Source organism: Ruegeria sp. CDSA077 (genome assembly GCF_059612265.1).
Genome location: NZ_JBXWQG010000004.1, coordinates 114,193 through 171,863 on the forward strand (window position 1 = coordinate 114,193; position 57,671 = coordinate 171,863).

Consider the following 57,671-nt stretch of genomic DNA (forward strand, 5'->3'; position numbering starts at 1 on the left):
CGATTGCATCCTTGAGAATTTTTTCGGTGGTCTGCCCCCAGCGCACCACCAGGAACGTACCATCGACAAGCGGCCCAAGTCGGATCGTGTCATCAATGACCAATGTCGGCGGCGTATCGACCAACACAAGATCGTACTGATTGCGCAACATGCGCCCGTATTCGCCAAGCTGCTGCATCAACTGTTTGCGGGATATTTTCGGACGCAGGTTCAGACTGATCGACGAAACCCCCGGTACCCTTTCACCATCGACATAAATCTGGCTGGGTTGCACGGCACCGCTCAGCGCGTCCTCGATCTCGACCGGGGCCGCCCCGGTGAGACCCAGTGTTTTTGAGGCACGGCAACGGTGGTTGTCCATATCCAACAATAGAACGCGCATCCCATCTGTACCCGCCACTAGGGCCAGCGAAACCGCAACCACGGTCTTGCCTTCTCCAGGAACACCAGAGGTGACCATGACGATGCTGCCGTCATCATTTGTGTTAAACCACATGGTCAAAACACTGCGCAGCGCCTCGACATAAGGCGAGCGGCCCTGATCACGGATAAAGCGCAACAACTCCTGCTGACCATCCGTGTCCGAATCCATCACCGTATCCGGCAGGAAACCCAGATTGGTCAGATCGGTTTGCTGTTCGATCTGGTTTTCGTTGACGATCCGCGTGTTGCTGCCCTCCATCAACAGGGCGATCACAAATGCCAGAGAGAACCCGACAATCGCGCTGACTGCGACGGCGACTTTGGTATTCGGCCAGAATGCCGAAGTCGGCGCATGAGCAACCGAAACCTGCTGAACCGCCTGGCCAAGAAACTGTTGCTGGGTTTCGAAATCATTCAGCTTTTCAATCGTCGTCTGATACCGGATCCGAAGAAGCTCTAGCGCGCGTTCCATCCGCAGCAATGCAATTTCCGAACCGGTCCGGCTGCGTAGTGCCTGTTCAACAACGGCAATCTGGTCAGCAATTTTGTTGACCTCTTCGCTGCTGGCTCCGTTGATCTCATGCACATCTTTTTGCGAGTTCAGCCGCGCAAGTTCCGACCGAAGCCTACCCGGCACGGATTCATCCGCCAGATTTTCTTCAAGAATAAAGGCCGCCATCTGAAGTTCGTCACGGGTCAGTTCGTCACCCAGTTCATTTACGCGGTCCTTAAGAAAAGAAATGGAAGATGAAAGACCTTGCTGCCGCCGCTGCTGCAGGCGAAGGATAAAGGTTTCTGCAACTGTATTGGCAATATCGGCTGCCAGCTGCGGGTCTTCGGCTGTTGAGATGATCTCAATCGCAAGGCTCTCTCCTTGCCGAAGTACGTTATATGTCGACAGTGTATTGTCGATTACACGATTGCGGATAACGGATGTGGATTGCGGATTTGCGGGGTTTTGCGCCCCGGCAAAAGCCTCATTCTCGAACAGGTCCAGCGCCAGGGCGACCTCTGCCGCAAACTCTCGTGACCGCAGGATGTCGATTTCGGTTTCAATCAAAGTGCGGGTCAGCTCGTAGGATTCAAGTTCGACACTGTCGGCGCGGACGCGCATATCCAGAGATGTGAGAACGATTTCGGCGCGGGATTTGTATCTTGGGTCCAGTTGATTGACGACCATAAACGTGCCGACGATCACAGCTGCGGTCACTCCGAGGATCAACTTCAGATGACGGTAAATCATCCGCCATATGCCATCCAGACGCTGCTGGCCAAATTGGTTTGCGATATGGTTTTGATCCATTCTCTATCGTCCCTTGTAGCGACCAAGATCACCGTCGCCTGAAATACAAATCTTTGATGCTGCGCCCATGTTCGAACGAATTCTTATCCTAATGATTGGACAGCTTGGCCATTTTTCCGAGTTTTCTTGTCGTTATTTGCTCAATGTTTCCACACAAGAGACAATAGGCCGGAATCCTTGCTGTTGCAGAAGCTAAGAGGCGGCGTCTTTCAAAGTTTTGCAGACCTGATTCATACGACAAAGTACTTAACCTCCAAAAGTGCGGCGACACCGCAAGCGCGCCAATATTACTAGTTAAACCTGTAAAACGTGTTTCCTGCGACAAAGCCGTCCAGCTTTGCCGATCTTGCATAGTGATGCAGATCACTGGTTTTGTTTATGAACCCCGCTCCGCGAAAGTTCAGTGACGTATTGCACAATACACCCGTGCCCGAAGCCGACTTGAATGCGTTCAGCAGGTCGTAAAAGAAAGCATTCTGATCCCGGCGGACTGTTTGGACCCTTGCTGTTCCGTCTACATGCGTGATCGCGGCCAGGTTCTGATTGGTCACCTTCTGCAGATGCAACATATAAGGCGCGGAGTTTTCCCACTCAAAATGCTGGCTGACATCTTCCTCAAGGCAGGATGGGGCCACGGGGCTTGTATCCGGCCGGTTTTTAGCCCTGTTCAGGCGCACGCGGGATTCGGCCCAGAACGGGGCCGCCAGAATCGAGCGGTTGCCCAATGCGCGCGGACCGATTTCACAGTTCCCTCTGGCCCAACCGATGAGCTCACCGGACATCAACGCGTCCGCGACATCGTTCAGACGCAGCTCGCTGACCCGCATGCCGCTACTGTCGATTTTATCATCCACAAAGGACTGTCCGGAATAAACCGTCCAATCCAGCTTTGCCTGGCCCGTATAGTGGCGCATGGCATCAACCGCAGTTCCTATGGCGCAGCCGGAATCACTGCTGCAAGGTGGTACAAATACATCTCGGAACAAGCCGCAATTCTGCCACTTAGTGTTCCAATCGCAGTTCAATCCACATCCGCCGGCAATCACCAGCGGATAGCCCTCTGTCAGGTTCTGTTCGGCAAAGGCAAGGAACCGTGAAAAAATCGCATCCGAGAGTTTCTGTGCAAGATTGCTGAACTGCTGACTGTGCATTCCGACGTTGAAAAACGGGGAATCGGTCAGACGGTCCTTGCGTAGAATCTCGGCCAATGGCTGATCTGACAAAAGATAATCTATCAGCGCATGTTCATCCGCGTCATGTGAACCGGGCTCTGCATAGGCACATGCCGCCATCATCCTCCCGGGGTCCTCACGCCGTTGTTCACGCGAAAGCACGGGATAATCGGGATCAACCAGTGCGCTCAGGAATGAATATCGGGCACCTGGCCCGGTCATTACCCGACCGACATGAGACAGCTTTAGATCTTCATCAATCTTGTAGAAATCGCCAAGCGTGTCTTCCCAAACCAACACATAACAAGGTTCACCCTGACGAAACGGAGACATCCCATAAGCGCCCCAAATATGTGCCCTTTCATGGGTCGATGAGAAAAAGTCGATCTCCTTGCCAAAAAACGTTCGTTTCCCCACGGTCTGAGCATCTTCGCCAATGCCGAAATACCCTGCCCCCGAGGTCGTCACATGTTGTGTTCCGGTCGTTGACCAGCCGCTAAGGGCCAGGATATCAGGCAAGTCCCGGAACCACAGGCCAGAGTCGATAAATGTATCCGGTGTGACTGACGTATTGCGGGGAAAACTGTCTTTCTCGGATTCATAGGAAAACAGCAGGTTACCGTTTTGGGCATCAATACCCGCAACCGTACCGTCATGCCCCGACTTGAATGACAAAATCTTCATTTCACACCTCTTTACCGCGCTTGTTGCGCGGTCCTGGCAAAACACACCAATTCGTTACTGTTCTATCAAATTGCGTTGACGCAGCCCCTCTGTAATTGCCCGAGCGGCCAGTTCTGCGCCTGCTTCGTTGAAATGAGAATCCGGCGCATAATACGATGCCGGATCCTCTTGCATTTCGATAACATCCGTTAAGTCTATCACGTCCAGCCCGGCCTGCGCAGCCGCATCTTTCACCAATACTCGCAGCGGGTCGTGGATAAAGGGCTGGGCGACCAGACCCATATAGCGGCTGACCGTCGGCACATACACGATGACGATCTCACCATCCCATTGTGATGTTATCTGCTTTGCCCGGATCAGAACATCCGCAAATACCGGGTTCTCATCGGTCGCTTTGGGATAGTGAATCCCAAGAATCTCGGCCGTTTTCTGCAATGCCAGAAAGTTCCTGAACACCCGTTGCGCCCGCAGGTAGTCGATCCAGGACAACGTCGTCTCAGACCACCATCCAGAAATAATTGGAGCGGATATTTCCGACTGATCCGGATGCTCGATCGGGCCAAAATCTGCAGCCGGGTCGAGTGCTTCGCGCAGCCAGGGCTTCTCAAGCTCTCGTTCCAGATTGCGCCAGTCATTGCCCGCAAAGAAAGAAAAGATCGTAAGATCAGGCTGGAACTCTGGCCCGTATCGGCCCAAAACCGCCAGTTGATACAGCGGGCCAATGCCTCTGTGACCGGTGTTAAGCAAGCTCGGCATATCCTGACGCAGCTTATCCGCCAGATGCTCACCCTCTCTCAGGCAGAACCCTTCGGAAAACGAGTCGCCCAGCAGCATCACATTCAAATCGTTTTCAAAGACCGAAGGTGGATTGCGAAACCCCAAACGATCAGGCGTATAGGTCACCGGCTCGCCCAGCACCGAGCACAGCAGCATCTTGTCACCCGGCATGGGCGCCAGATACGCGGATTCGAGCAGCTGTGTATCCAGCGCATCGTTCACATGTTTCATTGTCCGGCCCGGCGGCAAATTTTCCTTGTATTCTTCGACGCTGACGTCATCGCCGACAAACCCGACCAGCCCCAGACGCCCGGGGATTATCTTGATTGTCAGATAGGCCTCGAATGCGAACAGAGCCGCCAACAGGGAAACAGCGCTCACGCCAACTGTCAGCCTGCCTTCGTCTGATAAAAAGACCGCGCATAAGGCCAGCACCAGCCCAATCGCGCCCGGGGCCAGAATGTACCGGATCAGCCGCGCGGTTCCATTGGCAAATTCCGCTGAATTCATCAGCGCGTATGCGACGACCCCAAAGAAATAGAGAGCGGCAACCAGACATAGGATTGACCCGAAACGCGAACTGCGGGTTTTTTCAGTCATTCCATCTGGTCCCTTTCGACCGATATCGACATTTGCCGTCATTAACGGCGAAACCAGGCGAATTCAGTTGAACCGATTTGCATATCATCGGCAAGCTTTTCTGCGGCGCCCGGACAGGCGCAGGAAAAAGACGCATCACATGGACCTGTGAAATAGGAAAAATGCTCAAAAACAACGGGATAAACACACACGGCACACAACACTCGAATACAAAACAAAATCAGATTTTCTTACCACCGTTGTGCTGAAAAGCAAATCACCCGCTCTTTCAACACCTTGTGGGCACATGGCACAATCACATTTCGCGCATAATTCGCCTTTTCCAAGCCTATTGTTCCCGAATTCAACACGGCGCCAAAGCCCTTTCTGCGGCGGCAGAGCAATGATTTTGGTAGGTGTATCGTCTGCGGCACAGCAGACGGATGAATATACGGGAAACCCCTAATATCCAGCCAGCAGGGTTTTGTTACAGTTAACGCAACTACACCGGAGAGGTCTCGGCCTCCCCACTCGCTCAAAAAGGGACTGACTTTGGGGGTCGGTCCCTTTTTTAATTTTCACGTCAGGTTCAGAACCCTGCCCAAATCAGGACAGGGCACCTGGATTACCCGTCAATGATACCATTGAGTGTCGCGCTCGGGCGCATGACTGCTGCAGTCTTGGTCGGGTTGGTGTGATAGTAACCACCCAGATCTGCCGCTGCCCCTTGCGCGTTGGCCAGTTCGGATAGGATCTGCTGTTCTTTCGCGGCCAACTCTGCAGCAATCGGCGCGAACTCGGCGGCCAGATCAGCATCATCGGATTGCGCGGCCAGCGCCTCGGCCCAATAGCGCGCGAACCAATAGTGGCTGTCGCGGTTATCCGGCTGCCCGACTTTGCGGCTGGGCGACTTGTTGTTGTCCAGAATGCCCTGCGTTGCGGCCTCGGCAGCGGCGCCAAGAACTCCGGCTTTGGCGTTGCCTTTGCTGTCGGCCAGGAAATTCAAAGACTCGCCAAGCGCGCAGAACTCACCCATCGAGTCCCAGCGCAGGTGGTTTTCCTCGACCAGCTGCAGCACGTGTTTCGGGGCAGACCCACCCGCGCCGGTTTCGAACAATCCGCCGCCCTGCATCAGCTTGACGATCGACAGCATCTTGGCCGAGGTGCCCAACTCAAGGATCGGGAACAGGTCGGTCAGATAGTCACGCAGCACGTTGCCGGTGATGGCGATGCTGTCGTTACCGGCGGTGATGGTCTCCAACGACTGGCGGGTCGCCTCACGCGGTGCCAGGATTTGGAACTTGTCCGCCACGCCAGCAGCTTCCAGTGTTGGTTGGACGGATTTGATCAGTTCGGCATCATGGGCACGGTTTGCGTCCAGCCAGAAGATCGCCTCGGACCCGGTCAGACGCTGACGGTCCATCGCCAGTTGAATCCAGTTCTCAATCGGAGCCTTCTTCACGGTGCAGGCACGCCAGATGTCGCCCTTTTCAACCGCATGCTCGTGCAACGTCTCACCATTGGCCAGCACGATGCGAATGGTCCCATTCGCAGGCGCCTGGAATGTTGTCGGGTGGCTGCCATATTCTTCGGCTTTCTGTGCCATCAGGCCCACATTGGCCACAGCTCCGACGGTGGCCGGGTTCAGCGCGCCATTGGCTTTGAAGAATTTGACGGATTCATCATAAATAGACGCATAGCAGCGGTCGGGGATCACACAGTTGGTGTCACCTTTGGACCCGGTTTCGTCCCAACCCTTGCCACCAGCACGGATCACGGCAGGCATCGAGGCGTCGATGATCACATCAGACGGCACGTGCAGGTTGGTGATACCCTTGTCGCTGTCAACCATATACATGGACGGGCGGTCGCCCTTGATCGCGTCAATGGCTGCCATGATATCGGCGTTGCCTGCAACCCGCTCCAGCAGATCGCCCAGACCCGAGTTCGGGTTCACACCCAGCGCATCCAGTTCAGCGCCATAGGCCTCGAATACCGGGGCAAGCCACGCCTTGACCGCATAGCCGAAGATGATCGGGTCGCTGACCTTCATCATTGTGGCCTTCAGGTGAAGCGAGAACATGGTGCCGTCTTTTTTGGTGTCTTCGATGGCCTCGGCCAGGAAAGACGACAGCGCATTGACGGACATGAAGGTCGCATCGGCAACGGTGCCCTCGGCCAGCGGCCAGCCGTCTTTCAGAACCGTAGTACTGCCGTCTTGTCCGACAAATTCGATTTTGGCGTCACCGGCTTGCGCCGCAGTGATGGTGGCCGATTTCTCGTTCGCGTAGAAATCATTGCCGGACATGGACGAGACTTTAGTCTTGCTGTCAGCGGCCCATGTACCCATCGAATGCGGGTTCTTCTGGGCATAATTCTTGACGGCGTGCGCGGCGCGACGGTCGCTGTTACCTTCGCGCAGAACCGGGTTCACAGCCGAACCCTTGATGGCATCATACCGCGCGCGGATCGCTTTTTCTTCGTCAGTCGCAGGTTCTTCGGGATAGCTCGGGATGTCATAGCCTTGTGCTTGCAGCTCTTCGACGGCGGCCACCAGCTGCGGCACCGAGGCCGAGATGTTGGGCAGCTTGATCACATTGGCATCGGGTGTCTTCACCAACTCACCCAATGCGGCCAGATCATCGGTGATGCGCTGCGCATCTGTCAGCTTTTCGGGGAAGGTCGAAATAATCCGCCCAGCAAGTGAAATATCCTTGGTTCCGACGCTGACACCGGCGGCGGATGCAAACTTTCGAATGATGGGCAGGAATGAGGCGCTGGCCAGCTCGGGCGCTTCGTCTACAATGGTATACAATATGTCGAAGTTCGATTTATCTGCCATATTCTTTTACCTTTTTTAAGCCTTTCGGGGCGTGCGATCCAAGAGTTGGGGCCACATCGGCGTGGCGCGTAAGGGACGTAACAAGACTGCCGTCCCGGGATGACTCTGTATTGACAGGGCCTCCCTTAAATGACGTTTGGCTTGGGATCAATCGCCAGAGACCGCGCATTTTGACACGGTTTGCGGAAAATCATCAAAACTGCTTGCCAATGGGCAAAATTCAGACGCCCCAGGTATCGCTGAGCTTATATCCGCCCGGCCAGGGATCGTCCGGGTCAAGCATGTGTTGATGTGTACCGGTAATCCATCCGCGGCCACTGATCTCGGGAATGATCGCGGCACGCCCCCCGATCGTTGTGGCCTCGACGATCTGTCCGGTGAAAGACGAGCCGATGATCGAAACCGCCTGGAAAGTTTGCCCGACTGCCATTTCTCCCTTGGCGGCCATCAGGGCCATACGGGCAGAAACTGCGGTACCGGTAGGGGACCGATCAACTTTGCCCGGCTGGATCGCCACAGCGGATTTTCCGCGCAGGCCATTTGCGACCCGCTCGGTCGGGCCACAAAAAGCGCAGAATGAAATGTGATTCCAGTCCGGGTTTTCGGGATGCGTAAACCCAATTTGTTCGTTGGCCGCATTGGTGATCGCTACACCCAGCCGCGCAATGTCACGCGCCTCGTCCTGCACGATGTCAAACCCAAGCGCCGCCGCATCGACCACCACGAAACTGTCGCCCCCATAGGCCGTACCCACGGTCAGGGTGCCAAGGCCCGGCACTTCAAGCGGAACGGAGATCCGGTCTGCAAAGCTGGGCAGGTTCTGCACAAAAATGCGCTCAGCCTTTCCATTCCGGCATTCAGCGCGCACCGGGACCAGCCCACCCGGTGCCTCAAGCGTCAGATGTGTAACCGGTTCCTGCATCGGAATGATCCCGCTATCCAGCAGCACGGTGGCCACGCAGATCGAGTTTGAACCAGACATGGGCGGTGTGTCTTCGGGCTCCATGATAATGAACCCGGCATCTGCCTTCGGATGTTTGGGCGGCACCAACAGGTTCACATGGCGAAACACGCCTCCGCGCGGTTCGTTCAGGACAAAGTTGCGCAAGGACTGGTCGCGGGCGATGAAGGATCGCTGCTCCCACAAGGTGTTGCCGGGAGGCGGAAGAACACCGCCGACGATGACGTCGCCAACCTCGCCCTCGGCATGGGCAGAGATCACATGGAGAGTTTTGTTACTGCGCACGACCCCCTCCCTCAGAACCGGCCAGCAGCAAAGGGGGCTGGCGAAATCGGGGGGGCCTGACGGTCAACCATGGCCCCAACAAGTTCGGCCGTGCCTGCGGATTGGGTCAGCCCAAGATGCCCATGGCCGAACGCATAGAACACGCCGGACGCATTTGGAGAAACACCGATGACCGGGATGCTGTCAGGCATCGACGGCCGGAACCCCATCCATTGCGTGCCTCCTTCGGTCTTGAGGCCGGGTAGAAACTCTTCGGCTTTGTGCAATAACGTGTCGGCTCGTTTGAAATTGGGGGCGAGGTTCAGACCGCCCAACTCGACCGCGCCGCCGATCCTGACGCCATTGTTGATCCGGCTGGCAACGAACCCATGCCGCGAGAAGGACAGGTGCATCCGCAGATCAAATGAACCTTCGGGCAGGGTCGTGTTGTATCCTCGCTCGGTTTCAAGCGGGAACCGGTCACCAAGTGTTCTGGCGATGTGATGAGACCATGCGCCGGCAGCCACGACCACTTTCGCCGCGTCCACCGGACCTTCCGCCGTTTCAAGGCGCATGCCGCTTTGCTGTGGCATCAACGCCTGAATATCGCGCCGCTCGATCCGGCCTTGCCGGCTTTGAAAGGTCTGGGCAAGGCGCTCGACCCATTTCTTGGGATCAACGGTATTCAACCAGTTGGGCGTAAAACCTGCATGGGTGAATCGCGGGCTGAGACCCGGTTGTTTTTCGGCAATCGCCTCGGGGCTTTCCAGCAGCTCAAAGTCTATTCCGTGCTGGCGGCGCACTTCCCAGGCCGGCAGGCTCGCGCGGAATTCGGCATCGGACTCGTAAAGCTGCATCTGCCCGTCCCGCTGCATCATCGCCTCGCCGTCAACCGCTGTAATCAACCGCTCAAGCGCCTCGCTGGAAAGTTGCATGAGGCTGGCCTGAGCGGCCAACAGCTCGGCGTAGCGACCGGGCTGACTGGCGCGCCAGAAGCGGTACATCCAGGGCGCAATCTGCAACGCATAGGCAGGCGGGATAGACAAAGGCCCCAGAGGATCCAGCAGCCATTTTGGTGCTTTTTTCATGATGCCGGGCGTCGCAAGAGGCTCAACCTCGGAAAAAGCAAAAGCCCCAGCGTTTCCAGCCGATGTCTGCGCGGCAACACCTTCCTTATCCAGCACCAAAACGGAGTGACCCCGGCGCTGTAATTCCAGAGCAATGGTTATGCCGATTACGCCGGCTCCGATGACGACGATCTGCTGGGTCATACCTCAATCCCCGAACGGAATGGATCAGCCGCTTCAAAAATCAACCGCGACTCCGCCATGACATAGGCCTGCCCGGTGATCGAGGGGATGACACCGCCATTCGGAACAGCCTGATAGGACAGGCGATAGGTGCTGCCAATGACACTTTGCTGGACGATTTCCTGCCCCGGGGCCAATAGACCCTCAGCGGCCAGACAGGCCAGCCGAGCAGAGCTGCCGGTGCCACAGGGCGACCGGTCGTAATTGTCATCCGGGCACAGAACAAAGTTGCGGCTGTGAATCGCTTGCTCGGGCGATGCGTCCTGAAAGATTACATGATCAATCGGTTCACCCTGCTCGCCGCCAACCCCCTGCGCGATCGAGGCTTTGCGGATAGCAACGGCCCTATCGGTCAGTTCCCGAATATTGGCCGGAATAACGGAAAGCGGGCTTGGATCGACGATAAAGAACCAGTTTCCACCATAGGCCACATCCCCTGCAACCTCACCGAAACCGGGCACCTGAAGTGAAATGTCGCTGTGAACGCGGCGGCTTTCGATATTCGTGACCGTGACAGTATTGGCATCGTGCAGCTCGACCGTGACAACTCCGGCTGGCGTTTCGATCCGATGTATTCCAACATCGATCCGACCAAGATGCGCTAGTGTGACGGTCAGGCCAATGGTTCCGTGGCCGCACATTCCCAAAACAGCATCGACATCAAAATAGATCACGCCGGTGACACAGGTTGGATCAACCGGTTCCACCAACAAGGCCGCGACCATGGCCGGTTGTCCGCGCGGTTCAAGCATGACCGAACGATAGAAATCCCTGTATTCGGTGTCCAGCCGCCGGGCGCGTTCAGCCAGAGGGCCAGTGCCCAGTTCTGGTGCGCCATCGAGGATAACCCGGGTCGGTTCTCCTCCGGTGTGGCTGTCGATCACATGCATTCTGCGATCACCCCACCTTGTTTCAACCAATCGGCGAACCAAGCCCCAAACAACGCGTATTGCTGTTCGCAATAATTCCGCTGTGCATCTGTCAGGGCATCAGTTTCATTGAAATGCAGGCGGTATTCCTCTTCCCCGTTCAACACCAGAAGATGCTTGTAATACAGCACAAGATCCGGGCCCTCATCAAAACTGGACAGCACCTGAATGGCCTCGGTCAGTTCTTGCGCCCGTAACCGGGCTTCGGCATCGCCCCGCGCGGCCTTTTGAGAAAGCGCAGCCAACAGCAACGCCTCACGCGGGAGGGCCGTTCCGATCCCGGTGATCGAACCGGTTGCCCCACAGTTGACGAAACCGTGGTAAACCTCGGTGTCCACACCCACCATCAACGTCACATCATCATCCTGACTGGTGATGTTTTCCGCTGCATAGCGCAGATCGTCCTTGCCTCCGAATTCCTTGAACCCAATGAGGTTAGGGTGTTCGGCGCGCAGGGCAAAGAACAGATCAGCCTTTGTTGCGAAACCATAATATGGGCTGTTGTAGATAATTGCCGGCACGTCCGGCGCAGCGGACAGGATTGCCTTGAAATGGTTCTTTTGCGCAGTTGATGAGCTCCCTCGGGACAGAACCCGGGGAATGACCATCAACCCGACAGCGCCGATCTTTTGCGCATGTGCTGCGTGGGCCTCGGCGGATTTGGTGTTGATTGCCCCGGTTCCGACCACAACCGGCAACCCGGCATCCACCAGACGTTCCACCCCTTCCATGCGCTGCGCATCCGTCAAAAGCGGCCAGTCGCCCATGGATCCGCAATAGACAACCGCAGACATGCCTGCGTCGATCATTTGCTTGCCCTTCCGAACAAGTGCGTTGAAATCCGGCTGCCTATCCGCCGAGCAAGGGGTCATGAGCGCGGGCATCGTACCGCTAAATACATTGGTCGACATACGGTGCTATCCTCTAGTTACAGGGGTCCAGATAGGCGTCATGCGCCCGTTTTCACGCGATAACGGATATTGGATACAAAATCCATATATAATTCGACGCAAAAAACCCGCGTCGGACCTTTCATCTGGCGCGGCTTTCTCGACTGGCTAAAGGATAGTTATCTCAACCGCATCCCGGTTTCGGGATCAAACAGCATGGTGCGTTCCGGGCGGATCGAAATACCAATGCGTGTACCCTGCTTACTGCGCTCGTCTTCGCGCTCTTCAACGATCAGCTTGTCGCCATTCGATGTCAGCAAATAGGAATAGCTGACGCCGCCAAGCGCCTCGGTCAGATCAACGGTGCAGGTATCGCCCGACCGATCAACCTGAATATGTTCCGGGCGGATACCCAGCGTGACCCGAGACAGACCCAAAGGAACCGATGCTGGGACGGGCAGAGGCTGAGTGATCGCCGGATGAGTCACCTGACCATCAACGATGTCGCAATCCAGGAAGTTCATGGCAGGCGAGCCAATGAACCCTGCTACAAACTTGTTATCTGGATCCCGATACAGATCCATCGGCGCACCGACCTGTTCGATCCGACCATCGCGCAGCACCACGATCTTATCGGCCATGGTCATCGCCTCGACCTGATCGTGAGTCACATAGATCATGGTCGCGCCAATTTCATTGTGAAGCCGGGCAATTTCCACACGCATCTCAACGCGCAATTCGGCGTCCAGGTTGGACAGAGGTTCATCGAACAGGAACACCTCGGGGCCGCGCACAATCGCACGCCCGATGGCAACGCGTTGGCGCTGACCACCCGACAGGGCCTTGGGTTTGCGCTTCAGGTACTGGTCCAGCTTCAGGATACCCGAGGCTTCCTGAACCTTCCTGTCGATTTCGGCTTTTGCCACGCCGTTCATCCGCAGGCCAAACCCCATATTCTCGGCCACCGTCATATGCGGGTACAGGGCATAGGTCTGGAACACCATCGCCACGCCCCGTTTCGCAGGGTCCTGATGTGTCACCTCGCGCGCGCCGATGTGAATTTGGCCCTCGGTCGTTTCCTCAAGCCCTGCGATCATCCGCAATAAAGTGGATTTTCCACATCCCGATGGGCCGACAAAGACACAGAATTCACCATCCTCGATTTCGAGGTCGATCCCGTGAATCACCTGTGTCTGGCCATACCGCTTAATCGTTTGGTTCAGAGTTACTCCGGTCATGTCGCTTGTATCCTGTCCTTCTGGCCATCGGGGCGTGTTTCAGGGAACCGCCAGGCCTGAGCTTCGGCCGCGATTTGTTCGGCCACCCGGCGCACGCGGGGAATCCAAGCCTCGAGCTGGTCGAAATTCATCCGCTCGGTCGAGCCGGTCACCGATATTGCACCCAGCATCCGCCCGCCCGGCGTTCGGATCGGGCAGGCAACACAAATGATCCCCGTCTCGTGTTCTTCATCGTCCAGGGCGTAGCCCCGGCTGTGGATCAGCTCTAGATCGGACCGCAGCGCAGCTTCCGAGGCCAAGGTCTTATCCGTAAACCGGTGAAAGCTTTGCTGTGAGATCACCTTGTTCAGCTCAGCCTCGTCCAGAAAGGCCATCATCGCCTTGCCCACACCCGTACAATAGGCCGGTCCGACCTTGCCCGCCTGTGAATACATCTCAACCGGCTGGGCGGCATTGCGCTTATCGACATACAGAACCTGACCAGAATCGAGCTGCGCCAGATGCACAGTCTCGCCCGTTTCACCACTGAGCGTATCAAGAAACGGCCTTGCGATCGGCGCCAGTGAGCTTTGCGTCCACGCCGCATGGGCCAGCCGAACCAGCCTCAAACCCGGTGCATAGGTCTGCCTATCCGGGTCATAGGACAACATCCCCTGATTGGTAAGGGATTGCAGAAACCGATACAGCGTTGCTTTGGGAAAGCGGCTGCTTTCCAGCAGTTCCGCAAAGCGAATTGGCCGCTGAAACGCGGCCACCTGATCCAGCACGTCACATGCTTTCCCTATCGTTCCATCACCTGCCACGGGCGCTCTGTCTCCTCCGATTAACCTGCGGCCGCAGCCACGAGGGTCTTGACAAGACTAACCGAGTCGATGTGTAGTTTTCAACATATAAAACTAAGTTCCAATATATGGAACTAAAATGGAAGCTAAGGGAGGAAACCATGCATTCCATCTACAAGCGCACCACGGCCGCGCTGGCCATGAGCGTTGCACTTGCTGTTCCCGCCTCTGCCGAGCTTACCGGCGAATTGCGGATATTCCTGGACACATCGAACCCGGCACCCCGGGCCACGATGGAAGCAATGATCGACAGATTTCAGCAACAGCATCCGGATTTGGCCATCGAGACTACGGTTATCGACCGCGAGGCCTACAAAACCCAGATCCGCAACTTCTTGACTGCGGATACGCCGGATGTCGCCACGTGGTACGCGGCGAATCGGATGAAACCCTATGTCGAGGCTGGCCTGTTCGAAGACGTCTCGGACCTGTGGGCGGAACCTGCGATTGCGGACAATCTGGCCTCAACCAAAGGTGCGATGACGATCGACGGCAAACAATGGGGCGTGCCCTACACCTACTATCAGTGGGGCGTTTATTATCGCAAAGACATCTTTGACGAGCTGGGTCTGACCGAGCCCGCAACCTGGGAAGAAGAGCTGGCGAATTGCCAGAAGATCGTCGATTCCGGTCGCGCCTGCTATACGATCGGCACCAAGTTCCTGTGGACTGCCGGTGGCTGGTTCGACTACCTGAACATGCGCACCAACGGCTATGACTTCCACAACCAGCTGGCCAATGGTGAAATCAGCTGGGAGGATGACCGGGTCAAGCAGACCTTCGCCAACTGGAAACAGCTGATCGATATGGGTGCCTTCATCGACAACCACCAGACCTATAGCTGGCAAGAAGCTCTGCCCTTCATGGTCAACGGTGATGCGGCGGCTTATCTGATGGGCAACTTCGCCGTGGCGCCACTGCGTGAGGCGGGCCTGAGTGACGACCAGCTGGACTTCTACCAGTTTGTTGCCATCAACCCCGATGTCGAACTGGCCGAAGATGCACCAACCGATACGTTCCACATCCCGTCAAACGCGGCGAACAAAGAAGCCGCCCGTGAATTCCTGCGCTTCGTTGTGTCTGCGGATGAACAGACCGTGATCAACAATGGCTCGAATCTCGGCCAGTTGCCGGTCAATGCTCAGTCCTCGGTAGATGCCGACAAGTTCCTGCAGCAGGGCTTTACCATGCTGTCGTCAAACAGCCCGGGCGGAGTCGCCCAGTTCTGGGACCGCGACGCACCGGCAGAAATGGCCAAGGCGTCGATGGAAGGCTTCCAGGAATTCATGGTCAAGCCAGACAATGCGGACAAAATCCTGGCCAAACTCGAACGGGCGCGTCAGCGCATCTACGACAACTGAACCGGTCAGGATTGGCAAAGCCCATCCTGAGCCATGACCTGCGTAAGGCGGGTATCAACCCGCCTTACTCCGCCTACCAAAACCGGGGACGCCCATGACCGCCGTCGATACCCACGAACAAGAAAGCTGGTTCCACCGAAACCAACAGCGCATCGCGCCCTGGTTATTTTTGGCCCCAGGCCTGTTGTTCTTTATGGTCTATGTGATCATTCCGGTCTTTCAGTCCTTCAACCTGTCGCTTTACGAATGGGACGGCCTGGGGGCTGCCGAATATGTCGGATTTCGCAATTATGAAGACCTGTACTGGGAATGGTCGGATCGGGACGCCTTTTACATCTCGCTCAAAAACAACCTGATCTGGTTGCTGCTCTATCTGGCGGCGATTCCGGCGGGTCTGTTCATTGCGCTGTTCCTGAACCAGACGGTCTGGGGCATCCGCCTGTATAAATCCCTGTTTTTCTTCCCCTTCGTGATTTCTCAGGTGGTCGTTGGCCTTGTGTTCACATGGTTCTACGATCCCACATTCGGCCTGCTGAACGAATTCCTCGGATTCTTTGGCATGGGCCCCGTGAACGTGTTGGGTGACGAGCGGTTCGTGACCTATGGCATCATCTTTGCCGGTCTCTGGCCGCAGACAGCTTATTGCATGATCCTGTACCTGACCGGCCTCAACGCCGTGGACCCCGAACAGATCGAAGCCGGGCGGCTGGACGGTGCCAAGAGCTGGCGGATGCTATGGCATATCATCCTGCCGCAACTGCGCCCTGCCACCTTCATTGCCTTTGTCGTCACCATCATTGGCGCGCTTCGCAGCTTTGACCTGATCTCAATCATGACACAGGGCGGTCCGTTCGGATCATCGCGCGTGCTGGCCTATTACATGTTCGAGGTCGCCTTGTCCGAATACGGATTCCGCATGGGATATGGCGCAGCTATCGCGGTGATCCTGTTCCTGATCATGCTGTGTTTCATCGGTTATTTCCTGTGGTCAATGTACCGCGAAGAAAGGGGGCACTGAGATGTTTCCCAAGCCAATCGAAAAACAACCTCGTGCAGCGCAGATCACCTATCAGGCGTTGCTGCCGCTGGCCTTGCTTTTGTGGCTCGGGCCGTTGCTGGCCGTCGCCCTGTTCTCGGTCAAACCCGCCGCGGATTTCACAAATGCCAACTACTGGGGGATGCCGTCCAGCTTTGAGGGCGCATTCAACTATGGGCAGGTGTTTTTCAATTCGGATATGCCGCGCTATCTGATGAATTCCTTCCTGATCACCGTTCCCACGGTCATCGGGTGCGTCGCGCTCAGCAGCATGACGGGGTTTGCACTCGGCATCTACAAATTCAAATCGAACCTTTGGATCTTCTTCCTGTTCGTAGCGGGCAATTTCGTGCCTTTCCAAATCCTCATGGTGCCCGTGCGCGACCTGACGCTAGACTTGGGCCTGTACAACACCAAGACCGGGCTGGTCTTGTTCCACATCGCGTTCCAGACCGGGTTTTGCACCCTGTTCATGCGGAATTTCATCCGCGCCCTGCCCTTTGAACTGATCGAGGCGGCGCGGGTCGAAGGGATCAGTGAATGGCGTATCTTCTGGTACGTGGTGCTGCCGCTGATGAAGCCCGCCATCGCGGCGCTCAGTGTGCTGATCTTTACCTTCATCTGGAACGACTATTTCTGGGCAGTAGTGCTGACGCAAGGTGCTGAGAGCCAGCCTGTAACCGCAGGGATCACCAGCTTTAACGCGCAGTTCCGCGCAGTCTATCAGCTGATGAGTGCCGGTTCCATTGTCGCGGCGCTGCCGCCGGTTGCCATGTTCTTCCTGATGCAGAAACATTTTATCGCGGGCCTGACACTCGGTGCCGTAAAATAACATCAAGCTAAAGGTTTGCCTGATGACCAAAATCACTTTTATCGGGGCCGGTTCCACGATCTTCATGCGCAATATCGTGGGCGATGCCCTTTTGACCCCCGCCCTGGCCGACAGCCATTTCGCCTTGATGGATATCGACACACAGCGCCTGGCTGAGAGCGAATCCGTGGCCCGCGCCATGGTGCGCTCGGTCGGCACGGGGGCTACCATAACCACCCATACCGATCGGCGCGCCGCATTGGAGGGGGCGGATTTCGTGATTACCGCCTTTCAGATCGGCGGGTATGACCCCTGCACAGTGACTGATTTCGAGATCCCCAAGCAATATGGACTGCGTCAGACTATCGCCGATACGCTGGGCGTGGGCGGGATCATGCGCGGGTTACGCACCGTTCCGGTTCTGTGGGACGTGGCGCAGGATATGTTGCAGCTCTGCCCCAACGCGACGCTGTTGCAATATGTGAACCCGATGGCGATCAACACCTGGGCTTTGGCCGAACGGTTTCCGACATTGAAACATGTCGGACTGTGCCATTCGGTGCAAAACACGGTCGAGGAACTGGCCCATGATCTGGAGCTGCCCAAGCAGGAGTTTCGCTATAAGGTCGCAGGCGTCAACCATGTGGCTTTCTTCCTCAAGCTCGAGCATCAGGGCCGCGATCTCTATCCTGCGCTCCGACAGGGATATGCCGGTGGACAACTGCCGAAACCGCCCCTATTGATGCCACGCTGCCCCAACAAGGTCCGATACGAAGTGATGGATCATCTGGGCTATTTCTGCACCGAAAGCTCGGAGCATCTGGCCGAATATGTGCCCTGGTTCATCAAAGACGGGCGCGAAGATCTGATCGAACAGTTCTCGATCCCGCTGGATGAGTATCCCATCCGTTGCGTGGAACAGGTCGAGGACTGGAAGGAACAGGCAAAAACCCTGACCGACGGGCGGGCGGTAGAGGTATGTCGCAGCCACGAATTCGCGGCGGATCTGATGAACGCCATCGTGACCAATACGCCCTACACCGCCTATGGCAACCTGCCCAATACCGGCCAGATCCCACAGTTGCCCTTGGAGGCCGCCGTAGAAACACCGTGTCTGGTGGACAGCAACGGGGTGCAACCCTCGGTCGTGACCGACATCCCACCGCAGCTGATTGCGCTGATGCGCACCCAGATCAACGTGCAGGAACTGACCGTGCGGGCGCTGACCGACCAGAACCCCGAATACATATACCACGCCGCCATGATGGACCCACACACAGCCGCCGAGCTCGACCTGCGACAGATCCGCAATCTGGTCAGCGATCTTTTGATCGCGCATGCGGATTGGTTGCCAGGCTGGTGCAAACCGACCAAAGCGGCATGACCAAATATTAAAGGGCTGACAATAATGACAAAAAAACGCCGCTCGCAGCATTGGTATGGCAAGCTGGACAAGGATGGTTTCATCCACCGGTCCTGGATGAAGAACCAGGGCTTTCCCGACCATGCCTTTGACGGGCGTCCCATTATCGGCATCTGCAATACATGGTCCGAACTGACGCCGTGCAATTCCGGCCTGCGCGATCTGGCCGAAGGCGTCAAACGCGGCGTGTGGGAGGCTGGCGGCTTCCCGGTCGAATTCCCGGTCATGTCGCTGGGTGAAACCCAAATGAAGCCCACCGCCATGCTGTTTCGCAACCTATTGGCCATGGATGTCGAAGAATCCATCCGCGCCTATGGGATTGACGGCGTGGTTCTGCTGGGTGGCTGTGACAAAACTACGCCGGGGCAACTTATGGGAGCCGCCTCGGTCGATCTGCCCGCCATCGTTGTCAGTTCCGGCCCGATGCTGAACGGCAAGTATCGCGGACAGGATATCGGCTCGGGCACGGATGTATGGAAGTTTTCCGAAGCCGTGCGCGCCGGGGAAATGACCCTGCAAGATTTCATGAATGCTGAATCCGGCATGTCGCGCAGCGCCGGTGTCTGCATGACCATGGGCACCGCGTCGACCATGGCATCCCTGGTCGAGGCGATGGGCATGAGCCTGCCCACCAACGCCGCGCTGCCCGCCGTTGATGCTCGCCGAATGGCGCTGGCGCATCTGACCGGCAAACGGATCGTCGAGATGGTGGATGAAGACCTCAAACCCTCGGGCATTCTGACCAAAGAGGCGTTTGAAAATGCCATTCTGGCCAATGCGGCCGTGGGCGGATCGACGAACGCCGTGGTGCATCTGCTGGCTTTGGCCGGTCGTGTAGGCATCGACTTGACACTGAAGGATTTTGAGATCGGGTCGGATATCCCGCTGCTTGTGAACTGTATGCCCTCGGGCCAATACCTGATGGAGGATTTCTGCTATGCAGGTGGCGTGCCTGTGGTTTTAAACGAACTCAAACCCTTCCTACGACCCGCCAAAACGGTTCTGAACAAGGATATTTCGGCCCATTACGAAGGTGCAGAATGTTTCAACCGCGATGTGATCCGTCCCTTCAACGACCCAGTGAAACCTGCCGCAGGCCTGCGTGTGCTGCGCGGAAATCTGGCGCCGAACGGGGCCATTGTGAAACCTTCGGCGGCCACGGACGCACTGTTGGAGACCGAGGCTGTGGCCCATGTCTTCGAAAGCATCGAAGATATGAAGGCCAATATCGACAGGGATGACTTGCCGGTGACGCCCGAGACAATATTGGTGCTGAAAGGCTGTGGACCCAAGGGTTATCCCGGCATGCCCGAGGTTGGCAATATGCCGATCCCGGCCAAGCTGGTGAAGGACGGTGTGCGCGACATGATCCGTATCTCGGACGCACGGATGTCCGGCACGGCATTTGGCACTGTCATCCTGCATGTCAGCCCCGAAGCCCAGGCGGGCGGCACGCTGGCGCTGGTCAAGACCGGTGACCGTATCCGTGTATCCGCTAGCAAGGGCGCGCTCGAGTTGCTGGTTGACCAAGTTGAACTGGACGCCCGACGCGCCGCATGGCAACCGGATGCTCCGCATTACACCCGCGGCTATGCCAAGCTTTACATAGACCACGTCCTGCAGGCCGATCAGGGTGCGGACCTGGATTTTCTTGTCGGCAAAGACACCCGCCTTGTGACCAGAGAGAGCCACTGATGGACCAACCCGCCACTTTCCACGACCTGAACGGTGCATCCGTCTTTATCACCGGAGGTGGTTCTGGTGTCGGGGCCGCTTTAACGGACGGATTTCTGGCGCAGGGTGCGCAGGTCGCCTTTATCGGGCGCTCCGACGCCAGTGCCTTTGTTGATGAGATGCGCGCCAAGCACGGGCGCGGGCCGCTGTTTCTGCAAGGCGACATGACAGATACCGACCTGCTGCGCGCCACAATGGCCAAAGCCGCCGAGGCCCATGGCCCCCTTGATGTGCTGATCAACAATGCCGCCAACGACAAACGCCATTCGCTTGACGAAACCACGCCCAAATTCTGGGACTGGATGATCGAGGTGAATCTGAAGGCGTATTTCTTTGCCTGCCAAGAAGCCGCACGTCAAATGCAGGACAAAGGCGGATCAATCATCAATTTCAGCTCGATCAGCTATATGATGGGTAATTCCGGTTATCCGATCTATACGACATCAAATGCCGGGATCACCGGGATGACCCGGTCGTTGGCGCGCGAGCTTGGCCCGCAGAAAATCCGCGTTAATGCGCTGGCCCCCGGTTGGGTTCTGACACAGAAACAGCTGGACATGTGGGCCACGCCAGAAGATCTGGCCACACATCTGGAACGCCAATGCCTAAAGGACCACCTGACGCCCGAGGATATGATCGCACCGACCCTGTTTCTTGCGTCGGAATCCAGTCGCGCCATGACCGGGCAATGCGTGGCCGTTGACGGCGGTGTTGTAGTAACAGGATGAGAACATGACAATCGAATGGATCGCTGTTGATTGGGGAACAACTCATCTGCGGGCATGGGCAATGCAAGGTGACACCATTCTGGACCAGGCTCAGTCCGCAAGCGGCATGGACCAAATTCCCCGGGATGGGTTTCAAAAAGCATTGCTGGACCTGATCGAGGGCTGGCTTGGCGATGCCGCCATTGATGTGGTCGCCTGCGGTATGGTGGGTGCGCGTCAAGGCTGGGTTGAGGCACCATATTCCGCTGTACCTTCGGTTCCTGTTTCCGATGCACCTGTCCGCGTTCCGGCAACAGATCCCCGTATCCGCGCCTTTGTCGTACCCGGGCTAAAGCAAACAAGCCCCCCCGATGTCATGCGCGGAGAAGAGACACAGATCGCCGGTTTTCTGGCCCACCGGCCAAACTGGGACGGCATCATTTGCCTGCCCGGAACGCATACCAAATGGGTACAGGTCAGCGCGGATGAAGTCGTCAGCTTCCGCACATTCATGACAGGCGAAATCTTCGGATTGCTCAGCAATCAATCCGTCCTGAAACATACGGTCAGCGAAGGCTGGGACGACGCAGCTTTTGCCGAGGCTGTGGCGGATGCCCTGTCCCGACCGGAACAACTTGCCGCGCGCCTTTTCGGCCTGCGGGCCACTGATCTGCTGCAGGGCCAGGACTCTGGTGTCGCACGCGCGCGTCTGTCGGGATACCTGATCGGAGCGGAACTGGCCGCGTCCCGTCCCTATTGGTTGGGCCAGCAGATTGCCATTATCGGGGACCAAAGCCTCTCGGAAATCTATGCCATCGCGCTGAAACAGCAGGGTGCATTTGTTGAAATAGCCGACAGCACGCAATCTACATTGGCAGGTCTTTTGCAGGCCCGAAATCTGACGAGGCAAACCGCATGAGCCGTCCTATCATTGCAATTCTGCGCGGTCTGCAACCCACCGAGGCCGCCGAAGTCGGGCATGCCCTGATCGACGCGGGCATAGACCGGATCGAGGTGCCCCTGAACTCACCCGATCCGTTGACCAGCATTGGCATTCTGGCGGAACGTTTCGGCGATCGCGCATTGATCGGCGCCGGAACCGTCCTGACTATCGAACAGGTCGATGCGGTGGCCGGGGTCGGCGGCAAGCTGATCGTCTCGCCAAATTTCGACGCTGAGGTGATACAGCAGACGATCAAACTGGGCATACAAAGCTGGCCAGGCGTCTATACCCCGACCGAGGCCTTTGGCGCGCTCAGGGCAGGGGCAACCGGGCTCAAACTGTTTCCGGGCGTGATGGCGGGGCCCTCGGGCCTGGCCGCAATACGCCCGATCCTGCCCAAAGACGCGCTGGTCTTTGCCGTCGGTGGTGCAGGCCCCGAAAACTTTGCCGATTGGCTCAAGGCCGGGGCGGACGGGTTCGGGATCGGCTCGGCCCTTTATAAACCGGGAATGGCCGTTGCCGACATTGCAGAGCGCGCGCAAAAGATCGTCTTGGCCTATGACAAGGCCGCCCAATGAGTGTCGTGTTTGACGACCGTCCCTGCGATCTGGGCGAAGGGCCTTTGTGGCACCCGGAACGGGCGCAGCTATTCTGGTTCGACATCACCGGCAACCGCCTGATGACCCAGAAGGACGGGCAGCAGCAAAGCTGGCAGTTCCCGGAAAATGTTTCAGCAGCAGGCTGGGTGGATAGGGACACGCTGTTGATGGCTTCCGAGACCGGGCTGTGGCGCTTTGAACTGAAAACCGGCGCGCGTAGCTTGGTCACCCATCTAGAGGCGAACGATACGGTCACCCGTTCCAACGATGGCCGCGCTGATCCCTGGGGCGGTTTCTGGATCGGCACCATGGGCAAGAACGCCAAACCCGGCGCTGGGTCCATCTATCGGTTCTGGCGCGGAGAACTGCGGCGGCTGGTGCCGGATGTCACGATCTCGAACGCCATCTGTTTTGCGCCGGATCGCTCTTGCGCCTATTTCACCGACACGGTCACCAGACAGGTCATGCGCTGGAGTTTGGACCCGGAAACCGGGTGGCCAGAAGGCCAAAGCACCGTGTTCCTCGACCTTACCAAAGACCAGCTGAACCCTGATGGAGCAGTGGTCGATACGAGCGGAAATATCTGGATCGCCCAATGGGGCGCCAACCGCGTGGCTGCTTACTCGCCTGAGGGTCGGTTCCTGAAGGCGGTCGGTTTTGACGCGGCCCATGCCTCGTGCCCGGCTTTTGGCGGGCCAGACCTGACAACGCTGTTCTGCACCACCGCTCGCCAAGGGCTGGATGCGGCACAGATTGAAACCCAACCTACCAACGGAATGACCTTTGCCGCGTCCGACGCAGGCAATGGTCAGGCAGAGCACAGAGTCATCCTATGAACCCCGAACTTGGCGTTTGCTATTACCCCGAACATTGGCCAGAGGCGATGTGGGCGGACGATGCAGCACGTATGGTCGAAACCGGCCTGACATGGGTACGGATAGGCGAGTTCGGCTGGAGCCGGATGGAGCCCACGTCGGACGATCTGCACTTCGACTGGCTGGATCGCGCAATCGAAACCTTAGGTGCTGCCGGGTTGAAAGTGGTGCTGGGCACGCCAACAGCGACGCCGCCACGCTGGATGCTGGACAAATACCCGGACATGCTTGCCGTGGATGCGCAGGGTCAGCCGCGCAAGTTCGGCTCACGCAGACATTATTGCTTTAGCCACACCGGGTATATCGAAGAATGCGTTCGGATCGCACGTGTCATGGGCGAACGCTATGGGCGCAACCCGCATGTCGCAGCATGGCAGATCGACAATGAATATGGCTGCCACGACACCACTGTCAGCTATAGCCAACCCGCCCTACACGCCTTTCAAAACTGGCTGGAAGGTCAATACAGCACGATTGAAACCCTGAATGCAGCGTGGGGAAATGTGTTCTGGTCAATGGAATATGACAGGTTTGATCAGATCGACCTGCCGAACCTGACAGTGACAGAACCCAACCCGGCCCATGTTCTGGCCTTCCGGCGGTTCAGCTCAGATCAGGTGGTGGCCTTCAACAGGGCACAGGTCGAAGTGCTGCGGCCCCTAACCGATGCGCCTTTGCTGCACAATTACATGGGGCGTGTGCTGGATTTCGACCACTTCGCAGTGGGTACCGATTTGGATATCGCCACATGGGACAGCTATCCGATCGGGTTTCTATCTGACCGGCTTGAGGCGGATAAGGCACATAAGTCGGCCTTTCTGCAGCAAGGCGATCCCGACATGCAGGCCTTTCATCACGATCTGTATCGCGCAGTGGGGCGCGGGCGTTGGTGGGTGATGGAACAGCAACCCGGCCCGGTGAACTGGGCCCCTTACAACCCTGCACCTCTGCCCGGTATGGTGCGCCTGTGGTCGCTTGAGGCCGTGGCGCATGGGGCCGAGGTGGTCAGCTATTTCCGCTGGCGGCAGGCGCCCTTTGCGCAAGAACAGATGCATGCAGGACTGCTGACGCCGGACAACCGCTCTGCCCCGGCTTTGGCCGAGGCGCGCCAAACCGCCGGTGATCTGGCCGGGCTGGGAGCAATCACACAGGCCCGAACGGATGTCGCGATCCTGTTCGACTATGCCTCGGATTGGGCCTGGGCGACGCAACCTCAAGGGGCTGGGTTCGACTATTTCAAACTGGTCTTTTCAACCTACCAAGCCCTGCGCCGAGCCGGATTGTCAGTGGATTTCCTGCCTGCGGAAGACATCCCAAAGGCGGGATATAAGGTGATCCTTGCACCGGGTCTGGCGACCATTGGTCCCGATCTGGAACAACGCCTGACCGATGGTTGTGAACTGGCTGTTCTGGGCCCGCGCTCTGGCGCCATCACGCAGGACTTTCAGATACCCGCAACTGGTCGCCCCGGGCTGACTGCACTGGATTGCACTGTCGATCTTGTGGAAACCCTGCCCCCTCAGGTGACCCGGGAAGTTGATGGTGGCGGCGCAGCCCGTCACTGGGTCGACCGCCTGTCAGGAAAGGCCCCGGACCTTTTGACATTTCAAGACGGAACACCTGCCCTGAAAGGGACCGACCACATGTGGTATCTGGCCGGGTTCCCGGATGGCACGTTATGGGATCGCGTGATCAGCATGGCCGCTGCTCGGACAGGCATTGCCTTGCATCCGATGCCTCAGGGTCTGCGGCGACGCCAGACGGCCGGGCATACATTCCTGATCAACTACAATTCGGCGCCGGTTGAATGGAACGGCCGGATGATCGAAGCCTGTGATGTGTTCATTCAGGAAAATGACACGCCCGCCGAGGGGTAACCTCGGCGGGCGCAAACTGCGAGGCGCTTAGTTCGTCTGCAAACTGTTGGGATCAAAGGCACCGCCATTGCCCGAAGGCGTTTCAGTACCAGAATCCTCTTCTTCGTCACCCAGAGTATTCGGCGCAAACACATTGCCGAAACCGCTGTTATTCGAGGGTTTCGGGGCCGATTCCTGCGCACCCTCTCCCTCTTGCTCAGCCGCTTCCGCCTCGCGCTTTTTGCGCTGTTCTTCGCGCTGCTTGCGCAGCTCTTGAATACGCAGATCAGCTTCTAGGCGCTTTTGCTCTTTGACATCTGCGACACACTGAGCCGGATTGTAGGCGGTTGCGGTTCCGACCACAGTGATCGTGGCAACCGCAAAGACAACCAGCAGAACCGCAGCAAGGTTCCCGGCAAAGAAGCTGGGAAGCTTGATCTTGCCCGCCAGTTCCTCGACCGTGGCGTTCTTGCGTGCAGCAGCCACCAGTTCCTGTCGCTTCAGCTTGGCCTCGTTCAGCAGGGCAAAGAACACCGTCAGCGCCACGATGATGAAGGCCAGCGCCGAGATCGAGGGCGTGATGCCATAGCGCACCTTCTGCGCCAGTTCGATGGTCAGCGTCGGGTATTCACCAAAGGTGAAGGTGGTGGTGTTGTAGTTCTCAAACGAGGCCAAGAACGCCAGCACTGCCGCGCTGGCAATCGCCGGTCGCATGAACGGAAGCATGATCTTGCGGAACGCCTGAGCATGGGTTGCACCCAGATCCAGCGCGGCCTCGGTCAGCGCCATATCATAGCGCTGCAACCGTGCCACCAGCACCAGCATGCAATAGCTGGCGATAAAGGTGGATTGGCCGATCACCGTCAGGAATATCCCGTTTGACAGGAAACTGTCGGCACCCAAGCCCAACATCCGGTTGATCCGGTCCCAGAACACCAGTGTCGAGATACCCAGAACAACGCCCGGGATCAGGATCGGCGCGATGATGACCGTATAGTAGGTCGCGCGCAGTTTCGGCCAGATCTGCGTCAGCATCAGCGCGCCCGCTAGACCCATCGCCACCGATAGAACCACCGTTCCGGCGCCGATGATCAGTGAGTTCTTGATGCCGTTCAGGATGCGTTGGTCTTGAAACAATTCGCCGAACCACTGGAAGGTCAGACACTCCCACGGTGTCATCCTTGGGAATTCGGACGAGTTGAAGGCCGTGACCGACATGATCACCAGCGGACCCAGAAGGTACAGGAAGAACAGCACCAGGTAGACCCAGATGCTTACACGGAGGAAGGACAAATTCATTTCCCGATATCCCCCATATTCACCTTGAACAGGCGCATAACGGCCAGCACGAACAAGATACAGGTCACCAGCAGAACGATGGCGTAGGCGGCACCCTGCGGCCAGTCATTGTTGTCGTTGAACTGCTGATAGATCAGCTGCGTGAACCACAGGGAGGACGGCCCGCCCAGAATTTGCGGCGCGGCCAGCGCACCCGCGGACAGCATGAACACCATAGTACAGCCCGAACTGATCCCTGGCTTGGCATAGGGAATGACCACGCGCCAATGGATACGCCACCAGGGGGCTCCCAAATCTCGCGCCGCCTCGATCTGGTTTTTATCCAGACTTTCTATGACGTTATACATCGGGAAGATCATCAGCAGGATATAGGCATAGCCCAGCCCGGCATAGAGCGCGATGTCATTGCGGATGAAATCAAACGGCATATCCCAGACCCCCAGCCCAGTGAACAGCGTGTTCAGTACACCGGTTTCGCCAAAGATGATCCGCAGGGCAAAGGCGCGCAGGATCTCATTGATCCAGTAGGGGATGATCAGCATGATCGCAAAGATGCGGATGTGACTGCCCTTGGACTGACCCAGATAATAGGCGATCGGATAGCACAGGATCAGGTTGAAAATCGTAACGCATACCGCGGCCAGAAGGGTGCGGAAAAACACCCTCAGATCGACGGCGTTATAGTCCTGGCTGCCGCCTTCCGGGCCATAGATCAGGTATTTGTAGTTCTCCAGCGTATAGACATCCTTTGGCCCCCCGATCTCGGGCGGGGGCAGGTTTGGCCGGAATGAGAAATCCAGCATCGACAGCTGCGGCAGGATGATCAGGCCGATGGTCCAGAACAGGACCAAACCCAGTATCATCAATCCCATGCCGGTGCCGTTGCGGTTGAAGAATTCTTTCAGAAAATGGGGCATATTTTTATCCCCTTATTCCGCGGCCAGCTCACCCGCTGGAACCAGAACCGCATTATGGGTCTGATATTCCAACGTGATGGTCTGCCCGGTATGGTCATCGAAAGATTGGCCTAGATTGGGCAGCGATACCTTAATTTCCTTGCCGCCCTCGCCTTCGGTGAAAATATTGAAGGCGTTACCTTCGAATTCTTCATGGTTCACGCGGGCGGTTACAAAATGGTCGCCCACTGCACCGTCCGGGGCAATCGCCAGCGCCTCGGGGCGAATGAACATCATCGCGTCATCGCCTTCTTTCAGCTTGCCCTGATTTACAGTGGAAATCCGTGCAACCAGATCGCCGGATCGGTTGGTTGCAATCAGCGCCTCATCTCCCATGACTTGCTTGATCTTGCCGCGGAAAACGTTGTTTTCGCCCACGAACGAGGCCGCAAAAGCCGTGTTGGGGTCATTGTAAATTGTCTTGCCATCGGCAATCTGGTCGATCACTCCTGCACGCATTACGGCGATATTGTCCGACATGGTCAGCGCTTCGCCCTGGTCGTGGGTGATATAGATGAAGGTGATACCGACACGCTTCTGAATCTCGCGCAGCTCGGTGCGCATATGCTGGCGCAACTTCAGGTCCAGCGCCGAAAGCGGTTCGTCCAGCAGCAGTACATCGGGTTCGGCACATAGGGCGCGGGCAATCGCCACGCGCTGACGCTGACCACCCGAAAGCTCGCTGGGCAGCTTGTCACCCTGTCCCGGCAGCGCGATCATGTCCAACAGCTCATCGGCCCGCTTGCGGCGCTCGGCCGCGCTGGCGCCTTTGATCTCCATCGAGAAAGTGATGTTTTCCCAGACTTTCATCAGGGGAAACAGCGCGAGGTTCTGAAAGATCAGGGCAGTCGGGCGCTTGTTGGGCCCGATGCCGCGCATGTCATTACCACCGATCAGAACCTTACCCTCGCTGGGGTCCAGAAACCCCGAAACAGCGCGCAAAATCGTTGTCTTGCCGCAACCGGATGGTCCCAGGAACGAAAAGAAATCGCCCCCGTTTATGTTCACATTTGCGTCCCGCACCGCGACAAAATCGCCGAAACGGATCCACAGGTTTTCAAGATCTACACCGACCCCTGCACTCATTTTTGGTATCTCCGATTGATGCGCTTGGTGGTGCGCACCCAAATGGGTTCCGTCACGCAGTGGCGTGCGGGTTGGGAGCCCCCCGCGTTTGGCGGAGGGCACTTTTTTGAAAAGCTATCAGGCGCTTTTGAACTTGTTGACGAACTCGGTCCGGGTTTCCGCATACCAGGGCGCTTCGGCCGGCCACGGATTGAGGTTAGCCAGCGAGTCGCCCGGATAGGCTTCGGCGAAGTTCTTCTTGTAGGTGTCGCCCGAATATTGGTCGGCACCCAGAACGGGCGAGTTGTACCCGTGGCTGTCGATCGCAACGCCGGCCGGTTTGGCCTGGTAGGCAAAGTCGATGAAGGCATAGATCTGGTCGATATTGGCAGCACCTGTTGGAATTGCCATACCATCAACCCAGGCCATCGCCCCTTCAACCGGAGCCTGATAATGCACAGGCTCACCTGCAGATTTAAGTGCCAGCGGCGGGCCATCCCATGTCTGGCCAACAATCACGCCTTCGTTCAACAGACCGTTCTTCTGTGTGTCGGCGTCGTTCCAGATCAGCTTGATGCGGTTCTTACGTTCGATACACCAATCTGCGATCTGACCCCAAACCTTGCGCATGGTATCTTCGTCGCCATAAGCGGCCCAGACGGAACCGGGCTCCATCTCGCCTGCGCGCTCCATGTACAGGCCTGCGCCCAGCATCATCGAGTGCGCGCGGCCCATGGTCTTACCTGCGTTTGCTTCGGACCAGACGTCGCCATAGGACGGTGCGTCACCTTCAGGCAGCCACAGATCAGTCCGATATGCGATGCCTTCAGTTCCCCAGATATGTGGCAACCAATGCACACCGGAATCGCCAAAGTTCCAGGCATCTGTACCAATCGCTGCCATCGCCGGGTTCACCAGATCAATCGGAACCTTGTTCATGTCAAAAGGCTGCAACAGCTCAAGCGGTTCCCACTGCAAAGACCGGTTATTGGTCGGCGACACGATGTCGAAACCCTGACCCTTGGTGGCCTTCATCTTGTTGATGATTTCTTCGTTCGACCCGATACCGGTATAGTTCACCTTGATTCCGGTCAGTGTCTCGAATTCCTGCAAGAATGCTGGCGGCAGGTAATCGGACCACATCAGAATGTTGATCTCACCCGAGGACGCCAGCGCGCTTTTGCTGTACAGCGGTGCTGCAAGTGCTGCCGCCCCTGCGCTCTTCAAGATTGTACGTCTGGAAAGGTTTTTCCGTTCGGCCATATTCGATTCTCCCATAGTTGGACTTTCAGTCCTATTGTTATGCAATCACAGGCTAGAGGGTTGCTGCAAAGCTGTCAGTCCAAAAGTGACAGTTTGCAGAATTCATAGGTCCAGTTTGCAATCATGTCCGCAAGCTCTGGTTTACTTCCACTTCCAGACTGAGACACCATAGGATGGGATTTCTGAAGTACCAACAATATATTGCCGATTTTCGTCATCCGGCAGAACCTGTGCGGCAGCCCCGAAGTTGAACGCAAAGCCGAGGTCACCCCGCTGTGTAACACGAAGGTCCGGGTCACATTCCCGTATCGGAAGGCCCGCCCATGTCAGCGCTTTAATCAGGATCGCCCGTAGCAACGGTCCGTTTGGGATCATCGCCAGATACATAGCCCGGTCCGATTGCACAATCGCCGGACTGCCAGCCCTGTAAGCACTTACGAAATGCGCAATTACCTGATTTTCGGTCTCGATGACTTCCCGCCAGCCCTTAAAATCAAAGGTCCCGGTGCTCTCGAGGCTTACGGATTCACCCGCCAGATCCGGCAGGGATTCGACGCGTATGACTTTTATCCCTGCAAGATCGGCCAACTCTCCGGGAGCGAGATTTTCAGGGGTCCACATGTCCACAGTCTTGCTGCCCGCACGGGCACCGATCAGCAATTTGGCCTGGCTGTGGTGCAATCTCTTTGCCAGATCGGGCGAGATGATCATGTTTTGCGGCAATACGATCAATGAATACCCTGTCAGATCATCATCGGGACCAACGAAATCCAGATCGACCCCCAATGCACGCAGGCCAGCATACCAAACCCGGAAAATCCCGGCATTCGGGAATGCGTCATCATGCGGCAGGATATCTGCAGCCCAAATGGATTCGTAATCCAACAGAATTGCCACAGCTGCATTCTGCCGGGTGACTTCCGGCAGGGCAGCACGCTCTTGTGCAACCTGAGCCAGTTCCAGCGCGGCCTGATCCAGGCTGCCATCCGATCGCAGAAGCGCCGTGTGGAATTGTTCCTGCGCGAACTTCGCCTGACGCCATCGGAAGAACATCACTGCCTGTGCACCGTGGGCAAAAGCGGCCCAAGTCCAAAGCCTGACCATCCCATCCGCAGGTGAGGGGTTCTTTTCGGCCCAGTCCACCGGACCGGGCTGTTGTTCCAGAACCCACATTCGGCCCCTGCCCTGGCTGCGATACAAATCGCAGTGAAACCCCTGATAGTCCGGCGCGCCTGTTCGCAAGTATCGACGTTTGTCTTCATCAGACAGTGACGATCCCAACAGGTTGCCCAGCGGATAGCTGTCAAAACCGACCACATCCAGATCCGCCGCAACAGCGTGATGGTCGAACTCAAAGCTGCCTGCCATGAAATTATGGGTAATATCGCGCCCCGGCGCAAACCTGCGCAGAATATCCGCCTGAGCACGATTGAAATCCCGCACCCGATCCGAAGAATAGCGGGCAAAATCCAGAGCATGGGTCGGGTTCGGGCTGGCCACCAAACTTATGGGCAGTTCGATCTGATCAAAATCGGAATAGAGCGACCCCCAAAACACTGTCCCCCATGTTCGGTTAAGCGCCTCAATCGTACCGTAGCGGTCTTGCAACCATCTGCGAAAACCGGTGCGAGCGGCATTGGAATAGCTCAGAACCGTATCGTGATCGTTATATTCATTGTCGATCTGCCAAGCACAAACAAATGGATTTTCGCCATATCGACGGGCATATTCCGTGGTGATCCGACGGGCCTCGGTCAGGTAGATATCGCTGGAAAAACAATAGTGTCGGCGCGACCCGAACCCACGCACCCGGCCATCCGGCCCCACTGGCAGAATCTCAGGGCAGTCATCCACTAGCCATTTCGGAGGTGCAGCCGTAGGCGTCGACATCATCACGCGCAAACCGGCATCGCCCAGAATTCCAATCACCTCGTCCAGCCAGCCCCATTCGAACCGGCCTCTTTCCGGCTCGATCAGGCCCCAGGTAAACTCAGCAATCCGAACCCAATCCAATCCCATATCGACCATGCGCTTAGCATCGTCGCGCCACTGCGATTTGTCCCATTGCTCGGGGTAATAGCAAACGCCCAGCTCAAGCCTGCTCATCGGTTTTCCCGTGCGCTGCGGCGTTCGATCCATTTGAGGAAACTAGCGCAACCAAGCGTCACCACGACATAGAGGATCGCCGCTGTGTTGAATGGCGCGAAGGGCAGAAAACTTGAGGCCTGAAATTCGCGCATGCGCTGAGTCATGTCGCGGACCGACAGGATGGACAGCAATGAGGTATCCTTGATCATCGCGATAAATTCATTGCCCAAAGGTGGCGTCACTATGCGCAATGCCTGTGGCAGGATAATAAGCCGGGCAGTTTGCCAGCGGGACAGCCCAAGCGAGCCGCCTGCTTCGATCTGACCTCGTGGGATGGCCTCAATCCCTGATCGGAAAATCTCGGCCATATAGGCCGAATACCCTATGGAAATGGCGATGATGCCGCGGGTCATGTTGGTCATGTCGATGCCGCCACCTGTGGCATCCTTGACCGCACCAGCAAGCGGCAAGCCGATATAGAGGATGATGACCAGCATTGGAATGCCACGAATGGTATCGACAAAGAACTCCGCCCCTACAGCCAGCGGATGTAGCTTATGCTGTGCGCCTCCGACCGTCAGCGTCAGAAGCAAAAACCCAAAAACCGCAAAAGTCAGCGCCGGGTTACGAAACTTGTCCGGCAGAAAACTGGATTGCCAGATCACCGGATAGCCCTGCGTATGAACGCCGGCCGGAACAAAAGCACCAGACACGCTGTCGACGGTTGTGATCTGATCCAGCGCAGAGACGGCATCGGGGGCGCTGCGAATGCGATACTGTTGGCCTTCACCTCCGTCGAACTCTCCGAACCGGATCAAATCCGCCTGGGCCTGCGGCGTACCCCGAACAATGGCAATTCTTGCCTCAGTACTGCCAACCAGAACAAAGCTCACCTTTGGTTGCATAAAAAAGAACGCCGACACGGCCAATAGTGTCAGGCTGATGGACCCATAGACAACGGTTGTCCGAGCTTTGGGCTTGAAGGACTGCAAACCGACCCAGACCAGACCCATAATGGCCGCAAAGATATAGGCAAAGATCGCTGCACGGAACGTTATCGCGACCCCGGTCGCAAATTGCCAATGCGCCAGAAACATCAGGTAAAACAAAACCAGCCCGGTCAGCAGTTCGAGTCCAATCTGAACATAGACTTTCATGGATTGTGGGAAACGGGCCGTCAGAGGGATCACCGCGACCACCATCGCAAACCCTACCAGCAGGGCCTGTAGTCTCATTTGCACCTTTGCGACGATCTCGGGGAACAAGACCCAAGGTTGCGAAGATCGGTCAATGAACTCAGACGTATTTTCGCTGAGCGCATTAAAGAAGACGGATTCCGCAAAGGGCATCAGCACCTGAGGCTGGACAAGTCCAAGGATCGCCAACCCGACCGAGGCCGGGATTGCCAAAACCGCCGCAATCCTCAACCAGTTCGGCGCGATGGTTTGAAACCGGATGCGGCGCGCCGAGAGATAGGCCAATATGGCCACGGCCAGTATCAGAAGAAACCCAACAAAAATGGGCCCCGCATTTTCACCAATCCCCAAAATGGCAACCAATGACCTCAGATATTTCGAGGATGAGGCAAACAGGTAGATGATGAACGGGGCAGCGGCGAGCAAAACAAGATTACTCGGCCGGATCGAGCTTAGGCGGATCATGGCGTCCCTCGGGTTATGCTTGACCCGGCAGGTTTTCCCGCCGGGTCAGAAAGGGTTTCAACGGCTCAATCAGTGCCCCAGTATTTGGCAACCAATGCGTCCATCGTACCGTCTGCCTGAATGGCGGCCAGCCCTTCGTTTATGGCGTCAACGGTTGCGTCACCTTCCTGAAACACAATACCCAGTGGATCAGACTGAAGGCCTGTGATGCCTACAGCCAATTCCCCGGCAAATTCCTGTTCATATGCCGATGCCGAGGTTCCATCAATGATCACCCCCTGTACGTCAGCATTCTGCAAAGCCAGGATCGCTGCAGAGAAATTGTCATACAGGCTGACATTCTCGCGTCCGACCAGCTCTTCGGCCAGCTGGGCATTGGTGGTGCCGGTCTGCGCGGCCAGTTTCTGACCGCCTGCTTTGAAGTCATCCAACGTCATGTCGGCATTATCGACCTGCAGCAGGATGGCCTGGCTAACAATGATATAAGGCTCGGAAAAATCCATGTTTTCTTCGCGTTCAGGCGTGATCGAGACGCCCGAGATCACGAGGTCGAACTCTCCTTGCTGAAGCGCGGCGAAAATTCCGTCCCAGGCTGTATTCACGAAATTCGGAACGCAGTTCACCTTTTCGCAGATCGCATTCATCACATCGACGTCAAATCCCACAATCTGACCCGTGGACTCATCGACCGTCTCCATGGGCGGATAGGTGGCATCTGTTCCAATCTTAAGTACGCGCCCTTCAAGATCCGCTGCAAACACAGCAGGCGCGGCAAGCGCGGTCAGGGCGGCGGCGGCAAATAGGTTTCTTAACATCTCCGGTTACTCCTTTGTTGGTTCAGGTGTTTAGCGCCGCTTCCGGCGCGACTGTGTCAGGTTGCCGCTCGATCAAAATGGCCCTGATCTTTTTTTGTGTTTCGGACGGGTCAACCCCATCCAAAGCCTTGAGCATATACTCACCCAGCAATCGACTGGTTTCCTCAATAGGGACGTAATAGGTGCTGGGCGGAGGGACAAAATAACGGCTAAGTTGCAGATCATCGGTCGAGATCACGGTCAGTTCGCGACCGACCTCAACACCCGCCGCATGGGCAGCAGAAAGCACACCCAGGGTCATGGCTTCGTTCGCGCAGATGATCGCGGTTGGCCTATCGGATAGCCGCATCAAAGCTTCAAAGGCATTATACCCCGTTCGCGCGGTCGTAGGCCCGCTGAAGATCAGGGCCGGGTCAACGACCAGACCGGACGCTCTGAACGCCTGGGCATAGCCCGTTCGACGTTGCGTCGCATAAACCAGATCATCCGGCGGGTTCACCAGGGCAATCCGGCGATGCCCCAAGGCTAGCAGTCGTTGCGTTGCATCGTGACCTGCTGCCTGACTGTCGATATCGACATAGGCATGTGATCTGCCGCTGTCGCTCATACCCATGGTAACAAAGGGAAAACCATTCTGTTGCAGATAGGCAATGCGCGGATCGGCGTGGCGCGTACCCGAGAATATCACCCCGTCTGCCAAACCGTTCTGAACGATTTCCTTCAGCGTCGCCATCGTTCCCTGCAGGCCCGCCACGCTGTGAACGCCAAGCTCATAACGCGACCCTTTCAAAGCCCGCGAAATACCCGCGACAATGCGTGTGAATTCGACGCCTTCCCATTCTTCATCTGAATCAGGTGACACGCTGACCAGAACGCCGATGCGATAGGACTTTTTTGTCCGCAGCTTCAGCCCGTCCAGATTGACCCGGTATCCAAGCTGTTCGGCGGCGGACTGAATCTGCTGCCGCGTTTCTTTCTTAACGGTTTCGGCACCACGCAGCGCGTTCGAGACGGTTCCGACAGAAAACCCCGTCTGCTTTGCAATCGACTTGATCGTCGCGCGCGCCACTATGTCACCTCAACGCTGCGCATTCGCATCAACAGGTCATGTCCCGTCTGCAATGTTTGCGCGTGATCGGCAGTTTCATCATGTTCCACAAAAAGGTCAGCGCAGGGACTGTCAGCCAGAACACGCAGGACTAGAGGCCAGTCCACAACCCCCTGCCCCAGATTTCGCCAGCGCTCGTCGCCTTGTCCGGCCAATGGATCGAAGTCTTTAGCATGGACGGAAACGATCCGGTCGGAATAGCGGCTCAGCAGTGCAGCGGGGTCAGAAAGCGCCGAATATAGCCAACCGATATCCGGCTGCCATCCAATGGCCTCATGCGACAGGACCATATCCAATGGCGAGCCCTGCCCTAGATCGGCAAGGTCGAAATCGTGGTTATGATAGGCAAGGCGCACACCGTTGGCTGACAGGGCATCAGCCCATTCCGCCAACCGGCCCGACACTGCCTTCCACCCCTCGGCGGTGCCGGGCCGAGCCTTGGGCGACAGCCAAGGCATGACCGCCACAGGGCATTCCAAAGCTTCAAGTATTCTAAGAATGTCATCAAACCGGGTTTCAAATTCTTCCCAGTCAAAATGGGCCGATCGAACAGTGAAACCAGCCTGTCTAACCACATTGGTAACCTGCGTGGGGGTAAGATCGTGGAACCCAACCGTTTCAATATCGGTGAACCCGCAGGCACGCACCAAGTCAAGCTGGGCCGCCAAATCCCCAACCTGCCGGACTGTGTATAACTGCGCTGAAACTCGCATTTCCACTGTTCTACCACAAAATGAAACGTTTCAATCAAGTTGAAACAGCATCAGGGTCTTGTCAAGAACCGTGTTGGAAAGGGTTATTTCCGCATGGAAACACCCTGATGGAACAAATGAACCTTGTCAGGATTCGCAGAGACCATCACAGTCTTGCCCCGCATATTCTTCTGAACGCCCGGAAGCTTGGCAATAAGGGCATCCGTCCCATCCTCGACCGCGAAGTATAACAGCGTCACCTCGCCCAAAGCCTCGGTAAAGTCTACGACCCCTTCAAGGATTGGGTCGCTGTCCACGGACACAAAATCCTCGGGGCGGACGCCGATATTCACCTGCTTGCCTTCGTCTCCAGCCTCGGTTGGTACCGCTGATATCGCCGTGCCGCCACCGTCCAGCTTGACGACTGTCTGTGCGCCGGTCGCGGTAATGACCCCCGACATCAGGTTCATTGCTGGTGAACCGATGAATTGCGCGACAAACTCGTTGTCCGGCGTCTCATACAGCTCCAGCGGCGTGCCAACTTGGGCGATCCCTTTGTTGGCTAGCACAACGATACGGCTGGCCAGGGTCATCGCTTCGACCTGATCATGGGTGACATAGATCATCGTGCTGTCCGGCATCGCCTCTTTCAGACGGGCGATTTCGATCCGGGTGGCGACACGCAGCGCCGCGTCCAGGTTCGAAAGCGGTTCGTCGAACAGGTAAACCTTGGGGTCACGAACAATGGCGCGCCCGATTGCGACACGCTGACGCTGACCGCCGGATAGCGCTTTGGGCAACCGGTCCAGATAAGGTTCAAGCTGTAGGATGCGGGCCGCCCGATCGACCGCGGCGCCAACTTCAGCCGCCGGCATTTTGGCTATCTTCAGCGCAAAGGCCATGTTTTCGCGAACGGTCATATGTGGGTACAGCGCATAGCTTTGGAACACCATCGCGATGCCTCGCTGTGCTGGCGGCACATCGTTCATCACCTGCCCTTCAATCTCGAGCGTTCCGCCCGAGATCTTTTCCAACCCGGCGACCATGCGCAGCAGGGTGGATTTACCACAGCCCGAAGGCCCGACAAAAACGATCAACTCGCCCCGCTCAATCTCAAGATTGATGTTCTGAAGAACATCCACATTGCCATAGGTTTTGGCGACATCTGTGAGGTTTAGCTCTGACATGGTTTATTCCTTCTCCCTCAACAGCAGGCAGAATTGTGCAGCACCCAGAGACACTGTCCCCGTTCCTGCGACGCCGCCCAACTCTTCCCCGATCACGCGCCAGTTCCCGTCTGGCAAAATTACTTCGGAACGTTCGGTACCGAGGTTAAATGCGCAGAACACCTCTTCTGCATGATCTTCACGTGTGAAGGTCAGAACGGTCCCGATCTGCGTCATGTTCTTTTGCGCCCCCAACATCAAAGCCGAATGGGCATGGCGGAATGCAATCGCACGACGATAATGGTGAAGCATAGATTCGGGCTCGGCCTCTGATCGATCCACGGCACGCTCGGCCTGAGGGTCACTGACAGGCAACCAAGGCTTGCCGGTGCTAAAGCCCGATTGTTCATCCTGCGCAGCCCAAACCATCGGCGTCCGGCATCCGTCGCGGCCCTTGAACTCGGGCCAGAATTCGACGCCATACGGGTCTTGCAGATCGTCAAAGGCCACGTCGGCCTCGGGCAGGCCCAGCTCTTCGCCCTGATACAGGCAGGCCGAGCCGCGCAGGCACATCATCAGAACCGCATGCTGCCGGATAGCTGCCTCGTCCAGCCCCCAGCGCGACGCGTGACGTTCCACGTCATGGTTCGAAAATGCCCAGCAAGGCCAGGCATCACCTGCTTTGTCCTCGAGCTGATCAAATACCTGCTGTGCATAGCTGGCAGTCAAAGCGCGCTTTTCAAGGAACTCGAACGCATAGCACATGTGCATGCGCTTATTACCGCTGGTGTATTCGCCCATTATCTCAAGCCCACGCTGTGCGTCGCCCACCTCGCCCAGACAGGCGCGACCTTCATATTGATCGGTCAGGGCCCGCAGGCGTTCCAGAAAAGCAATGTTCTCGGGCTGGCTTTTGGAGAACAGGTGGTCCTGATGGTTATACGGATTCACCATCGGCGCGATTGAGGCATTGCGCTGATCCACGGGCAAGGCGGGATTGTCGCGCAGCGCCTTGTCGTGGAAATAGAAATTGATCGTATCCAGCCGAAACCCATCGACACCCAGATCAAGCCAGAACCTGGCGACATTCAGCAAGGCGTCTTGCACATCCGGACAGTGAAAGTTCAGATCCGGCTGCGAGGTGAGGAAGTTGTGCAAATAATACTGCAAACGTCGCGAGTCCCACTGCCAGGCCGAACCCCCGAAAATCGACAACCAGTTGTTCGGCGGCGTACCGTCCGGTTTTGGATCGGCCCAGACATACCAGTCGGACTTGGCGTTTTCACGGCTGGCGCGGCTTTCGCTGAACCAGGGGTGCTGATCTGACGTATGCGACAGAACCAGATCAATCATCACCTTCAACCCCTGGGCATGGGCGTGATCCAGCAGGTCCCGGAAATCCTCCATCGTGCCGAACATCGGATCAACATCGCGATAGTCGCTGACGTCATATCCGAAATCCTTCATCGGAGATTTGAAGAAGGGCGAAATCCAGATCGCATCAACGCCCAGAGAGGCAATGTACCCCAATCGCTGGGTGATGCCTTTCAGATCTCCGATCCCGTCACCATTGCTGTCCTGAAAGCTGCGCGGATAGATCTGATAGATGACGCCACCACGCCACCAGTCAGCGGTCACCTTGGTTGCATTGGAAAGTTCTGCTGTGTTCTGCACGTTCATCAGACGCCTCTATTTGACGGACCCGGCCAGCAGGCCTCGGATCAGGTATTTTTGCATTGCGAAGAAGACAGCCAACGGCACAGCGATCGAGACGAAGGCCGCCGTGGCAAGGATTTCCCAGTTCCCACCGCGCGTGCCCAACAGCTCGACAATCCGGTTTGTCATCACTGTGGTCTGGCCGGACGCATCGATCAGGAACACTTTGGCAACCAGCAGATCATTCCAAGTCCAGAGAAATTGGAAGATGGCAAAAGACGCCAATGCCGGAAAGCTGAGTGGCAGGATCAGTTTGGTAAAGATCTGAAACTCGGTCGCGCCGTCAACACGTGCGTTTTCGATCAGATCGCGCGGCAGCCCGGCCATGTAGTTGCGCAACAGGTAGATGGCCAATGGCATCCCGAACCCGGTATGGGCCATCCAGACGCCCAGATAGCCTTTGCCAATCCCGATACTCAGGTGAAATTTCAGCAAGGGGATCAGTGCCAGTTGCAGCGGCACCACCAACAGGCCAACAACCGCAGCGATCAACAGCGCCCGACCGGGGAAATCCATCCAAGCCAAGGCATAGGCGGCAAAGGCGGCCACTAGGATCGGAATGATCGTCGCTGGTATCGTGACGGTCAGCGTGTTGAAAAACGCCCGTCCCATACTGTCCGTGCTGTCTTCTGCCAACAGAACCTTGTGGTAATTGGCCAGGGTGAACTCGGGAGGGAGTTCCGCCGTCACAAAGACGCGCACGCCGCGACTGCCGGTGAACTCTTCGGTGTTTTCCATCCGGTACTTGCCGTCGGCATCCACCGTAATAGTACCACCCTTACGCAGTTCCGCGGTATCGCCCGGTACAAAATCATCGATCGCACGAGAACTGATGCCCCATTTCGAGATCGCCGCCTGCGTGCCGGTTTCAAACAGGTTGCCCTCGATCATGTAAACGCCGTTCTCCAGCACCTGAGTTTCCGGTGCGGCAGCGCGCAGGGTCAGGTTCTGCTCGGATGGGAACAGCGACCGCCACCAACCGCTTGTGGCAATCTGGTCGGCAGTACGAAAGGATGAGATCAACAGCCCCAGCGTCGGCACCACCCAGAGCACAACCAAAAAAAGCACCGAGGCATGGACAGCCCAGCGAAGGGCGGGTTTGGTTCCTGCTATATCGCTCATGGCCTACTCCATCTCTTTACGCGCATTGCGCACATTCCAGACAAGGATCGGTGCCACCAGCAGCATGATCACCATGGCCGAGGCCGAGCCCACGCCCCAGTCATTGGCGCGAAACAGCTTGTCATACATGTAATTGGCCAGAACCTGCGTTTCCCACTGGCCGTTGGTCATGGCAAACACGATGTCAAAGACCTTGAGCACGGTGATGGTGATCGTGGTCCAGACCACCAGGATGGTGGTCTTGATCTGCGGCACTTTGATACGGAAGAAAATCTGGAACGGATTGGCCCCATCCAGAATGGCAGCTTCGATGGTTTCCTCGGGAATACCGCGCAGGGCGGCCGACAGGATAACCATGGCAAAACCGGTCTGAATCCAGACCAGCACGACCATAAGAAAAAAGCTGTTCCAGAAGGGAATGGTCAACCATGTCTGCGGCTCGACTCCTCCGAAAAAGATGTAAAGCGCGTTCAGCATCCCGATCTGGTCCTGCTCAACCGGACGGGTGTCATAGACCAGCTTCCAAATCACCGAGGCCCCCACGAACGAGATGGCCATCGGCATGAAAATCAGCGATTTGGCGATATTGCCCCAGCGGATACGGTCGGTCAGCTGCGCCACCAATAGGCCAAACGCTGTCGACATTGCAGGCACCACGATCAGCCATAACATGTTGTTGCGCATGGCTTCCCAGAATTTGGGCTCTTGCGCCATCTGGACATAGTTATCCAAGCCCACCCACTCGTACCCGCCGCCAGGAATGCGCTGCGTCAACGACAGGCGCAGCGTTTCCACCACCGGGTAAGCCAGATACAGGCTTAATGCAGCCAATGCGGGAAACAGGAACAGCCATGGGCGGATCATGCTCGCTCGGTTGATGTTGCGGCCTGCATTGGGACCGCGCGCAGGGAACAGAACTTTGTCCAGAAACTGATTAGACAGGTAGAAATAGCCCACACAGGCTGACACGCCGATTGCGATGGTCAGCAGGCCCTGAAATGCCGGATGCATGACGCCTCTCCCTTGTGACGGTTAGCTTGGGCAACCCGATGGTGCGGGTTGCCCAACCCCGGACGCCTTAGTCCAGCGCATCCCAGGATGACTGAATTTCATCCGCCACTTCTTGGGCAGAGGCACCGCCTGCATAATCAACCATTCCGGTCCAGAATGTTCCGGCTCCTACGCCGCCCGGCATCAGGTCAGAACCGTCAAACCGGAACGTCGTTGCACCAAGAAGAATGTCATTCATCTTTTTCAGCGTCGGATCCGAGAAGACCGAAGTATCTACCCCCTTATGCGGGGTCAGAAATCCGGTCAGCGCCATCCAGGTCTCATGCGCTTCAGGCGTTTGCAGATACTCGATCAGCGCATGTGCACCGGGACTGTCATTGGTGATTGCCCATAAAGTGCCCGCACCCAGAACCGGGCTGCCAAGGTCTTTGCTTTCATAGGCAGGGAAGTAGAAGAAATCCGCATCTTCCCCGACGATGGTGCCCTCTGGAAAGAATGCCGGAATGAATGAGGCCTGACGGTGCATGTAACACTGCGGAGGTGAGCTGAACATGCCTTTCGGGCTGTCGCGGAAATCCGTCGTTGCAACAGCACCGGCGCCCCCTGCGACATAGTCTTCATTGCGGGCAAAGGCCCCGAATTCCTCAATGGCCGCGACGACTTTTGGATCGTTGAACTTCAATTCATTGGCAACCCAAGCGTCGTAATCCGCGGGGGATTGTGTACGCAGCATCATATCCTCGACCCAGTCGGTCGCAGGCCAGCCAGTGGCCCCACCCGAACCCAGGCCAATACACCATGGCGTGCCGCCATCTGCCACAATCTGATCGGACAGAGCCTTCAGCTCTTCCATCGTGGTAGGCACCTCATATCCCGCATCCTCAAAATTCTCGGGCACAAACCACACAAGGGATTTCACATCGACCTTGTAGAAGAACCCATAAAGATGATCCTGACCGTCCGGCCCCGGATAGGTGCCGAGATCGACCCAGGATTGCCCGGCGGCATAGTTGTCGCGAATCCAGTCCCCTGACCCTTCTCCCAGTGGCGTCAGAAATCCGGATTTGGCCATATCCGCCGCCAACCCAGGTTGCGGGAAAACGGCAATATTCGGGGCCGATCCGGCCTCAGCATCAATACGGATTTGCGATTCAAAACTGTCCGAACCGACATAAGCGTATTCATGCCCGGTCGCCGCCGCGAACCCATCCAGTACCTTTTCGACATTCTCTTGGTCCGGCCCCAGCCACGGGCCGAATACGGTAACCTTGTCGGCCTGTGCGACGCCCCCGATCAGGGTAAATGCGGCGACGCCAGCATAAAGCGAGTGTTTCATGAATTTCTCCTCCCAACGATATCTCGCGCCTTTGGTTTCAAATATCCAAAGCGCTTTGGCTGGAGTGAGTTTATGCGCTAACAACCTCCACCTGTCAACGATTGCTTTGCGAAGACCCATAAATATAAATATCAAACGAGATGTTCGTAAAATCTGTTGACCACCGGAGAAAATGCCCGCAAAAACAGGAATACGCAGTAATTTGTAGGCGCTTTGACTAAATATGAACCTAAAGCAGCTCTCTGAAATCCTTGGTTTGTCCCAAACAACCGTCAGCCGTGCGCTGAACGGATACCCCGAGGTCAGCGAAGCCACGCGCACAAGGGTTCAGGCCGCCGCAACAAAACACGGGTACCGCCCGAACAGCCGAGCCAAGGGTCTTGCGACAGGTCGATCACACGTGATCGGGCACGTGATTCCCAGCTCATCCCAGCATGAAATGGTGAACCCAATCTTTGGCGATTTTGTCGCCGGGGCTGCTCGTAGATATGCCGAACACGGCTATGACATGATGTTCACCAGCGCCGATGACACATCTATTGAACGCGCCTATCGCGACCTGTTTCAGCGTGGTGCCGTGGACGGTGTCGTTCTTCAGGGCCCCAAGGTGAACGAGCAGCGGATTGAAGTCCTCAATCGCATGGGCGCGCCATTCATTGTGCACGGACGATCCACTGGAATTGACGCGCCCTATGACTGGGTTGATGTGAACAACAAAAGCTCGTTCATGCGCGCCACCCAGTTTCTGATTGACCTGGGGCATCGACGGATCGCCCTTATCAACGGACTTGAAGATATGGATTTCGCCCAACGCCGCCGGGCCGGTTACCTGCAGGCCCTGAATCAAGCCGGTCTGTCACCGGACCCTGAATTGATGCGCAGCGCCGAGATGACAGAGGTATATGGCCACCACGAAGCGCGCGATATGGCTCAACTTAAGAACCCTCCGACCGCCATCCTGGTTTCGTCAATGATTTCGGCCATCGGAGTTCGGCGGGCATTGAACGAAGCAGGGCTGCAGATGGGCCGCGATGTTTCGGTGATCGCCCATGATGACGACCTGTCCTATCTGAAAAACGGGCAGGATGTACCGATCTTCACCGCCACGCGATCCTCGGTTCGGTTGGCCGGTGAAATTGCTGCCGAAATGCTGATCGAACGAATAAATGCGCCCGAAGACCCGGCCAAAACTAGATTGCTGGAGGCTGAGCTGGTAGTTGGCGGCTCGACCGGCCCCGCCCCCAACAGGTTCTGAATATGAAATACAACCGCACTGATTTCCCCAAAGATTTCCTCTTTGGCGTCGCAACCTCGGCCTATCAGATCGAAGGCCACGCACAGGGAGGGGCCGGGCAAACCCATTGGGATACCTTTGCCAGGACCCCCGGCAATGTTGTGCGAAATGAAAACGGGGATCTGGCCTGTGACCACCTGAACCGGTTCCCGCAGGATCTGGATCTGGTGCGCGATGGCGGCTTTGATTGCTACCGGTTTTCGACCAGCTGGGCGCGGGTGCTGCCCGAAGGCCGCGGTCAGGTGAATGAGGCCGGGCTGGATTACTATGATCGGCTGGCCGATGCGCTGCTGGAACGCGGTATCCGCCCCTGCGCAACGCTTTACCATTGGGAACTACCTTCGTCTTTGGCCGATCTGGGCGGCTGGCGCAATCGCGATATCGCCGGGTGGTTCGCCGATTTCACCGAGGTCATCATGGGCCGCATCGGCGATCGGATGTACAGCGTCGCCCCCATAAATGAGCCGTGGTGCGTCAGCTGGCTCAGCCATTTCGAAGGCCATCACGCCCCGGGTCTGCGCGACATCCGTGCAACCGCCCGCGCGATGCACCACGTCCTTCTGGCCCATGGCAGCGCCATCGACGCGATGCGGGGCCTTGGCATGTCCAACCTGGGCGCGGTTTTCAACCTGGAATGGGCCCAACCCGCAGATGACAGCCCCGAAGCACGCCGCGCGGCTGATCTGTATGACGGCATCTACAACCGGTTCTTTCTGGGCGGCGTTTTCAACAAGGCCTATCCAGACAACGTTCTGGAGGGGTTAGAGCCCTACCTGCCCGCTGGCTGGCAGGATGATTTCGACATCATCGGTACGCCGGTCGATTGGTGTGGTCTGAACTACTATACCCGCAAGTTGATTGCGCCTTCGGAGACCACCTGGCCCAGTCTGCAGGAAATCGCCGGCCCGCTGCCCAAAACTCAGATGGGGTGGGAGATCGAACCCGCCGCCCTGACCCGGTTTCTGACCCGCACCAAGCAGGATTACACCGCGGACCTGCCGATTCTGGTGACGGAAAATGGCATGGCCAGCCCCGAACGGCAGCAGGATAGCGACCGGATCGACTATCTGAACCAACATCTATCGGCGGTACAGGACGCCTTGGCACAGGGCGTGCCGATCAAGGGCTACTTCATCTGGTCCCTGCTGGACAACTACGAATGGGCGCTGGGATATGAGAAGCGGTTTGGCCTTGTGGACGTGGACTTTCAGACGATGGAGCGCACACCCAAGGCGTCCTATACCGCAGTACAAAACGCCCTGACGGGAAGCACAGTGTCCTTACCGCTGGCGCAACCGGCTGGAGCCATGCACGACCATTGGAACCTCGTGGCCGATATCGGCGGCACCAATACACGGCTTGGCGTTATCACCAATGGTGAGCTGACAGATCTGCGCAAATACCCCACCGGCAAGCTGCCCGAATTGCTCGAAGCCTTTCACAGCCTGCGCGACGAGATCGGAACCGACCCAAGGGCCGTGGTCGCCGCCGGGGCAGGACCTGTCCGCAACGGTACAATCAGGCTGACCAACGCCCAACTTGATCTGTCAGAGGATGATATCGCCCGGGCAACGGGCGCCCGACATACCTTTGTGATCAACGACTTCACTGCCGCTGCGTGGTCTGTTGCCGAAATTTCCCATGACAATGTTGAAGTCTTGCAAGGGGCCAAGCATCCGCCGACCGGCACACGTCTGGTCGTCGGGCCTGGAACCGGGCTAGGTGTCGGATCGCTGCTATATTCGAATGGCCGCTATCACACGGTGTCCGGCGAAGGCGGCCATATCGGCCTCTCGCCCCGAAATCAGGACGAGGTCGAAATATTCAACGCCGCTCGGCAGGTGGCCCCCGAGTGTTTCTTTGACGACACTCTGACACTTGAGGCTGAAATGTTCCTCAGCGGCACGGGTTTGCCAATCCTCTATCAGGCCATCGAACTGGCAGGGGGTCGGGCAAAGGCCGAGCCCCGAACCGCGCGCGATATCCTTCAGGATGCACGCGACGGAACCGATGCCCATGCCGTCAAGGCCGCGCATATGTTCACCACACATCTAGGCGCGGTCATGGGCGATCTGGCGGTCGTCATGATGCCTGCCGGTGGCGTGTTCCTTGTGGGCGGCGTGGCCGAAAAGAACCGCTGGCTGTTCAAGGACGCCTTCCGAGACGCCTTTAATGCCGGAGGCCGGTTCAGCGAGTTGCGCCGATCCATGAACCTGTATGTCTCGGAACAGGATGAATTTGGCATTGTTGGCGCTAACAATTTCTGTAAAAATGCGCTAAGGCGGTAGTCTGACCGCACGTTTCAGAAACAGAAAGGTCCCGGCATGATCCTATGCTGTGGTGAAGCCCTGATCGATATGATCGAGACGCCCACGATCTCGGGCGAACTGGGGTTTGTGCCCCATTCTGGCGGTGCGATTTTCAACACGGCTATTGCCCTGGGTCGATTGGATACGCCGGTGGGTCTGCTGACCGGGCTTTCGTCTGACGTGTTCGGGCAACAGCTTATGACCGCCCTCAAGGCCAGCCATGTTGACTCCGACCGGGTAATCCACTCGGACCGCCCGACAACATTGGCATTTGTACAGCTCAAGGATGGGCAGGCAGCCTACAGTTTCGTCGATGAAAACTCGGCCGGACGGATGTTGACGCCAGAGGACATGCCAACCCATCTGCCCTCGGTCTCGGCGCTGTATCTGGGCGGGATCAGTCTGGCATGCGAGCCTTGCGCAGATGCCTATGCGGCGGTGCTTGACCGCTTTGGATCAGAGCGCGCCGTCATGTTGGACCCAAACATTCGCCCGGATTTCATCCGGGATCAGACCCGGTATCGCACCCGGCTGAACCGCATGATAGCGCAAGCGGATATCGTCAAGGTCTCGGACGAAGATCTGGACTGGATCATTCCGGGCCCAGAAAGCCTTGCTGAGAAAGTTCCTCTGTTGCTGCAGGCAGGACCTTCGGTGGTAATCGTCACCCGGGGCAGCGAAGGCGCGATCGGGTATCTTGCGGACGGGTCCGACGTTTCTGTTCCCGTAAAAAAGGTCGAGGTCGTCGACACCGTTGGCGCCGGTGACACTTTCAACGCAGGCGTCTTGTCCGCCCTAGATCAATCAGGCCACTTAACAAAACCCGAATTGCGCACATTGCCAGCAAACGCCTTGCGCGCAGCCCTTTCGAAAGGGGCGGAAGTCGCCGCTGTAACCGTCGCGCGCGCCGGGGCAAACCCGCCCTGGACACATGAACTCTGACCCAACGAAGAAGCCGATGAAACGATCAGACATCAACGAAATCAAATCCGAGGCCGAAGCCTTTATCCGATCCTTTGGGGCAGTGCTGCCGCCGTTTGCGGGCTGGTCGCCCGAGAAAATGCGCGGCGAACAGGCCGCCGGTATCCGTGAACGCGGGCTTGGGTGGGACATAACCGACTATGGCCAGGGTCGGTTTGACGAACTTGGCCTGTTCCTGTTCACCCTACGCAATGGCGATGTCAGCGATCTGAACAAGGGGCAAGGCATGCTCTATGCCGAGAAACTGCTGGTGTCGCGGGACAAGCAGCTTTCGCCGATGCACCGGCACATCGTTAAAGCCGAGGATATCATCAACCGGGGCGGTGGCGATCTGGTGATGGAAATCTACGCCTCAGACCCTCAGGGCGGCATTGACCGCGATACCCCTGTGACCGTGCCTAGCGACAACTGCCCTGTGACGCTTCAACCTGGCGAACTGCTGCGGCTAAAGCCCGGTCAAAGCGTGACCTTGATGCCGGGTATCTGGCACGCGTTCTGGGCGGAAAAAGGCGATTGTTTGATTGGCGAAGTGTCTACCGTCAATGACGACCGAACCGACAACGTCTTCGAACAGCCGATCCCTCGCTTTGCGACAATCGAGGAAGACGCCATCCCGGATTTCCTGCTGGTTGCGGATTATTGACATTGGCGCATAGGCGCGCTGGCACCGGCTTTGAACCCGATAAGCCCCTTTTACTAAATCGGAAAATCAGTCTACCATGGGCGATACTGGCACGCTGATAGTGGTCCGCCGGGAAGGAGCCTGAGCAATGGTGACAAAAGCCGAGCTTGAAGCAGAGATCGCAGAGTTGCGACGGCAACTTGCCGCGCAGCCAAAGGCAAAAAACGCTTCGCCAGATAAAGGGGCTGACGCCCCGCCGCACGAAACCATCGCCGACCGGCTTACAGATAACCTCGAATCCTGGTCCACACAGCTTGACGATATACTTGAGGAATTCGAAGATCTGCCGCACAGAAAATCAATTCTGTTTGCCGCTGGTATTTTTGCCCTAGGCTACATGCTTGGCCGGTCACGCTAGGAGACGCCCATGAGCCGCATATCCCGCAATGTCTCAGTCATTTTGCGCGCTGAACGCTTGATCGCACGCGCACAGCTTGCGATCACCGTGAAACGGGCCGGGTTTTACATAGCCGCCGGAGTGGCGGTGGGCCTGGCGATCATCATGCTGAATCTCGCTGGATTTTTCTGGCTTTCCGCGACCCTGTCGAAACCCGTTGCTGCGATACTTGTGGCGGGGACCAATCTGGTACTTGCTTTGGTTCTGGTTCTGCTCGCCAATTCGATAAACCAACACGGCGATGCCTCGGCCGCAGTCGAACTTCGGGATATGGCGCTGCAAGACATTGAATCCGAAATCAGGGAATCCCTGGCCGAGGTCCAAAACACCGTAGCCGGAATTCGCCGCGACCCGGTTGGCGTACTGGCGCCCGAAGCCATCACGGCCTTGCTGAGCATGCTGCTGAAATACGCCCGGCGCCGGAAAGAAACGCCGAACGAATAAGACCTATTCCAGAAAATTTACCGCAGCCCGCGCGATCACCATCTCCTCATTTGTGGGGATCGTCAGAATCCGGACACGGCTGAAATCCGTGGACAGGACTGTTCCACCATCGGCATTCCTGGCGTGATCCATTTCGATCCCGATCCATCGCATTCCATCACAAACCATCTGCCGGATCTGGGCCGCATTCTCACCAACGCCACCGGTGAAGACAAGCGCATCAATCCCTTCAAGTGCGGCGGACAGGGCGCCAAGCTCTCGCCGGATACGGAAGACGTAATAGTCGATTGCCTTTCGGGCTTCGGGCGTATCAGCGGCCAGCAATGTGCGCATATCCGATGATATCCCCGACAGGCCAAGCAGGCCGGATTTTCTGTACAGCATTTCGGCAATCTCTTCTGCGGTCATTCCGTCCTGCTGCAGCATATACAGCACGACACCTGGATCCAGTTGACCGCAGCGCGTGCCCATCGGCAACCCGTCAAGCGCCGAAAACCCCATGGTCGAAGCCACAGCGCGCCCACCTGAAACCGCGCACATGGATGCCCCGTTTCCAAGATGGGCGATAACCACACGGCCATCATACAGACCCGGTGCCGTTTCTTTCAGCTTGCTCGAAATGTAGTCATAGCTCAGCCCGTGGAACCCATAGCGGCGAACACCTTTGTCATAGTAGCTTTTCGGCAAGGCAAAGGTATCGTTTACCCACGGATGGGTGCGATGAAACGCCGTGTCAAAACAGGCAACCTGAGTTGTTCCGGGGAAGGCAGCGCTGGCTGCGCGAATACCCGCAAGACTGTAGGGCTGATGCAGAGGAGCAAAGGGAATAAACCCTTCTAAAATGTTGATGACGGTGTCATCCACGCGCACAGGCTCGGAATAGACTGTTCCTCCATGCACTACGCGATGACCTATTGCGCGCACATGAATGTCAGGAAGATACTCCCGCGCCATTTCAAGAAATGCGTGGATTGCTTCATCATGGCTTTTGGTGCTCGACAGGGGACGATCTACTGATCTGCCGCCTGCCGACTGGGCCAATAGGCGTGGTGCATCACCTAAACGTTCTATTTGTCCGCGCCACCGCATGCTGGGGCGGTTGTCATCAACCAGTTCGTACAGCGCGAATTTCAGTGATGAGGACCCGGCGTTCAGTGCCAGAACATGGTCAGCCATGGAGTTTGCCTTTACTTGCATATGCATGGAGCGCCGCCACCGCGCAGGACGCCAGACGCGAGTCGTCATCATCCGAACGCGAGGTCAGGATAATCGGAGCAGCAGCCCCGACCACGATCCCTGCCGCCTCGGCATGAGAGATGAATGTCAGCTGTTTCGCCACCATATTGCCTGCTTCTATGTTTGGGGCGACAAGAATGTCCGCAGCACCAGCCACCTCGGACGTAATCCCTTTGGTGCGTGCCGCATTCAGATCGACCGCGTTGTCCATAGCCAAGGGGCCGTCAACCAACCCTCCTGTGATCTGACCCCGTTCGGCCATCTTCGACAGCAAGGCGGCATCAACTGACGACGCCATGCGCGGGTTGATCGTCTCAATGGCTGAAAGCACGCCTACCTTTGGGGTCTCAATCCCGATGGAATGTGCCAGATGGATCGCATTCTGAACAATATCAGCCTTGGTTTCGAGATCAGGGGCAATATTCACGGCCGCGTCAGTGACCATGATCGGACGCGACATCCCTGGAACATCCATAACGAATATATGTGACAGCCTTCGCCCGGTTCTCAACCCGTTTTCGCGGCGCAGAACCGCGCGCAACAGGTCATCGGTGTGCAAATGCCCCTTCATCAGTGTTTGCGCCCTGCCCTCAACCACCAGGTCAACCGCGCGATGGGCGGCGGCTTGGTGGCCATAGGCCTCGATAATTTCAAATCCGGACAGATCGGCACCCAGTGCCTCGGCTGCGGCAGCGATCTTGCCGGGATCACCCACAAGGATCGGCGTGATAATGCTGTTGCTATACCCCAGCAAAGCACCCCCCAAAGAGTTTGGCTCTTCAGGTGCAACAACAGCAGTTGGCATCGGGTCAAGGGGTCTGGCTTTCGCCAGCAGCGCTTCGAAATGTCGGTGGCGTTGTACGATAAGTCCCGGCACCTCGATCGAATCGAATTCCATATGCTTTGCGGGCGGCGTGACTCGGACATCTCCGCTCAGGACCAGGGTGCTGTCGCCAACACGCCGAACCTCGGCGGTGCAGATAACATCACCATCGTCAGATTTTTCTGTAACCCGAACAACTGCAGTCAACTCATCTCCGGCCAGAACGATCGCGTGAAACCGCAGATTGGCCGCTCGGGTCTGGGTTCCCGCACCCGGCAAAATATTCCCCAAGACGGCCGCCACCAGACCGGCGGGCCAAAGCGCAGGGGCCACCGCCTCGGGGTGTCCGTCGCCGTCACCGTCATAGGCCGCCAGATGCAGAGGATTGTGATCCCCCGATGCCGAGGCGAAGGCATAAAGATCGTCAACCGTGCACAATCGTGTCAGCTGGGCTTCGTCTCCGACCTCGAGCTGTGAAAAGGTTCGGTTTTCCTGGATCTTCATTTGGTCAGGCCTTTTTTCAGACGGTGCATCGGCATGCCTCGGAATTGGCGGCGGGTCGGAGCGGGGCATTCTCGGTCACTATTCGACCTGCGCCAAATCCTCCAGATCGGATGGCAGATCCATACCTTCGCCAATAACACGTTAACCTACCTCTAGCCGATCCTCTGCAGACGGCAATAGGCCGGACAATGTTTCAACAGCCCAATTTAAAATGATGGTTTGTTCGACAACAGCACTGCCCGGACCCTCCGTGGGAGTACTGCGCCTGAGGTGGCTTGCCATCCACACCGTCAACCAAGAATAGTTTTCACAAATTGCGAGTTAAATTTTTAATTTAGGAACCACTTTTGACATATTACGACCCCGGCCAAACCCCTTGCTGCCCTTAGACCTGTTCCCACTAGCCAGTAATGCGGGGTAAAAATGGGACGGGCATTCACATCTGCACAGGCAAAAACCTGCGGAAGCTGGTATTCAATGCGGCAGACCGGGCATTTTGGTCCGATGGCCCTGTTTGGGCTACAGCGCCGCTGTCCAAACTCTGTAACGTCCCTGCCCTGTCACCTCGCGGATCAAGCCCCTCCGGCTGAAACGGTCAATGTTGCGCTGAACCGCAGCGCGTGAGGCTTTAGTCAGCTCTTCCGCCAATGGGGCTGAGACCATTGGCCAAGCCGTAAACACGTCGATCAGTCTTGGTGGTGTGCGCCCGCTCAACTCTGCAGTGGACTCTCTGGCGCGTTGCTCCCAGGCGCTGACCCGGTCCAGGTGCAGCAAGGCGGACAATACCGCCTGCCCTGTTCCCCTGATCCAGGCAGCAAGCTTTTCTGATGGTTCACCAACACCTCTCAACGCACCCGGACCCGACAGAACCAAGGGCATGAACACAGCCCCGCCCCGCCCCATCTTGGCCGCATGACGGGCGGCAATGATTGCAGCCTCGGTATCCTGTCCGATGCCTTGAGACAGGGCCCGCCAGGCATGAAAACCGATGGCGGCCTGCGTCACCGGGTGCAGCCCCTCGGAATTGCGCATGACTTCGGCAAGATCGGCGATGGCTTCGGGGACTTCGTCAATCCCCTGCGCAATACGATCTAAAAAGGCTGTCAGGCCGGTCTCCCACCCGCCATCCGATGGCGCGGCGCCGGATATTAGCCGCCGTACGGCCCAACCCGCGCGGTACAGGGCCTGCACATCATCCCCGGTTGCACCAATGCGAAGCCCGGTCCAAAGCGCCAGCCGATCAACGCTGATCCGGTCTCCGGTCCACCATCCCAAATCGGATACATCCATCAGCGCCAGCCGGTGTGTCCACCCATTCGGACCGGCGCGCAAACGTTCGTCCAAGGCGCCGAAACTAACTGCCAGGTCGGCCAGTTCCAACGACAGATCTGCCTGCGCCGCACGCCAGTCCCTGGGATCAAACAAAAGACTGCGGTCGACCCTTGGACCGGGCGGCAGGAAATCCTCGACAGCCTCTTCGTCAGGTGGCAGGAACCACAGATCGTCCTCATCAGCGTCGTCATCATCATAGATGCTGCGCGGGCCGAGGGGGTCCTCGTCCTCATCCGGATCGGGAATGACGGGTGTGGTGGTCATGTCCGCTATATTTCTGGTATTTCCGCAGGTTCACAAGGCGTTTTTGACGCCGCCTCAGCTTGCAAAGGTCGCGGTCAGAATATCCAGCTTACTTTCCAGGTCAGTCTGATCGCTGTCACCAATCAACATATAGCCATAACCGTCTTTGGACCAGGTGGCCGTCGCCAACCCGCTGAGCACTGCCTCTTTCAAATCCTTGCTTGGCGCGCCTTCACCTTGACGGATGACACAGAAGGCAAAAGGCTGCCCCTGTTCATTCGCAAAGACCACTTGAACCAACGGTTTGCCCCTGAAGGACAACACCTGCGCACGCTTCAATTCCATCCCCGGCAACGCCTCAAGAGTGTCACGTCTCAAGGATAGACCCAGCTGTGCCTCGGCCTGATCAAACTGAGTTGTCAACGCCTGTTCCGAGCTGTCCATCCCCGCGATCGTGTCCGCCGCATATAGTGATTGATAGATCGCCGCCTGCTCAGCCCACCCCATGGGCTGAGGCCTGGTTACCAAATATGTGGCCGACACAGAAATCACCGCGACAGATGCAGCTACGGCCAACAGGCGCAGAGGACCGCCACTGGTTTGTATCTCGGCATTTGGGTCAGGCAAAACCATCCGGGGCATCTCGGCCGGGACATGTTCAAACACCGCTTGTACCACCGGTGCGAATGGATCAAGCCCCATCAGGCGCGCCTCAAGCTCGGGTTCGGCCGCAACCGCAGCTTCTATCGCCTGTGCCTCGGCTTCATTCGCTTTGCCTTCCAGGTACGCTTTGAGAACTTCATCGGAAAACTTCATTTGCGACTCCGTCGAACGGCATCTGCCGCCTCATGCTGCATCACGACTTTCAGTTTTTGTCGCGCATTGGACAGCCTGCTCATGATCGTTCCTATTGGCACCTCCAGCAATGCTGCGGCCTCGCGGTAGCTATAGCCTTCGACATAGACCAGCATCACCGTTTCTCGCTGTGCTTCTGGCAACTGCATCACTTGGATAAACACTTCGGCGGCGAATATATTCGTTTCCGAGTCCGGTCCGGATGCAATCAGCTCTGACTCTGGGGTCAACGACAGTGCCTGCGCTTTTCGGACCGAGCGGGCACGCAGCTCGTTCAACCAGATTGAACGGCAGATCGTCATCAACCAACTGTCCAACCGCTCAAATGACGTGACCTGGTGGTGGCGTTCAAGCGCACGCAGGCAAGTAGCCTGCAACAGATCATCGGCCACATCGGAAGCACCCGACAGGGCAAGCCCAAACCGCCAGACGCGCCTCGAATGCGTCTGGATCGCGCCGCGCACGGCCTGCTCGGAACTCAATTCACCGACCATAGTTTGCTTCACGACCTCTATCATTTTCACGAACCAGGTTCGCTGGGTCAGGCCTGACATACCCTGCGCGGGAAAGAAATGGAACTTATGTTGAAAAGGAAAGTACTATGCGGTCTTTGAAATTTCCCGTGATCTGATCGGAAATCCGCAGGCTCTGATCGAAACATCCTCACTAGGAACGGAGTCTACATCCAGACAGCCGGATCAAGGAGATGGGTTTAGGTCGCGAAGATACACGTACATATCCTGTGTACTCTATTTCTGGATCGTTGTTGTGAGGTCAGATTTCAGGCATGGAGCCGCTTCACGACTGCGCTTCATCTAGGCGTTTGATCTCTGTGCAGATATACTCGGCCAGCTTTTGTTGAAATGCTGTGAGGTTCCGGTCTTTTCGTTGAACAAGATAGATCGGAAAGGCCAGCGACATCCCCGGTGTTTTTATCTCTCGTAAAGACCCGTTTTCCAATTCGTCTTTAACAGAAGACCAAAACAGGAATGAGATGCCCGCCCCTGCCCGGACGGCCTGTTTGATGGCTTCGCCATGTCCAAATTCCAGTGTGACATTGCTTCTGATTATTCCATGAGTCATCAACGCATAGTCTTCGAGATCGCGCCGGGCAGTATTTGTCCTTGCGGTGACAACATTCAAAAGCTGCAGAAGAAAGCCGACCCTATTAGACGAACCGGCGGTTACCTTTGATAGACTGTATGTTCTCGCCAACCAGTTCTAGTGCTCTGAATCTTGTAACGTATGAAGCACGCGTTGCATCAGGCGCACAAATTGCTCCCGTTCGTCCGGAGCAAGGTCTTTCAATGCCAAATCGTTGACTTTCGTCGCAGCTTCGTAGGCATCATCGCGGATCGATTTGGCTTTATCTGTCAGAAAAATGAACTTTGCGCGGCCATCTGTCGGGTGATGTTTACGCGAAATCAAACCATCACGTTCCATTCTGTTCAACGTGTTCGCCATAGTCGCCTGCTCGATGTCCAGCTTGTCGACAAGTTCCTTCTGCGTTTGCCCATCCTTCTGCCACAGCGCAAGTAATGCGGGGAATTGTCCCGGCACTATGCCCAAAGGTTCAATACGTCTGCGCAATTCCTCAAAAAACAAACGAGCCAAATGGTTTATGAGGTACCCGGGCGAAGACGTGTGATCAAATTCCATAGAACCTTTTAGATTTGCATAGCGGTGGATGCAATGATATATAGCAGGCTATGCACAGCCAAATGTACGACACGCGCAACTGCATAGAAGGACTATCCAGATGAAAACCCGCATCCATGCCACCGCCGGTGGCATCGCGTTTCTAACAATTTTGACATTTTGGACGTCGAGTGTTTTTTCAGAACTGTTCCTTGATCATGAAGCCATCGCATCGGTGAAGACCATGATTTTACGGGGTATGTTTATCCTGATACCCGCGATGATCGTTGCGGGCGGGTCTGGTATGGCGCTTGGGAAAAACCGGACAGACCAGCTGGTGTTGGGCAAGAAAAGGCGCATGCCGTTCATTGCCGGAAATGGAATTCTTGTCCTTATCCCATGTGCATTTTTCCTTTCCAGCAAGGCCTCGGCAGGAGAATTTGACACTGTGTTCTATGTCGTACAGGCTGTCGAACTTCTTGCCGGTGCAACCAACCTCAGTCTGCTGGGGATGAATATACGGGATGGGCTGCGTATGACCGGCAAGATCGGCGGCGGTTCTAGCGTTGCGGACAATACCGCGACGATCCGCGGTCTTCCGGATGGCCCCCTTCTGGCCAGAGAGATCCCCAGATTGACCGATGCTGACGGTTCCGATGTAGCCGTGAAAAAATCTTTGGCCTTGTGTCGTTGCGGAGCGTCAAAGTCCAAGCCTTACTGTGACAATTCACATACTGGTATTGGCTTTAGTTCAGCGGTGTCCAAGGATCGAACCCCGGACAAACTGACCGCCTATCAAGGCAAGGATATCACAGTTCACTACAATCGCCTGTTGTGTTCCCATGCGGGGGAATGCGGCCGCAGATTGAAGTCTGTTTTCGACTCGAGCAGAAAGCCATGGATTGAGCCTGACAATGGCGACGCCAACGCAATTCGCGAAATTGTTGCAGCCTGCCCTTCCGGCGCGTTGTCCTGGAGCGAACCAGGTGGCGAGCGACAGCAACCCAGCGTCGACAACCCCGGCATAACAATCGAGCGTAACGGACCCTTTCGGGTAACCGGAGTTGACTTGCAGGATGTTCAGTGGGCTGAGGGCGCGTCATCCAATAAATACGTCCTTTGCCGGTGCGGTGCCTCCAAGAACAAACCATTCTGCGATGGGTCGCATGTCGACATTGGCTGGGAAGACAGCGCTGAGTGATCTCGATATTCAACTGAGGCAATCGAAATGAAAAGTACAACAACGTCTTATGGGACTGTGGCAATCACTCTGCATTGGCTCAGCGCAGCATTGATCATTGCGCTGTTTGCAAGCGGGTTTCGAGCGGCGTCCATTGATGTCAGCGCCGCGAAGGCAGGGGTTCTTTCAGTCCATGTCCCAATCGGTATTTCGGTACTGTTGCTCACACTTATCCGTATCGGGTGGTGGATGTTTGCTGATCAAAAGCCCGCCCATTTGGAAACTGACCCGGCTTGGCAGGTGTTTATCGGCAAAGCGGCCCATCTCCTGCTCTATATCGTTACCTTGGGTATGGTCGCCAGCGGCATAGGCATGCTCGTGATGTCTGGAGCCGGGACTATTCTATTCGGCGGATCAACTGCACCGTTACCGAACTTCTTCGACTATCCGCCACGACTTGCACATGGGGCCGGTGCGCGGTTTCTGCTTGTTTTGCTAGCGCTTCATGTCGTTGGCGCGCTTTACCATCACTATGTCAAAAAAGACGGTACTTTCGGGCGCATGTGGTTTGGTCAAGTTAACTAGCCCGCGTCAAGGTAGTCTACGAGACCTTGATCTTGACCATCTACCGTTCCGGTTTTTAAAGCGATCATAAGTTCGGGCGACGGGATCGGTGTCGGCACCGCACCAAACGCTTCGTAAGTCGCTACGATGGCCGGGTGCATGGCCACACGCACCCTTTGGCCCGAAAGGTCTTCGGGTTTGACGACTTCGATATCACGGGTGGAAACCGCACGCGGATAGCGATCGCCAACATACCCGACATAATGAATTCCGGTCGCAGTGTCAGCGCGGTCCATCATGGCCTTGAATAGCTCGCTTTCTGTAAACCGGTG

50 protein-coding genes and 1 pseudogene (2 of these 51 only partly in view) are annotated in these 57,671 nt (G+C 56.8%); 19 read left to right on the plus strand and 32 right to left on the minus strand.

Features of this window, described 5'->3' with window-relative positions; all coding sequences use genetic code 11:
- The 10 genes from AC2FLE_RS11280 to AC2FLE_RS11325 all read right to left on the minus strand — a co-directional run.
- Positions 1-1,726, minus strand: the 5' portion of a protein-coding gene (locus AC2FLE_RS11280) for a GumC family protein (RefSeq protein ID WP_271948779.1). 131 nt of this gene lie to the left of the window's left edge; 1,726 of the gene's 1,857 nt are visible here — the first part of the coding sequence; the start codon lies at positions 1,724-1,726; its stop codon lies off the left edge, out of view.
- Positions 1,727-2,016: 290 nt separating this feature from the next.
- The gene (locus tag AC2FLE_RS11285; protein WP_496697078.1) at positions 2,017-3,582 is read right to left on the minus strand and encodes a carbamoyltransferase C-terminal domain-containing protein; all 1,566 of its coding nucleotides are present in this window, start codon (positions 3,580-3,582) and stop codon (positions 2,017-2,019) included.
- Between the two features lie 54 nt (positions 3,583-3,636).
- Complete coding sequence (locus tag AC2FLE_RS11290) at positions 3,637-4,959, minus strand: alginate O-acetyltransferase AlgX-related protein (RefSeq protein WP_496697080.1); 1,323 nt, start codon at positions 4,957-4,959, stop codon at positions 3,637-3,639.
- Between the two features lie 604 nt (positions 4,960-5,563).
- Positions 5,564-7,780: an NADP-dependent isocitrate dehydrogenase gene (locus AC2FLE_RS11295; protein ID WP_496697081.1), complete on the minus strand. Its 2,217-nt coding sequence runs from the start codon at positions 7,778-7,780 to the stop codon at positions 5,564-5,566.
- Positions 7,781-8,000: 220 nt separating this feature from the next.
- On the minus strand, positions 8,001-9,026 hold the full coding sequence (locus tag AC2FLE_RS11300) for a trans-3-hydroxy-L-proline dehydratase (RefSeq protein WP_496697083.1): 1,026 nt from the start codon (positions 9,024-9,026) through the stop codon (positions 8,001-8,003).
- An 11-nt stretch (positions 9,027-9,037) separates the two neighbouring features.
- On the minus strand, positions 9,038-10,276 hold the full coding sequence (locus AC2FLE_RS11305; protein WP_496697085.1) for an NAD(P)/FAD-dependent oxidoreductase: 1,239 nt from the start codon (positions 10,274-10,276) through the stop codon (positions 9,038-9,040).
- Positions 10,273-11,205, minus strand: a complete 933-nt coding sequence (locus AC2FLE_RS11310) for a 4-hydroxyproline epimerase (RefSeq protein WP_496697087.1) — start codon at positions 11,203-11,205, stop codon at positions 10,273-10,275. Before AC2FLE_RS11310 ends, AC2FLE_RS11305 begins: the two co-directional genes overlap by 4 nt.
- Positions 11,196-12,155: a dihydrodipicolinate synthase family protein gene (locus tag AC2FLE_RS11315; RefSeq protein WP_496697089.1), complete on the minus strand. Its 960-nt coding sequence runs from the start codon at positions 12,153-12,155 to the stop codon at positions 11,196-11,198. Before AC2FLE_RS11315 ends, AC2FLE_RS11310 begins: the two co-directional genes overlap by 10 nt.
- Before the next feature lie 158 nt (positions 12,156-12,313).
- Positions 12,314-13,372: an ABC transporter ATP-binding protein gene (locus AC2FLE_RS11320; RefSeq protein ID WP_496697090.1), complete on the minus strand. Its 1,059-nt coding sequence runs from the start codon at positions 13,370-13,372 to the stop codon at positions 12,314-12,316.
- Entirely contained in the window at positions 13,369-14,175 is an 807-nt protein-coding gene (locus tag AC2FLE_RS11325) for an IclR family transcriptional regulator (protein WP_496691361.1), read from the minus strand. Before AC2FLE_RS11325 ends, AC2FLE_RS11320 begins: the two co-directional genes overlap by 4 nt.
- A 140-nt stretch (positions 14,176-14,315) precedes the next feature.
- Between AC2FLE_RS11325 and AC2FLE_RS11330 the strand changes: the two genes are divergently transcribed.
- From AC2FLE_RS11330 to AC2FLE_RS11375, 10 genes are all read left to right on the plus strand, one after another.
- On the plus strand, positions 14,316-15,575 hold the full coding sequence (locus AC2FLE_RS11330) for an ABC transporter substrate-binding protein (RefSeq protein ID WP_496697092.1): 1,260 nt from the start codon (positions 14,316-14,318) through the stop codon (positions 15,573-15,575).
- Between the two features lie 94 nt (positions 15,576-15,669).
- On the plus strand, positions 15,670-16,593 hold the full coding sequence (locus AC2FLE_RS11335) for a carbohydrate ABC transporter permease (RefSeq protein WP_142636168.1): 924 nt from the start codon (positions 15,670-15,672) through the stop codon (positions 16,591-16,593).
- 1 nt (position 16,594) lies between these two features.
- Entirely contained in the window at positions 16,595-17,443 is an 849-nt protein-coding gene (locus tag AC2FLE_RS11340) for a carbohydrate ABC transporter permease (protein ID WP_496697094.1), read from the plus strand.
- 22 nt (positions 17,444-17,465) lie between these two features.
- Positions 17,466-18,806, plus strand: a complete 1,341-nt coding sequence (locus AC2FLE_RS11345; protein WP_496697096.1) for an alpha-glucosidase/alpha-galactosidase — start codon at positions 17,466-17,468, stop codon at positions 18,804-18,806.
- A gap of 24 nt (positions 18,807-18,830) precedes the next feature.
- Positions 18,831-20,540 carry an IlvD/Edd family dehydratase gene (locus AC2FLE_RS11350; RefSeq protein WP_496693727.1) on the plus strand — a complete coding sequence of 570 codons (1,710 nt, stop codon included), beginning with the start codon at positions 18,831-18,833 and terminating at the stop codon, positions 20,538-20,540.
- Positions 20,540-21,307 (plus strand): SDR family NAD(P)-dependent oxidoreductase, encoded by a 768-nt coding sequence (locus tag AC2FLE_RS11355; RefSeq protein ID WP_496697098.1) that lies wholly within the window; start codon positions 20,540-20,542, stop codon positions 21,305-21,307. The genes AC2FLE_RS11350 and AC2FLE_RS11355 overlap by 1 nt, the downstream gene beginning before the upstream one ends.
- Positions 21,308-21,311: 4 nt before the next feature.
- Positions 21,312-22,205, plus strand: a complete 894-nt coding sequence (locus tag AC2FLE_RS11360; protein WP_496697100.1) for a 2-dehydro-3-deoxygalactonokinase — start codon at positions 21,312-21,314, stop codon at positions 22,203-22,205.
- Complete coding sequence (locus AC2FLE_RS11365; protein ID WP_496697101.1) at positions 22,202-22,807, plus strand: 2-dehydro-3-deoxy-6-phosphogalactonate aldolase; 606 nt, start codon at positions 22,202-22,204, stop codon at positions 22,805-22,807. The genes AC2FLE_RS11360 and AC2FLE_RS11365 overlap by 4 nt, the downstream gene beginning before the upstream one ends.
- On the plus strand, positions 22,804-23,664 hold the full coding sequence (locus AC2FLE_RS11370) for an SMP-30/gluconolactonase/LRE family protein (protein WP_496697103.1): 861 nt from the start codon (positions 22,804-22,806) through the stop codon (positions 23,662-23,664). Before AC2FLE_RS11365 ends, AC2FLE_RS11370 begins: the two co-directional genes overlap by 4 nt.
- Entirely contained in the window at positions 23,661-25,580 is a 1,920-nt protein-coding gene (locus tag AC2FLE_RS11375; protein WP_496697104.1) for a beta-galactosidase, read from the plus strand. Before AC2FLE_RS11370 ends, AC2FLE_RS11375 begins: the two co-directional genes overlap by 4 nt.
- Positions 25,581-25,607: 27 nt before the next feature.
- On the opposite strand, the gene AC2FLE_RS11380 is transcribed toward AC2FLE_RS11375, so the two are convergent.
- The 14 genes from AC2FLE_RS11380 to AC2FLE_RS11445 all read right to left on the minus strand — a co-directional run bounded on the left by AC2FLE_RS11380 (position 25,608) and on the right by AC2FLE_RS11445 (position 42,857).
- Entirely contained in the window at positions 25,608-26,858 is a 1,251-nt protein-coding gene (locus AC2FLE_RS11380; protein WP_496697106.1) for an ABC transporter permease, read from the minus strand.
- Positions 26,855-27,775, minus strand: coding sequence for an ABC transporter permease (locus AC2FLE_RS11385; RefSeq protein ID WP_142636148.1), 921 nt, complete (start codon positions 27,773-27,775; stop codon positions 26,855-26,857). Before AC2FLE_RS11385 ends, AC2FLE_RS11380 begins: the two co-directional genes overlap by 4 nt.
- Positions 27,776-27,787: 12 nt before the next feature.
- On the minus strand, positions 27,788-28,900 hold the full coding sequence (locus AC2FLE_RS11390) for an ABC transporter ATP-binding protein (RefSeq protein ID WP_496697108.1): 1,113 nt from the start codon (positions 28,898-28,900) through the stop codon (positions 27,788-27,790).
- Positions 28,901-29,017: 117 nt separating this feature from the next.
- Entirely contained in the window at positions 29,018-30,142 is a 1,125-nt protein-coding gene (locus AC2FLE_RS11395; RefSeq protein WP_496691368.1) for an extracellular solute-binding protein, read from the minus strand.
- A 141-nt stretch (positions 30,143-30,283) separates the two neighbouring features.
- Positions 30,284-32,248, minus strand: a complete 1,965-nt coding sequence (locus tag AC2FLE_RS11400) for a beta-galactosidase (protein ID WP_496697109.1) — start codon at positions 32,246-32,248, stop codon at positions 30,284-30,286.
- Positions 32,245-33,891, minus strand: a complete 1,647-nt coding sequence (locus AC2FLE_RS11405; protein ID WP_496697110.1) for an amino acid ABC transporter permease — start codon at positions 33,889-33,891, stop codon at positions 32,245-32,247. Before AC2FLE_RS11405 ends, AC2FLE_RS11400 begins: the two co-directional genes overlap by 4 nt.
- A gap of 65 nt (positions 33,892-33,956) precedes the next feature.
- A complete protein-coding gene (locus tag AC2FLE_RS11410; RefSeq protein ID WP_142636138.1) occupies positions 33,957-34,706 on the minus strand; it encodes a basic amino acid ABC transporter substrate-binding protein in 750 nt (249 codons plus the stop codon).
- 22 nt (positions 34,707-34,728) lie between these two features.
- Positions 34,729-35,775, minus strand: a complete 1,047-nt coding sequence (locus AC2FLE_RS11415; protein ID WP_496691371.1) for a LacI family DNA-binding transcriptional regulator — start codon at positions 35,773-35,775, stop codon at positions 34,729-34,731.
- Positions 35,775-36,527 (minus strand): sugar phosphate isomerase/epimerase family protein, encoded by a 753-nt coding sequence (locus AC2FLE_RS11420; RefSeq protein ID WP_496691372.1) that lies wholly within the window; start codon positions 36,525-36,527, stop codon positions 35,775-35,777. The genes AC2FLE_RS11415 and AC2FLE_RS11420 overlap by 1 nt, the downstream gene beginning before the upstream one ends.
- Positions 36,528-36,610: 83 nt before the next feature.
- The gene (locus tag AC2FLE_RS11425) at positions 36,611-37,693 is read right to left on the minus strand and encodes an ABC transporter ATP-binding protein (protein WP_496697111.1); all 1,083 of its coding nucleotides are present in this window, start codon (positions 37,691-37,693) and stop codon (positions 36,611-36,613) included.
- A gap of 3 nt (positions 37,694-37,696) precedes the next feature.
- Complete coding sequence (locus tag AC2FLE_RS11430) at positions 37,697-39,352, minus strand: alpha-amylase family glycosyl hydrolase (protein WP_496697113.1); 1,656 nt, start codon at positions 39,350-39,352, stop codon at positions 37,697-37,699.
- Positions 39,353-39,361: 9 nt separating this feature from the next.
- Complete coding sequence (locus AC2FLE_RS11435; RefSeq protein WP_496697114.1) at positions 39,362-40,510, minus strand: carbohydrate ABC transporter permease; 1,149 nt, start codon at positions 40,508-40,510, stop codon at positions 39,362-39,364.
- 3 nt (positions 40,511-40,513) lie between these two features.
- Positions 40,514-41,521, minus strand: a complete 1,008-nt coding sequence (locus tag AC2FLE_RS11440; RefSeq protein ID WP_281995048.1) for a carbohydrate ABC transporter permease — start codon at positions 41,519-41,521, stop codon at positions 40,514-40,516.
- Between the two features lie 67 nt (positions 41,522-41,588).
- A complete protein-coding gene (locus tag AC2FLE_RS11445; protein WP_281995047.1) occupies positions 41,589-42,857 on the minus strand; it encodes an ABC transporter substrate-binding protein in 1,269 nt (422 codons plus the stop codon).
- Between the two features lie 223 nt (positions 42,858-43,080).
- On the opposite strand from AC2FLE_RS11445, the gene AC2FLE_RS11450 reads away from it, so the two are divergent.
- From AC2FLE_RS11450 to AC2FLE_RS11480, 7 genes and pseudogenes are all read left to right on the plus strand, one after another.
- Entirely contained in the window at positions 43,081-44,112 is a 1,032-nt protein-coding gene (locus AC2FLE_RS11450; protein ID WP_142636124.1) for a LacI family DNA-binding transcriptional regulator, read from the plus strand.
- Positions 44,113-44,114: 2 nt separating this feature from the next.
- Positions 44,115-45,419, plus strand: a pseudogene (locus AC2FLE_RS11455) (GH1 family beta-glucosidase); the annotation flags it as partial.
- Positions 45,420-45,458: 39 nt separating this feature from the next.
- The gene (locus AC2FLE_RS11460; protein ID WP_496697250.1) at positions 45,459-46,439 is read left to right on the plus strand and encodes a glucokinase; all 981 of its coding nucleotides are present in this window, start codon (positions 45,459-45,461) and stop codon (positions 46,437-46,439) included.
- Positions 46,440-46,475: 36 nt separating this feature from the next.
- Entirely contained in the window at positions 46,476-47,402 is a 927-nt protein-coding gene (locus AC2FLE_RS11465) for a carbohydrate kinase family protein (protein WP_496697117.1), read from the plus strand.
- A 16-nt stretch (positions 47,403-47,418) separates the two neighbouring features.
- Positions 47,419-48,084 carry a D-lyxose/D-mannose family sugar isomerase gene (locus AC2FLE_RS11470; protein ID WP_496697119.1) on the plus strand — a complete coding sequence of 222 codons (666 nt, stop codon included), beginning with the start codon at positions 47,419-47,421 and terminating at the stop codon, positions 48,082-48,084.
- A gap of 127 nt (positions 48,085-48,211) precedes the next feature.
- Positions 48,212-48,481: a hypothetical protein gene (locus tag AC2FLE_RS11475; RefSeq protein WP_496697121.1), complete on the plus strand. Its 270-nt coding sequence runs from the start codon at positions 48,212-48,214 to the stop codon at positions 48,479-48,481.
- Between the two features lie 9 nt (positions 48,482-48,490).
- A complete protein-coding gene (locus AC2FLE_RS11480; RefSeq protein WP_496697123.1) occupies positions 48,491-48,964 on the plus strand; it encodes a hypothetical protein in 474 nt (157 codons plus the stop codon).
- Positions 48,965-48,967: 3 nt separating this feature from the next.
- On the opposite strand, the gene AC2FLE_RS11485 is transcribed toward AC2FLE_RS11480, so the two are convergent.
- From AC2FLE_RS11485 to AC2FLE_RS11515, 7 genes are all read right to left on the minus strand, one after another.
- Complete coding sequence (locus AC2FLE_RS11485; protein WP_496697124.1) at positions 48,968-50,140, minus strand: acetate/propionate family kinase; 1,173 nt, start codon at positions 50,138-50,140, stop codon at positions 48,968-48,970.
- Positions 50,133-51,527, minus strand: coding sequence for a bifunctional enoyl-CoA hydratase/phosphate acetyltransferase (locus AC2FLE_RS11490; protein ID WP_281972984.1), 1,395 nt, complete (start codon positions 51,525-51,527; stop codon positions 50,133-50,135). The genes AC2FLE_RS11485 and AC2FLE_RS11490 overlap by 8 nt, the downstream gene beginning before the upstream one ends.
- A gap of 519 nt (positions 51,528-52,046) precedes the next feature.
- A complete protein-coding gene (locus tag AC2FLE_RS11495; RefSeq protein WP_496697126.1) occupies positions 52,047-53,123 on the minus strand; it encodes a helix-turn-helix domain-containing protein in 1,077 nt (358 codons plus the stop codon).
- A 54-nt stretch (positions 53,124-53,177) separates the two neighbouring features.
- On the minus strand, positions 53,178-53,918 hold the full coding sequence (locus AC2FLE_RS11500) for a hypothetical protein (RefSeq protein ID WP_496697128.1): 741 nt from the start codon (positions 53,916-53,918) through the stop codon (positions 53,178-53,180).
- Entirely contained in the window at positions 53,915-54,463 is a 549-nt protein-coding gene (locus tag AC2FLE_RS11505; protein ID WP_496697130.1) for an RNA polymerase sigma factor, read from the minus strand. Before AC2FLE_RS11505 ends, AC2FLE_RS11500 begins: the two co-directional genes overlap by 4 nt.
- Positions 54,464-54,755: 292 nt before the next feature.
- Positions 54,756-55,172, minus strand: a complete 417-nt coding sequence (locus AC2FLE_RS11510; RefSeq protein WP_496697131.1) for a LysR substrate-binding domain-containing protein — start codon at positions 55,170-55,172, stop codon at positions 54,756-54,758.
- Positions 55,173-55,178: 6 nt separating this feature from the next.
- Positions 55,179-55,616, minus strand: a complete 438-nt coding sequence (locus tag AC2FLE_RS11515) for a MarR family winged helix-turn-helix transcriptional regulator (RefSeq protein ID WP_496697133.1) — start codon at positions 55,614-55,616, stop codon at positions 55,179-55,181.
- A 100-nt stretch (positions 55,617-55,716) separates the two neighbouring features.
- Between AC2FLE_RS11515 and AC2FLE_RS11520 the strand changes: the two genes are divergently transcribed.
- Complete coding sequence (locus AC2FLE_RS11520; RefSeq protein WP_496697135.1) at positions 55,717-56,796, plus strand: CDGSH iron-sulfur domain-containing protein; 1,080 nt, start codon at positions 55,717-55,719, stop codon at positions 56,794-56,796.
- Between the two features lie 27 nt (positions 56,797-56,823).
- The gene (locus tag AC2FLE_RS11525; protein WP_496697137.1) at positions 56,824-57,360 is read left to right on the plus strand and encodes a cytochrome b; all 537 of its coding nucleotides are present in this window, start codon (positions 56,824-56,826) and stop codon (positions 57,358-57,360) included.
- Here the strand turns inward: AC2FLE_RS11525 and AC2FLE_RS11530 are convergent.
- Positions 57,357-57,671, minus strand: the 3' portion of a protein-coding gene (locus AC2FLE_RS11530; RefSeq protein ID WP_496697138.1) for a TRAP transporter substrate-binding protein. Its footprint extends 357 nt past the window's final position; only the last 315 of its 672 coding nucleotides appear in the window; the start codon falls outside the window, past its right edge; the stop codon is at positions 57,357-57,359. The two genes, AC2FLE_RS11525 and AC2FLE_RS11530, sit on opposite strands and share 4 nt — an antisense overlap.

What these genes read in the sequence shown, in the direction of transcription:
- AC2FLE_RS11470 (WP_496697119.1), top strand. Translation starts at nt 47,419, where the DNA reads ATGAAACGATCAGACATCAACGAAATCAAATCCGAGGCCGAAGCCTTT.
- AC2FLE_RS11410 (WP_142636138.1), bottom strand. Translation starts at nt 34,706, where the DNA reads ATGTTAAGAAACCTATTTGCCGCCGCCGCCCTGACCGCGCTTGCCGCG.
- AC2FLE_RS11515 (WP_496697133.1), bottom strand. Translation starts at nt 55,616, where the DNA reads ATGGAATTTGATCACACGTCTTCGCCCGGGTACCTCATAAACCATTTG.
- AC2FLE_RS11495 (WP_496697126.1), bottom strand. Translation starts at nt 53,123, where the DNA reads ATGACCACCACACCCGTCATTCCCGATCCGGATGAGGACGAGGACCCC.
- AC2FLE_RS11420 (WP_496691372.1), bottom strand. Translation starts at nt 36,527, where the DNA reads ATGCGAGTTTCAGCGCAGTTATACACAGTCCGGCAGGTTGGGGATTTG.
- AC2FLE_RS11480 (WP_496697123.1), top strand. Translation starts at nt 48,491, where the DNA reads ATGAGCCGCATATCCCGCAATGTCTCAGTCATTTTGCGCGCTGAACGC.
- AC2FLE_RS11400 (WP_496697109.1), bottom strand. Translation starts at nt 32,248, where the DNA reads ATGAGCAGGCTTGAGCTGGGCGTTTGCTATTACCCCGAGCAATGGGAC.
- AC2FLE_RS11525 (WP_496697137.1), top strand. Translation starts at nt 56,824, where the DNA reads ATGAAAAGTACAACAACGTCTTATGGGACTGTGGCAATCACTCTGCAT.
- AC2FLE_RS11380 (WP_496697106.1), bottom strand. Translation starts at nt 26,858, where the DNA reads ATGAATTTGTCCTTCCTCCGTGTAAGCATCTGGGTCTACCTGGTGCTG.
- AC2FLE_RS11365 (WP_496697101.1), top strand. Translation starts at nt 22,202, where the DNA reads ATGAGCCGTCCTATCATTGCAATTCTGCGCGGTCTGCAACCCACCGAG.
- AC2FLE_RS11345 (WP_496697096.1), top strand. Translation starts at nt 17,466, where the DNA reads ATGACCAAAATCACTTTTATCGGGGCCGGTTCCACGATCTTCATGCGC.
- AC2FLE_RS11465 (WP_496697117.1), top strand. Translation starts at nt 46,476, where the DNA reads ATGATCCTATGCTGTGGTGAAGCCCTGATCGATATGATCGAGACGCCC.
- AC2FLE_RS11460 (WP_496697250.1), top strand. Translation starts at nt 45,459, where the DNA reads ATGCACGACCATTGGAACCTCGTGGCCGATATCGGCGGCACCAATACA.
- AC2FLE_RS11355 (WP_496697098.1), top strand. Translation starts at nt 20,540, where the DNA reads ATGGACCAACCCGCCACTTTCCACGACCTGAACGGTGCATCCGTCTTT.
- AC2FLE_RS11370 (WP_496697103.1), top strand. Translation starts at nt 22,804, where the DNA reads ATGAGTGTCGTGTTTGACGACCGTCCCTGCGATCTGGGCGAAGGGCCT.
- AC2FLE_RS11335 (WP_142636168.1), top strand. Translation starts at nt 15,670, where the DNA reads ATGACCGCCGTCGATACCCACGAACAAGAAAGCTGGTTCCACCGAAAC.
- AC2FLE_RS11390 (WP_496697108.1), bottom strand. Translation starts at nt 28,900, where the DNA reads ATGAGTGCAGGGGTCGGTGTAGATCTTGAAAACCTGTGGATCCGTTTC.
- AC2FLE_RS11305 (WP_496697085.1), bottom strand. Translation starts at nt 10,276, where the DNA reads ATGACCCAGCAGATCGTCGTCATCGGAGCCGGCGTAATCGGCATAACC.
- AC2FLE_RS11445 (WP_281995047.1), bottom strand. Translation starts at nt 42,857, where the DNA reads ATGAAACACTCGCTTTATGCTGGCGTCGCCGCATTTACCCTGATCGGG.
- AC2FLE_RS11320 (WP_496697090.1), bottom strand. Translation starts at nt 13,372, where the DNA reads ATGACCGGAGTAACTCTGAACCAAACGATTAAGCGGTATGGCCAGACA.
- AC2FLE_RS11430 (WP_496697113.1), bottom strand. Translation starts at nt 39,352, where the DNA reads ATGAACGTGCAGAACACAGCAGAACTTTCCAATGCAACCAAGGTGACC.
- AC2FLE_RS11395 (WP_496691368.1), bottom strand. Translation starts at nt 30,142, where the DNA reads ATGGCCGAACGGAAAAACCTTTCCAGACGTACAATCTTGAAGAGCGCA.
- AC2FLE_RS11295 (WP_496697081.1), bottom strand. Translation starts at nt 7,780, where the DNA reads ATGGCAGATAAATCGAACTTCGACATATTGTATACCATTGTAGACGAA.
- AC2FLE_RS11520 (WP_496697135.1), top strand. Translation starts at nt 55,717, where the DNA reads ATGAAAACCCGCATCCATGCCACCGCCGGTGGCATCGCGTTTCTAACA.
- AC2FLE_RS11315 (WP_496697089.1), bottom strand. Translation starts at nt 12,155, where the DNA reads ATGTCGACCAATGTATTTAGCGGTACGATGCCCGCGCTCATGACCCCT.
- AC2FLE_RS11440 (WP_281995048.1), bottom strand. Translation starts at nt 41,521, where the DNA reads ATGCATCCGGCATTTCAGGGCCTGCTGACCATCGCAATCGGCGTGTCA.
- AC2FLE_RS11385 (WP_142636148.1), bottom strand. Translation starts at nt 27,775, where the DNA reads ATGCCCCATTTTCTGAAAGAATTCTTCAACCGCAACGGCACCGGCATG.
- AC2FLE_RS11310 (WP_496697087.1), bottom strand. Translation starts at nt 11,205, where the DNA reads ATGCATGTGATCGACAGCCACACCGGAGGAGAACCGACCCGGGTTATC.
- AC2FLE_RS11340 (WP_496697094.1), top strand. Translation starts at nt 16,595, where the DNA reads ATGTTTCCCAAGCCAATCGAAAAACAACCTCGTGCAGCGCAGATCACC.
- AC2FLE_RS11375 (WP_496697104.1), top strand. Translation starts at nt 23,661, where the DNA reads ATGAACCCCGAACTTGGCGTTTGCTATTACCCCGAACATTGGCCAGAG.
- AC2FLE_RS11290 (WP_496697080.1), bottom strand. Translation starts at nt 4,959, where the DNA reads ATGACTGAAAAAACCCGCAGTTCGCGTTTCGGGTCAATCCTATGTCTG.
- AC2FLE_RS11405 (WP_496697110.1), bottom strand. Translation starts at nt 33,891, where the DNA reads ATGATCCGCCTAAGCTCGATCCGGCCGAGTAATCTTGTTTTGCTCGCC.
- AC2FLE_RS11285 (WP_496697078.1), bottom strand. Translation starts at nt 3,582, where the DNA reads ATGAAGATTTTGTCATTCAAGTCGGGGCATGACGGTACGGTTGCGGGT.
- AC2FLE_RS11360 (WP_496697100.1), top strand. Translation starts at nt 21,312, where the DNA reads ATGACAATCGAATGGATCGCTGTTGATTGGGGAACAACTCATCTGCGG.
- AC2FLE_RS11475 (WP_496697121.1), top strand. Translation starts at nt 48,212, where the DNA reads ATGGTGACAAAAGCCGAGCTTGAAGCAGAGATCGCAGAGTTGCGACGG.
- AC2FLE_RS11485 (WP_496697124.1), bottom strand. Translation starts at nt 50,140, where the DNA reads ATGGCTGACCATGTTCTGGCACTGAACGCCGGGTCCTCATCACTGAAA.
- AC2FLE_RS11435 (WP_496697114.1), bottom strand. Translation starts at nt 40,510, where the DNA reads ATGAGCGATATAGCAGGAACCAAACCCGCCCTTCGCTGGGCTGTCCAT.
- AC2FLE_RS11350 (WP_496693727.1), top strand. Translation starts at nt 18,831, where the DNA reads ATGACAAAAAAACGCCGCTCGCAGCATTGGTATGGCAAGCTGGACAAG.
- AC2FLE_RS11500 (WP_496697128.1), bottom strand. Translation starts at nt 53,918, where the DNA reads ATGAAGTTTTCCGATGAAGTTCTCAAAGCGTACCTGGAAGGCAAAGCG.
- AC2FLE_RS11450 (WP_142636124.1), top strand. Translation starts at nt 43,081, where the DNA reads ATGAACCTAAAGCAGCTCTCTGAAATCCTTGGTTTGTCCCAAACAACC.
- AC2FLE_RS11330 (WP_496697092.1), top strand. Translation starts at nt 14,316, where the DNA reads ATGCATTCCATCTACAAGCGCACCACGGCCGCGCTGGCCATGAGCGTT.
- AC2FLE_RS11425 (WP_496697111.1), bottom strand. Translation starts at nt 37,693, where the DNA reads ATGTCAGAGCTAAACCTCACAGATGTCGCCAAAACCTATGGCAATGTG.
- AC2FLE_RS11490 (WP_281972984.1), bottom strand. Translation starts at nt 51,527, where the DNA reads ATGAAGATCCAGGAAAACCGAACCTTTTCACAGCTCGAGGTCGGAGAC.